Origin of the sequence: Kitasatospora sp. NBC_00458 (genome assembly GCF_036013975.1) — a bacterium.
GTDB lineage: Bacteria > Actinomycetota > Actinomycetes > Streptomycetales > Streptomycetaceae > Kitasatospora.
Window position 1 is genome coordinate 1,955,233 of record NZ_CP107904.1, and the last position, 56,526, is coordinate 2,011,758.

At 74.1% G+C, this 56,526-nt stretch carries 48 protein-coding genes, 7 tRNA genes and 1 pseudogene (2 of these 56 cut by a window edge); 16 read left to right on the forward strand and 40 right to left on the reverse strand.

Annotated elements, in window-relative coordinates; genetic code table 11:
* The 3 genes from thrS to OG550_RS07230 all read right to left on the reverse strand — a co-directional run.
* A protein-coding gene (gene thrS / locus OG550_RS07220) for a threonine--tRNA ligase (protein ID WP_327675760.1) crosses the window boundary here: on the reverse strand, positions 1–1,855 show its 5' portion. 125 nt of this gene lie to the left of the window's left edge; 1,855 of the gene's 1,980 nt are visible here — the first part of the coding sequence; the start codon lies at positions 1,853–1,855; its stop codon lies beyond the left edge, outside the window.
* Positions 1,856–1,954: 99 nt separating this feature from the next.
* Positions 1,955–3,139, reverse strand: a complete 1,185-nt coding sequence (locus OG550_RS07225) for a hypothetical protein (protein ID WP_327675762.1) — start codon at positions 3,137–3,139, stop codon at positions 1,955–1,957.
* A 32-nt stretch (positions 3,140–3,171) separates the two neighbouring features.
* Complete coding sequence (locus OG550_RS07230; protein WP_327675764.1) at positions 3,172–3,726, reverse strand: DUF4365 domain-containing protein; 555 nt, start codon at positions 3,724–3,726, stop codon at positions 3,172–3,174.
* A 151-nt stretch (positions 3,727–3,877) separates the two neighbouring features.
* On the opposite strand from OG550_RS07230, the gene OG550_RS07235 reads away from it, so the two are divergent.
* Entirely contained in the window at positions 3,878–4,645 is a 768-nt protein-coding gene (locus OG550_RS07235; RefSeq protein WP_327675766.1) for an exonuclease domain-containing protein, read from the forward strand.
* A 92-nt stretch (positions 4,646–4,737) separates the two neighbouring features.
* Here OG550_RS07235 and OG550_RS07240 read toward each other — a convergent pair.
* The 3 genes from OG550_RS07240 to OG550_RS07250 all read right to left on the reverse strand — a co-directional run bounded on the left by OG550_RS07240 (position 4,738) and on the right by OG550_RS07250 (position 5,791).
* Positions 4,738–4,809: transfer RNA gene (locus tag OG550_RS07240), tRNA-Val, on the reverse strand.
* Between the two features lie 209 nt (positions 4,810–5,018).
* Positions 5,019–5,090 (reverse strand) — tRNA-Val (locus OG550_RS07245).
* 176 nt (positions 5,091–5,266) lie between these two features.
* Positions 5,267–5,791 (reverse strand): TIGR02611 family protein, encoded by a 525-nt coding sequence (locus tag OG550_RS07250; RefSeq protein ID WP_327675768.1) that lies wholly within the window; start codon positions 5,789–5,791, stop codon positions 5,267–5,269.
* Positions 5,792–5,986: 195 nt separating this feature from the next.
* Between OG550_RS07250 and OG550_RS07255 the strand changes: the two genes are divergently transcribed.
* Both OG550_RS07255 and OG550_RS07260 read left to right on the forward strand, forming a co-directional pair.
* Entirely contained in the window at positions 5,987–6,400 is a 414-nt protein-coding gene (locus OG550_RS07255; protein ID WP_030056266.1) for an SsgA family sporulation/cell division regulator, read from the forward strand.
* A 465-nt stretch (positions 6,401–6,865) separates the two neighbouring features.
* Entirely contained in the window at positions 6,866–7,435 is a 570-nt protein-coding gene (locus OG550_RS07260) for a CGNR zinc finger domain-containing protein (protein WP_327675770.1), read from the forward strand.
* 133 nt (positions 7,436–7,568) lie between these two features.
* Here OG550_RS07260 and OG550_RS07265 read toward each other — a convergent pair whose 3' ends face one another.
* Positions 7,569–8,102 (reverse strand): hypothetical protein, encoded by a 534-nt coding sequence (locus tag OG550_RS07265; protein ID WP_327675772.1) that lies wholly within the window; start codon positions 8,100–8,102, stop codon positions 7,569–7,571.
* A 126-nt stretch (positions 8,103–8,228) separates the two neighbouring features.
* Between OG550_RS07265 and OG550_RS07270 the strand changes: the two genes are divergently transcribed.
* Positions 8,229–8,729: a DsbA family protein gene (locus OG550_RS07270; protein ID WP_327675774.1), complete on the forward strand. Its 501-nt coding sequence runs from the start codon at positions 8,229–8,231 to the stop codon at positions 8,727–8,729.
* 22 nt (positions 8,730–8,751) lie between these two features.
* On the opposite strand, the gene OG550_RS07275 is transcribed toward OG550_RS07270, so the two are convergent.
* The 3 genes from OG550_RS07275 to OG550_RS07285 form a co-directional block, all read right to left on the reverse strand.
* On the reverse strand, positions 8,752–9,609 hold the full coding sequence (locus OG550_RS07275) for a GNAT family N-acetyltransferase (RefSeq protein ID WP_327675776.1): 858 nt from the start codon (positions 9,607–9,609) through the stop codon (positions 8,752–8,754).
* Between the two features lie 67 nt (positions 9,610–9,676).
* Positions 9,677–10,507, reverse strand: coding sequence for an aminotransferase class IV (locus OG550_RS07280; RefSeq protein WP_327675778.1), 831 nt, complete (start codon positions 10,505–10,507; stop codon positions 9,677–9,679).
* A gap of 82 nt (positions 10,508–10,589) precedes the next feature.
* Complete coding sequence (locus OG550_RS07285; RefSeq protein WP_327675780.1) at positions 10,590–11,645, reverse strand: chorismate-binding protein; 1,056 nt, start codon at positions 11,643–11,645, stop codon at positions 10,590–10,592.
* 300 nt (positions 11,646–11,945) lie between these two features.
* Here OG550_RS07285 and OG550_RS07290 point away from each other — a divergent pair.
* From OG550_RS07290 to OG550_RS07310, 5 genes are all read left to right on the forward strand, one after another.
* Positions 11,946–12,018: transfer RNA gene (locus tag OG550_RS07290), tRNA-Gly, on the forward strand.
* 40 nt (positions 12,019–12,058) lie between these two features.
* Positions 12,059–12,132: transfer RNA gene (locus tag OG550_RS07295), tRNA-Cys, on the forward strand.
* A 34-nt stretch (positions 12,133–12,166) separates the two neighbouring features.
* Positions 12,167–12,238: transfer RNA gene (locus OG550_RS07300), tRNA-Val, on the forward strand.
* Positions 12,239–12,279: 41 nt separating this feature from the next.
* Positions 12,280–12,351 (forward strand) — tRNA-Val (locus OG550_RS07305).
* Positions 12,352–12,392: 41 nt separating this feature from the next.
* A tRNA-Val gene (locus OG550_RS07310) sits at positions 12,393–12,464 on the forward strand.
* 440 nt (positions 12,465–12,904) lie between these two features.
* Here the strand turns inward: OG550_RS07310 and OG550_RS07315 are convergent.
* A complete protein-coding gene (locus OG550_RS07315) occupies positions 12,905–13,105 on the reverse strand; it encodes a hypothetical protein (protein WP_327675782.1) in 201 nt (66 codons plus the stop codon).
* Between the two features lie 425 nt (positions 13,106–13,530).
* Here OG550_RS07315 and OG550_RS07320 point away from each other — a divergent pair, with 425 nt between their 5' ends.
* The gene (locus OG550_RS07320; protein WP_442905953.1) at positions 13,531–14,955 is read left to right on the forward strand and encodes a protein kinase domain-containing protein; all 1,425 of its coding nucleotides are present in this window, start codon (positions 13,531–13,533) and stop codon (positions 14,953–14,955) included.
* Positions 14,937–15,719, forward strand: a complete 783-nt coding sequence (locus OG550_RS07325) for a hypothetical protein (RefSeq protein ID WP_327675784.1) — start codon at positions 14,937–14,939, stop codon at positions 15,717–15,719. The genes OG550_RS07320 and OG550_RS07325 overlap by 19 nt, the downstream gene beginning before the upstream one ends.
* A 121-nt stretch (positions 15,720–15,840) precedes the next feature.
* On the opposite strand, the gene OG550_RS07330 is transcribed toward OG550_RS07325, so the two are convergent.
* Positions 15,841–16,647 carry a TrmH family RNA methyltransferase gene (locus OG550_RS07330; protein ID WP_327675786.1) on the reverse strand — a complete coding sequence of 269 codons (807 nt, stop codon included), beginning with the start codon at positions 16,645–16,647 and terminating at the stop codon, positions 15,841–15,843.
* 99 nt (positions 16,648–16,746) lie between these two features.
* On the opposite strand from OG550_RS07330, the gene OG550_RS07335 reads away from it, so the two are divergent.
* Complete coding sequence (locus OG550_RS07335) at positions 16,747–19,515, forward strand: SpoIIE family protein phosphatase (protein WP_327675788.1); 2,769 nt, start codon at positions 16,747–16,749, stop codon at positions 19,513–19,515.
* 188 nt (positions 19,516–19,703) lie between these two features.
* Here the strand turns inward: OG550_RS07335 and cobA are convergent, their stop codons facing one another.
* The 17 genes from cobA to OG550_RS07420 form a co-directional block, all read right to left on the reverse strand.
* Entirely contained in the window at positions 19,704–20,963 is a 1,260-nt protein-coding gene (gene cobA, locus OG550_RS07340; RefSeq protein WP_327675790.1) for a uroporphyrinogen-III C-methyltransferase, read from the reverse strand.
* A gap of 106 nt (positions 20,964–21,069) precedes the next feature.
* Positions 21,070–24,876, reverse strand: a complete 3,807-nt coding sequence (gene cobT, locus OG550_RS07345) for a nicotinate-nucleotide--dimethylbenzimidazole phosphoribosyltransferase (RefSeq protein ID WP_327675792.1) — start codon at positions 24,874–24,876, stop codon at positions 21,070–21,072.
* A 591-nt stretch (positions 24,877–25,467) separates the two neighbouring features.
* Positions 25,468–26,793 (reverse strand): precorrin-6y C5,15-methyltransferase (decarboxylating) subunit CbiE, encoded by a 1,326-nt coding sequence (gene cbiE / locus OG550_RS07350; RefSeq protein ID WP_327675794.1) that lies wholly within the window; start codon positions 26,791–26,793, stop codon positions 25,468–25,470.
* 224 nt (positions 26,794–27,017) lie between these two features.
* Positions 27,018–27,656, reverse strand: coding sequence for a GNAT family N-acetyltransferase (locus tag OG550_RS07355; protein WP_327675796.1), 639 nt, complete (start codon positions 27,654–27,656; stop codon positions 27,018–27,020).
* Between the two features lie 210 nt (positions 27,657–27,866).
* Entirely contained in the window at positions 27,867–28,694 is an 828-nt protein-coding gene (locus OG550_RS07360) for a MetQ/NlpA family ABC transporter substrate-binding protein (RefSeq protein WP_327675798.1), read from the reverse strand.
* Between the two features lie 57 nt (positions 28,695–28,751).
* A complete protein-coding gene (locus OG550_RS07365; protein WP_327675800.1) occupies positions 28,752–29,498 on the reverse strand; it encodes a methionine ABC transporter permease in 747 nt (248 codons plus the stop codon).
* A complete protein-coding gene (locus OG550_RS07370) occupies positions 29,495–30,520 on the reverse strand; it encodes a methionine ABC transporter ATP-binding protein (protein ID WP_327675802.1) in 1,026 nt (341 codons plus the stop codon). Before OG550_RS07370 ends, OG550_RS07365 begins: the two co-directional genes overlap by 4 nt.
* A gap of 559 nt (positions 30,521–31,079) precedes the next feature.
* Positions 31,080–31,580, reverse strand: coding sequence for a GNAT family N-acetyltransferase (locus tag OG550_RS07375; RefSeq protein WP_327675804.1), 501 nt, complete (start codon positions 31,578–31,580; stop codon positions 31,080–31,082).
* Between the two features lie 490 nt (positions 31,581–32,070).
* Positions 32,071–32,328, reverse strand: a complete 258-nt coding sequence (locus OG550_RS07380; protein ID WP_327675805.1) for an RNA polymerase sigma factor — start codon at positions 32,326–32,328, stop codon at positions 32,071–32,073.
* A 113-nt stretch (positions 32,329–32,441) separates the two neighbouring features.
* Complete coding sequence (gene argH / locus OG550_RS07385) at positions 32,442–33,875, reverse strand: argininosuccinate lyase (protein WP_327675807.1); 1,434 nt, start codon at positions 33,873–33,875, stop codon at positions 32,442–32,444.
* A gap of 123 nt (positions 33,876–33,998) precedes the next feature.
* A complete protein-coding gene (locus OG550_RS07390; RefSeq protein ID WP_327675809.1) occupies positions 33,999–35,192 on the reverse strand; it encodes an argininosuccinate synthase in 1,194 nt (397 codons plus the stop codon).
* 214 nt (positions 35,193–35,406) lie between these two features.
* Positions 35,407–35,955, reverse strand: coding sequence for an arginine repressor (locus OG550_RS07395; protein ID WP_030395991.1), 549 nt, complete (start codon positions 35,953–35,955; stop codon positions 35,407–35,409).
* Positions 35,956–35,972: 17 nt separating this feature from the next.
* Positions 35,973–37,181: an acetylornithine transaminase gene (locus tag OG550_RS07400; protein WP_327675811.1), complete on the reverse strand. Its 1,209-nt coding sequence runs from the start codon at positions 37,179–37,181 to the stop codon at positions 35,973–35,975.
* Positions 37,178–38,110 carry an acetylglutamate kinase gene (argB, locus tag OG550_RS07405; RefSeq protein WP_327675813.1) on the reverse strand — a complete coding sequence of 311 codons (933 nt, stop codon included), beginning with the start codon at positions 38,108–38,110 and terminating at the stop codon, positions 37,178–37,180. The genes OG550_RS07400 and argB overlap by 4 nt, the downstream gene beginning before the upstream one ends.
* Positions 38,111–38,140: 30 nt before the next feature.
* Complete coding sequence (gene argJ, locus OG550_RS07410; protein WP_327675815.1) at positions 38,141–39,313, reverse strand: bifunctional glutamate N-acetyltransferase/amino-acid acetyltransferase ArgJ; 1,173 nt, start codon at positions 39,311–39,313, stop codon at positions 38,141–38,143.
* Positions 39,310–40,338, reverse strand: a complete 1,029-nt coding sequence (gene argC, locus OG550_RS07415) for an N-acetyl-gamma-glutamyl-phosphate reductase (protein WP_327675817.1) — start codon at positions 40,336–40,338, stop codon at positions 39,310–39,312. The genes argJ and argC overlap by 4 nt, the downstream gene beginning before the upstream one ends.
* Before the next feature lie 250 nt (positions 40,339–40,588).
* Positions 40,589–41,791, reverse strand: coding sequence for a methyltransferase (locus OG550_RS07420; protein WP_327675819.1), 1,203 nt, complete (start codon positions 41,789–41,791; stop codon positions 40,589–40,591).
* Positions 41,792–41,959: 168 nt separating this feature from the next.
* On the opposite strand from OG550_RS07420, the gene OG550_RS07425 reads away from it, so the two are divergent.
* Both OG550_RS07425 and OG550_RS07430 read left to right on the forward strand, forming a co-directional pair.
* On the forward strand, positions 41,960–42,364 hold the full coding sequence (locus tag OG550_RS07425; RefSeq protein WP_327675821.1) for a VOC family protein: 405 nt from the start codon (positions 41,960–41,962) through the stop codon (positions 42,362–42,364).
* 103 nt (positions 42,365–42,467) lie between these two features.
* Positions 42,468–42,842, forward strand: a complete 375-nt coding sequence (locus OG550_RS07430; RefSeq protein WP_327675823.1) for an RNA-binding S4 domain-containing protein — start codon at positions 42,468–42,470, stop codon at positions 42,840–42,842.
* Positions 42,843–42,949: 107 nt separating this feature from the next.
* Here the strand turns inward: OG550_RS07430 and OG550_RS07435 are convergent, their stop codons facing one another.
* The 3 genes from OG550_RS07435 to OG550_RS07445 form a co-directional block, all read right to left on the reverse strand.
* On the reverse strand, positions 42,950–43,459 hold the full coding sequence (locus OG550_RS07435) for an FBP domain-containing protein (protein ID WP_327675825.1): 510 nt from the start codon (positions 43,457–43,459) through the stop codon (positions 42,950–42,952).
* A gap of 97 nt (positions 43,460–43,556) precedes the next feature.
* The gene (locus OG550_RS07440; protein ID WP_327675828.1) at positions 43,557–44,189 is read right to left on the reverse strand and encodes an HD domain-containing protein; all 633 of its coding nucleotides are present in this window, start codon (positions 44,187–44,189) and stop codon (positions 43,557–43,559) included.
* A gap of 50 nt (positions 44,190–44,239) precedes the next feature.
* Positions 44,240–45,121 (reverse strand): SAM-dependent methyltransferase, encoded by an 882-nt coding sequence (locus tag OG550_RS07445; RefSeq protein WP_327675830.1) that lies wholly within the window; start codon positions 45,119–45,121, stop codon positions 44,240–44,242.
* A gap of 258 nt (positions 45,122–45,379) precedes the next feature.
* On the opposite strand from OG550_RS07445, the gene OG550_RS07450 reads away from it, so the two are divergent.
* Positions 45,380–46,345, forward strand: coding sequence for a polysaccharide deacetylase family protein (locus OG550_RS07450; RefSeq protein ID WP_327675832.1), 966 nt, complete (start codon positions 45,380–45,382; stop codon positions 46,343–46,345).
* Between the two features lie 61 nt (positions 46,346–46,406).
* On the opposite strand, the gene OG550_RS07455 is transcribed toward OG550_RS07450, so the two are convergent.
* Complete coding sequence (locus OG550_RS07455) at positions 46,407–47,225, reverse strand: SDR family NAD(P)-dependent oxidoreductase (RefSeq protein WP_327675834.1); 819 nt, start codon at positions 47,223–47,225, stop codon at positions 46,407–46,409.
* A gap of 375 nt (positions 47,226–47,600) precedes the next feature.
* Between OG550_RS07455 and OG550_RS07460 the strand changes: the two genes are divergently transcribed.
* The gene (locus tag OG550_RS07460) at positions 47,601–48,470 is read left to right on the forward strand and encodes a 3-hydroxybutyryl-CoA dehydrogenase (RefSeq protein ID WP_327675836.1); all 870 of its coding nucleotides are present in this window, start codon (positions 47,601–47,603) and stop codon (positions 48,468–48,470) included.
* Between the two features lie 309 nt (positions 48,471–48,779).
* Here OG550_RS07460 and OG550_RS07465 read toward each other — a convergent pair.
* From OG550_RS07465 to OG550_RS07495, 7 genes and pseudogenes are all read right to left on the reverse strand, one after another.
* Positions 48,780–48,869, reverse strand: a pseudogene (locus tag OG550_RS07465).
* 24 nt (positions 48,870–48,893) lie between these two features.
* On the reverse strand, positions 48,894–49,625 hold the full coding sequence (locus tag OG550_RS07470) for a DUF7873 family protein (protein WP_327675838.1): 732 nt from the start codon (positions 49,623–49,625) through the stop codon (positions 48,894–48,896).
* 104 nt (positions 49,626–49,729) lie between these two features.
* Positions 49,730–50,569, reverse strand: a complete 840-nt coding sequence (locus tag OG550_RS07475; protein ID WP_327675840.1) for a chitosanase — start codon at positions 50,567–50,569, stop codon at positions 49,730–49,732.
* A gap of 265 nt (positions 50,570–50,834) precedes the next feature.
* Positions 50,835–53,336, reverse strand: a complete 2,502-nt coding sequence (pheT, locus tag OG550_RS07480) for a phenylalanine--tRNA ligase subunit beta (RefSeq protein ID WP_327675842.1) — start codon at positions 53,334–53,336, stop codon at positions 50,835–50,837.
* Positions 53,336–54,457 carry a phenylalanine--tRNA ligase subunit alpha gene (pheS, locus tag OG550_RS07485; RefSeq protein WP_327675844.1) on the reverse strand — a complete coding sequence of 374 codons (1,122 nt, stop codon included), beginning with the start codon at positions 54,455–54,457 and terminating at the stop codon, positions 53,336–53,338. The genes pheT and pheS overlap by 1 nt, the downstream gene beginning before the upstream one ends.
* Before the next feature lie 306 nt (positions 54,458–54,763).
* The gene (locus tag OG550_RS07490) at positions 54,764–55,867 is read right to left on the reverse strand and encodes a sensor histidine kinase (protein WP_327675846.1); all 1,104 of its coding nucleotides are present in this window, start codon (positions 55,865–55,867) and stop codon (positions 54,764–54,766) included.
* 103 nt (positions 55,868–55,970) lie between these two features.
* Positions 55,971–56,526: the 3' portion of a TrmH family RNA methyltransferase gene (locus OG550_RS07495; RefSeq protein WP_327675848.1), read on the reverse strand. Its footprint extends 311 nt past the window's final position; 556 of the gene's 867 nt are visible here — the last part of the coding sequence; the start codon falls outside the window, past its right edge — the gene reads right to left on this strand; its stop codon occupies positions 55,971–55,973.

The window sequence follows — 56,526 nt, forward strand, 5'->3', positions numbered from 1 at the left end:
TGCCGGCGATCAGCATGAACGGGGTCTTGCTCTTCTGGGCGTTGCGGATCTTCTTCTGCATCCGGTCGTCCGAGGTGTCGACGTCGACCCGGATCCCGCGCTTCTTCAGCTCGGCCGCGACCTCCAGCAGGTACGGCACGTGCTCGTCGGTGATCGGGATGCCGGTCACGGTGACCGGGGCCAGCCACGGCGGCATGGCGCCGGCGTAGTGCTCCAGCAGCACCGCGAAGAAGCGCTCGATCGAGCCGAACAGCGCCCGGTGGATCATGACCGGCCGCTGGCGCGAGCCGTCCGCCGCCGTGAACTCCAGGTCGAAGCGCTCCGGCAGGTTGAAGTCGAGCTGGATGGTGCTCATCTGCCAGGTGCGGCCGATGGCGTCCCGCGCCTGCACCGAGATCTTCGGGCCGTAGAAGGCCGCGCCGCCCGGGTCCGGGACCAGCGGCAGGCCCTGCTTCTCGGCCACCTTGGCGAGGACCGCGGTGGCCTCCTCCCACGCCTCGTCCGAGCCGACGAACTTCTCCGGGTCCTTGGTGGACAGCTCCAGGTAGAAGTCGGTCAGGCCGTAGTCGCGCAGCAGGTTGAGCACGAAGGTGAGCGTCGAGTCGAGCTCGTCGGCCATCTGCTCACGGGTGCAGTAGATGTGCGCGTCGTCCTGGGTGAAGCCGCGGGCGCGGGTCAGGCCGTGCACCACGCCGGACTTCTCGTACCGGTAGACCGTCCCGAACTCGAAGAGGCGCAGCGGCAGTTCACGGTACGAGCGGCCGCGCGCGTCGAAGATCAGGTTGTGCATCGGGCAGTTCATCGGCTTGAGGTAGTAGTCCACGCCCTCGTCGAGCTGCATGGGCGGGTACATACCGTCCGCGTACCAGTCGAGGTGGCCGCTCTTCTCGAAGAGCTTCCCCTTGGTGGCGTGCGGGGTGTAGACGAACTCGTAGCCCTCCTCCTCGTGCCGGCGGCGCGAGTAGTCCTCCATGGCGCGGCGGATGATGCCGCCCCTGGGGTGGAAGACGGCGAGGCCGGAGCCGATCTCCTCGGGGATGGAGAAGAGGTCGAGCTCGTTGCCGAGCTTGCGGTGGTCGCGCTTGGCGGCCTCCTCCAGGAACTCCAGGTGCGCCTTGAGCGCGTCCTTGGTCGGCCAGGCGGTGCCGTAGAGGCGCTGGAGCATGGGGTTGCGCTCGCTGCCGCGCCAGTACGCGGCGGCCGAGCGCATGATCTTGAACGCCGGGATCATCCGGGTCGACGGCAGGTGCGGGCCGCGGCAGAGGTCGCCCCAGCACAGCTCGCCGGACTTCGGGTCCAGGTTGTCGTAGATGGTCAGCTCGCCGGCGCCGACCTCGACGTCGGCACCCTCGCCGGCGGTGGCGGCGGAGCCCTTGAGGCCGATCAGCTCCAGCTTGTACGGCTCGCCGGACAGCTCCTCGCGGGCGGCCTCGTCGGTGACGACGCGGCGCGAGAACCTCTGCCCCCGCTTGATGATCTCCTGCATCTTCTTCTCGATGGCCTTGAGGTCATCGGGGTGGAACGGCTTCTCGACGTCGAAGTCGTAGTAGAAGCCGTCCTTGACCGGCGGGCCGATGCCGAGCTTGGCCTCCGGGAAGAGCTGCTGCACGGCCTGCGCCATCACGTGCGCGGTGGAGTGGCGCAGGATGTCCAGGCCGTCCTTGCTGCCGATCTCGACCGGCTCGACCTCGTCGCCGTCCTGCACGGCGTACGCGAGGTCCTTGAGCTGGCCGCCGACGCGGGCGGCGATGATCGAGCGGTCGTCGGCGAAGAGCTCCGCGGCCGTGGTGCCCGTGGTCACCACGCGCTCTTCCCGATCGGGTTCGCGGCTGATGATTACCCGGACGTCCGTCACCGGTCTCTCCTGACGTGCTGGATTCATAGGACGCAACACTCCGCTGCGCGTGACGATGGTACCGAGACCGGTGGCCCCACCGTCACCTCCGTACCCTCCCTACCCGTCGCCCAGCGTCTTGAGCAGCCGCTCCCGCTCGGCCTCCTCCAGGCCGCAGGGCTCCAGGCCGGTGGGCCGGGTGAGCCGGCGGAAGCCGCCGCGCCGCTCCAGCCGGCCGCTGACCCGGACCGGGGTGCCCGCCAGGTGGGCCCCGGCGGCCAGCCGGTAGGCGGGGTCGGGGAGGCGGACCTTCACCTCGTCGACCTCGGCGCCGCCGAGCACCCGGAGCCGGACCGAGCCGGGCCCGGCCGGGTCGGCGCGCTTGAGCCGGACGACGACGCCGACGAGGGTGACGGCGACGGCGGGTTCGATGCGTTCCAGCAGCTCGGCGGCCTCGGCGAGGGCGGGCAGGTCGCCGGGCGAGAACTCCAGAGCGATCCGGCGGTCGCCGAAGCCGCCGGGGGCGCCCGCCGCGGCCGACCAGGCGACGGTGAGCTGGGCGGCGGTGGCGCCGCGCACCAGCTCCTCGACGGACTCGACCAGCTCGCGGCTGACGCCGGACTGGACGGCGTTCTCGAAGGCCTCGGCGCCGCCGCTGACCCGGCGGTAGTCGACGGCGTCGCGCAGCGCCTCCAGGGCGCGCACCAGGGTGGTGACCGCGGCCCGGCCCTCGGGGGCGGGGGTGTAGGCGGTGAGGCCGGGGCCGCCGGGGACGACCAGGACCCGGTCGAGGAAGTCCCCGGCCCAGCCGTCGAGCCGGGCCCCGAAGTAGGCGGCCCGGGTGCGGCCGGCCTTGGCGCCGGCGGCGAGCATGGCGCGGGCCGCCCGCTGGAGCCGTTCGGTGTCCTCCCAGGACACGGTGGCGGGGTCGGCGGCGGCCGCCGTGCCGGACGGTCCGGCCGGGTCGCGCCGCCACTGGAGCTCGTCGCCGGGGACGGCCAGCGCGAGCAGGATGGCGCGGGCGGAGGGGCTGGCGGAGCGGGAGAGCGCGGTGACGGCGTCGGCGAGCAGGTCGACGGCGTCGTCGAAGCCGTCACCGGCGGGGACGAGCAGGCTGGTGCCGGGATCGGTGCCGTCGGGCGGCGTCCACCGGCCGTACCGGGCGGAGGGCCCGCCGCGCCGGACCCAGCCGTGCCGGGCCAGCAGGGTGGCGAGCACCGCGGGGTCGACGGCGGCCGGGTCGGGCAGCGCCCGGTCCCGCGGCTCGCCGGGCCCGTGGCGCAGTGGCCCGTGGGGCAGTGTCATGGTGCGGCTCCTCCCGGCCGGGGGCCGGGCCGTCACGGGCTGCCGCCCGCGCCGACCCTGGCCATGATGTCGCACAGTGCGCGGTCGTCGAAGACCTTCGCGGTGGGCACCCGGACGTTGGTCCGGCGCTGCCCGGTGACCGGGTGCCCGGCCAGGTTGATCCAGTAGCAGCAGTGCCGCAGCTCCAGCGCGTCCGGCCGGGCCGCCAGCCAGTGGTCGACCCGGCGGGGCAGCAGCATGACGACGAGGATGCGGGGCACCGCGACCCGGGGGCGGGCCAGCTTGCGCAGGTGGTCGTTGTCCAGGGTGAAGCTGAAGTACGGGCCGCGCGGATCGGGGGCGATCTGCTGGGTGGCCTTCAGCTGGATCTTGACGGTGACCTCGTCGTCGACCTCGTGGGCCCGGGACCCGTGGCTGACCTGCCAGTCGATGCCGTTGTCGGGGAACGGCTGGGAGAGCGAGCAGCCGGCCGCGGCGGCGACCGCGTGCAGGTAGCCGACCTGCAGCGTCTCCATGCAGGCGGTCACCGCCAGGTTCCCCCGCAGGGCGGCCTCCGCCCCCTCGGGCTGCGGCTGGGTCAGCGCCATCACCGGGTCCCTCCCCCGTCCCCCGGGCCCGTCCCGATTCGAACAGGGCACCTGTCGGCAGGGTGCCCGGCCGGTGTTGCGCCAAACGGTTGAGGGGGTGTCAGGAGCGGGTATCACCGGGGCGGGAACGCGCTGTATCCGAGGGGCAGTCATGCAGCAGCACTGGTTCACCGGCCCGATCGCCTCCTTCGACACCGAGACCACCGGCGTGGACGTCGAGACCGACCGCATCGTCTCGGCCGCCCTCGTGGTCCAACTCGCCCCGGGCGCGGCCCCGCGGGCGACCACCTGGCTGGCCGACCCGGGCGTGCCGATACCGGACGGCGCCCGCGCGGTGCACGGGATCAGCGACGAACGGGTCCGGGCGTTCGGCCGTCCCGCGCGCGTGGTGGTGGCGGAGATCGCCGCCGCCCTGGCGGAGCAGGCGCGGGCCGGCCGCCCGGTGGCGGTGATGAACGCACCCTACGACCTGACGCTGCTGGACCGGGAGTTGCGCCGCCACCAGGGCGTGACGCTGACCGACGCGGTGGGCCCGGCGGGCCTGCTGGTGCTGGACCCCCGGGTGCTGGACAAGCACGTGGACCGCTACCGCAAGGGCCGCCGGACGCTGACCGACCTGTGCGCGCACTACGGCGTGGACCTGGCCGGGGCGCACGACGCGGCGGCGGACGCGGCGGCGACGCTGGCGGTGGTCCGGACGATCGGGGCGCGCTACCCGGCCGCACTGGGCGGACTGACGGTGGCGGAGCTGCACCTGCGGCAGGCGGTCTGGCACGCGGCGCAGGCGCGGGGGCTGCAGGCGTGGTTCGACCGGTCGGGGGCGGACGAACGGGTGGACCTGTCCTGGCCGCTGCGGCCGGCCCGGTGCGGCTGCGGCCGCCGGCTGTCGCCGGAGCACAGTTGCGGGGTGGCGGCGTAGCACGGGCCCGGCCGGGGCGCCCGGCGCCCGGTGCGTGCGCGAACGCCGCAGGCCCTGACCGGTCTTCCGATCAGGGCCTGCGTGCTGTCCGGTGGGCGATACTGGGATCGAACCAGTGACCCCTTCGGTGTGAACGAAGTGCTCTCCCGCTGAGCTAATCGCCCGGGCAACGAGAAGAACTGTAGCACCATTCGGGGGGTGCGGTACAACTCGGTTCCCCGAGGTGGCGGCCGACACATCCGCAGAACTCGCACTCCGCACGGAAGATGACTGCCACTCAGTCCATTCCCGGGCACAGTTCACGGGATTGCGGAAATACATGTGAGGCCCAGCCGATAATCGGCTGGGCCTCACATATCACAATGCATTCCGGTGGGCGATACTGGGATCGAACCAGTGACCCCTTCGGTGTGAACGAAGTGCTCTCCCGCTGAGCTAATCGCCCGGGTGCAGGGAAAACATTACCGCATCCCACGGGGTGGTCCGAACACGCCCGCCCCCGGCCCCGGAACGCCTCCCGGGCCGGCCGCCTCACCCGGACGGCGCACCTCCGCCCCCGCTCCCCCCGCCCGGCCCGGACCTCGGCCCGGGGGCCGGACCGGGACCGGGACCGGTCCGCGCTCAGTCCTCGTCGATCTTCCAGGGCATGACCAGCCCGTACTTCCACAGGTACCAGCCGCCGATCCCGGCGATCACCGCCAGGCCGATCACGGTGAGCGTGATGTTGCGGCGGCGGACCCGCGGGTCCAGGGCCTTCTGCGCCGCCTCGGCCACCTTGCGGCGGGTCCAGCGCAGCGCCAGCTGGGCCCAGACGAACTCGGTCGCCCAGACACCCATGCCCAGGAAGATGACCACCCAGCCGGGACCGGGCAGCGGCAGCATGATCACGCCGAGCACCACCACCGCCAGGCCGGCCAGGAAGACGGCCACCTGCCAGCTCAGGTGCAGCGGGCGCGAGCGGCGGATGAAGTGCGGCGCGCGGGACCCGAGCGGCCGGCCGCCGTCCGCACCCGCGTCGCCCGTCCCGTCCTCGCCGTCCGCGCTCCCCGGCCCCGTCGGCACCCCCGTGTCGTCCGGCACGATCACATCCCCCGCTCCCGTGTTCCCGCCCGCGTCACCGCGTGCCTTGTCGCTTCGCACAGTCATGCCAGGAAACTAACCGAGAAGCGGCCCGGTAATGCCCCCGGCAGGCAGTCTGTGGCGATTCCGCAATGCGCCGTAAGGGGTACGACTCGCGCCCGAATCGGGACAGAGGGGTTTACATCGGTCTTGGAGGTGGGATGGTCCGTTCGCCGACGTGCGATTCCCCGAGCGCACACTGAGCGAAAGGCCATGGCGCTTATGAACACCACGGTCAGCTGCGAGCTGCACCTGCGCCTCATCGTGTCCAGCGAGTCCTCACTGCCCGTCCCCGCGGGCCTGCGCTACGACACCGCCGACCCCTATGCCGTGCACGCCACGTTCCACACCGGCGCCGACGAGACCGTGGAGTGGGTGTTCGCCCGAGATCTCCTTGCGGAGGGGCTGCACCGACCCACGGGTACCGGCGACGTCCGGGTCTGGCCGTCGCGCAGCCACGGGCAAGGGGTGGTCTGCATCGCGCTGAGCTCTCCGGAAGGAGAAGCCCTGCTGGAGGCCCCGGCCCGAGCGCTTGAGTCGTTCCTCAAGCGGACGGACGCCGCCGTGCCCCCCGGCACCGAACACCGTCACTTCGACCTCGACCGGGAGCTGTCCCACATCCTCGCCGAAAGCTGACCCCGCCCGGAGGCGGTCACGCCCCGCTTGTCGGCGGGGTCGTACCCCCTGCCGTCACCGCAGCCGTCCTACTCGGGGGCACGGCAGCAGACTCAGCCGCGCACGACGCGGTCTCGGGGCCGGTGAAACGATTCGCCCCCATCAGGGGCGGGTCACCGCACCGAAAGCGCCCGGCAGTGAGGCCGGCCACCCAGACGGGTGGCCGGCCTCACTGCCGGGCGCGGGTGTCCGTGCGGGCGCCCCCGCCTCCGCCCGCCCCACCGGTCCTCCCCGCCGACCCTCCTCGCCGACCCTCCCCGCCCGTGCTCCCCGCCCGCCCTTCCCGTACGCCCTTTCGTACACACTGACGAGATCCGTACGCACCTTCGGGGGAAGCCGCCGCCGTGCGCCGCGCGGCCCGGTAAGGTCTGGAAGTGACCGTAGTCGCGGGGCGCCGACGGCCCCCTCCGCGCGAGGAGCCCCTACGTGCTGATCACCCATGACACCGAGTGCGCGCTGAGCATCCTCGTCGAGCTGCTCAACACCGCCCCCGAGGTGTGCGGCACCGAGCTGCTGCCCGACGTGGCCGCGCTCGACGCCTTCGTGATCCGCCAGGAGATCAGCGAAGTCGACTCCCTCACCGACGACGACCTGCGCCGGGTGCACGAGCTGCGCTCACGGCTGCGCGAGGTGTTCGGCACGGAGTCCACCGAAGAGGCCGCCGAACTGGTCAACGCGCTGGTCGCCGCCGCGGGCACCACACCCCGGCTCACCAACCACGACCACCACGGGTGGCACATCCACTACTTCGCGCCGCACGCCGCACTCGGCGACCACCTGGCGGCCGAACTGGGCATGGCGCTCGCCTTCATCCTCACCGCCGGCGAGCGCGAGCGGCTGCGCCGCTGCGAGGCCCCCGACTGCGCGCGGGTCTTCGTCGACCTCTCGCGCAACCGGTCGCGCCGCTACTGCGACAGCCGGACGTGCGGGAACCGCCTGCACGTGGCCGCCTACCGGGCACGCCAGCGGTCCGCCGAGACGGTTCCCTCCGCCTGAGCAGCACGACGCCCCGGTGCCGGACGGCCCGCCGTCCGGGACCGCGCCCCGACCGGCCCGCCCCGGGAGCCGGCTCCGGACACACCGAAACCGCCGGACCGGCCCCGGCCCGGCACGGACGCACCGCCCCCGCTCAGATACCGCGGCGGCGCAGGATCTCCTCGATGTCGGCGAAGTCACCGAGGCCGTCGTCCCCCTTGGACCGCTTCCCCGGCCCCGCCTGCTTCCCCGCCCCGGCCTGCTTCACCTGCTCCGGCTGCTTCACCCGGCCCGCCGCACCGGACGGCGCCGCGGCACCGGCGCCCGGGGGCGCACCCACGGCCGGACGCGCCGGAGCCGGGCCGGCCGCCGCCGGACGCGCCTCGCCCCCGCCCGCCGCACCGCGCCGCGCCGCCCAGCGGGTGGCGAACAGCAGACCCGCCGAGACGCCCAGCAGCACGATCCCGGTCCACACCCGCGGGTCGAAGACCAGCTTCGTCGCCCAGTCGCCCAGCTCGCTGCCGATGGTCCGGGCCACCGGGAAGAGACCCGTCAGGTAGAGCCCGGCCGGCACCAGCGCCACCGCGAACCAGCGGGTCGCGGAGAGGAAGCGCCGGCGGTACGCGCGCAGGCCCGCGACGGCCACCCCGGCCGCCGTGAGCGCGAAACCCACCGCCGCCGTCAGCACGGCCGCGTCCCGTCGCCGGCCGGCCTGTCAGTCGTACCGATCATCTCGTCGGACCTCCCGTCGCCCCGGTCTGGCCGGACCCGGCCGCCGGAACGGCACCGGACCCACTAGTGGAACACTGGGGGCATGATCGAAGGTTCCCTCCCCCGTCTTGAGTTCTGGTGCGAGCTCCAGTGCCCGGACTGCCGCACCGCCCTGGACGACGTCCGGACCCTGCGCGCCCGGTACGGCGACGCGCTCCCGGTCGAGCTGCGCCACTTCCCGCTGGAGAAGCACAAGCACGCCTACGCCGCGGCCGAGGCCGCCGAGGAGGCGTTCGCGCAGGGACTGGGGTGGCCGTTCGTCGAGGCGCTGCTGGCCCGGGTCGAGGAGCTGGACGCCCGCGGCACCGAGGTGCTGCTGGAGGTCGCCCGGGAGGTCGGGATGGACGCCGAGGAGGTGGACACCGCCCTGGTGGACGGCCGGCACATGCTGATCGTCGATGCCGACCAGGCCGAGGGCAAGGCGATCGGCGTGCAGGGCACGCCGACCTACGTGATCGCCGGGCAGCGGCTCGACGGCGGCCGGAGCCAGGACGGCCTGCTGGACCGGATCGTCGCCGTCATCGAAGCGGCGAAGGCCTCCTGACGCACGGCCAGGGGACGCGGCGTCAGATGAGCGCCTTCCCGTAGACCCGGTTGGTCACCCGGTAGCCGAGCGAATCGTAGAGGCGGATCGCGGCCTCGTTCCCGCTGAAGACGTTCAGCCCGAGGTCGCGGACACCGGCACCCAGGCACTCCTGCTCCGCGAGCAGCATCAGCGCCCGGCCGTACCCGCGCCCCCGGTGGGCCTGCGTCACCTCCACCACCATCACCCAGGCCAGCGGCGAACCGTCCGGCAGGTCGCGGACCCGCAGGGCCAGCCAGAGCGAGCCCAGCGGGTCCGGACCCGCCGGATCCGGACCCGCCCCCCACAGCCGGCGCAGCGCGACCCCCGGGGTGTCCGCCCCCTGCGGCAGCAGGTTCACGTGGTCCGCGTCGGACTTGGCGCGGGCCTGCTCCTCCGCGAGGCCCGAGGAGACCAGGTCCCGCAGGTAGCCCTCCTTGGCGTCCGCGAGCCAGCCCGGGAACTCCTCGGCACCGATCGGGCGGGCGGCGACGCCGGGCGGCAGCGCCGGCGGCCCGGAGAGCCGCTTGGCCATGTTCCGCATCCGCTCGGCGTAGCCGAGGGTGACCGCGAGCGAACGGGCCAGCCTCGCCCCCTCCGGGATGTCGGCGTCCACCCGGGTACAGCCCCAACCGCGCAGCACCTCCTCGGCGGCCAGCGCGCCGAACGTCCCGCGCCCCCGGCCGCGCCCCTCGTGGACTTCCAACTCGGCTATCTCACCCCAGAGTTGCCCGCCGCGTGTAACGACACTGGTGCGCAGCGCGCCGACCGGGCGGCCGTTGGCGCAGATCCTCCAGCGTCTGGTGCGGCCGCCGCCGGCGGTGGATGTCTCCGGCCCCTCAGGGCGCAGCGTGGTGGTCATGCCGGGGTCCCTTCCCGTCACCCGGGTGTTCTACCCGCCGGGCGCACGGGGCGGGACCCGGCGGCGCTCAGGGGTCCAGGTCGTCGCCGCTGCGCTCGGTGAAGACGGCCATCGCCTTGGCGGTCACCGGACCCGGGCCGGACAGTTCGCGGCCGTCGACGCGGGTGACGGCCTGGACGTCGCGCAGGGTGGAGGTCAGGAAGACCTCCTCGGCCCGCTGGAGGGCGTCGAGGGGCAGGTCGGCCTCCTCGGCGCCGCACCAGTCGATGACGAGTCGGCGGGTGATGCCGGCCAGACAGCCCGAGGACAGTTGCGGGGTGAGCAGGGTGCCGTCGAGGACGACGAAGACGTTGGAGCCCGTCCCCTCGCAGAGCCGCCCGGCGGTGTTGGCGAGGAGCGCCTCCGAGGCGCCGGCGCGGTGGGCGGCGGCCAGGGCGACGACGTTCTCCGCGTAGGAGGTGGTCTTCAGGCCCGCCACGGCGCTGTGCTCGTTGCGGCGCCAGGGGACGACGGCGACGGCCGTGGCGTCGGGCCGGCGGGCGGCGGCGCCGAGGGAGACGACCAGGGTGGGGGCGTCGTCGCCGCGCTCGGAGCCGAGCGGGGCGGCGCCGCCGGTGTAGGTGACCCGCAGCCGGCCGAGGGGCATCGGGTTGGCGGCGAGCACCTGCGCGCAGGCCTCGCGGACCCGGTCGTGGTCGGGGTCGGGCAGGCCGAGACCGCGGGCCGAGAGGGTGAGCCGGTCGAGGTGGCGGGTGACGGCGAAGGCCCGCCCGTCGACGGCCTTCAGGGTCTCGAAGACCCCGTCCCCGGTGGTGAGCCCGTGGTCGAGGACGGACAGGGCGGGGTCGGCGGAGTCGACGAGGGACCCGTTGACCCAGCTGGTGGTGGGGTGCTGCATCGAGGGCTGCTCCTCCTCGGTGGGGCGTGGGCGGTTCGGCTCCGGCCGGGGTCCGGTGACGGTGCCGGGTGCGTCCGCGCCCTCAGTCGGTGTGGGTTTCGGTGCCCGACGCTATCGCGACGAGGCGGGCGGCCTTCAGTTCGGTTTCCGCCCACTCGCGCTCGGGGTCGGATCCCCAGGTGATGCCGGCGCCGGTGCCGAAGCGGAGTTCGGGTGCCGCCGGGTCGGTCCGGTCGATCCAGAAGGTGCGGATGCCGACGGCGAGTTCGGCCTCGCCGCGGTCGGCGTCGACCCAGCCGACGGCGCCGCAGTAGGGGCCGCGCGGGGCGGTCTCCAGGGCCTCGATGATCCTCAGGGCGCTGGACTTGGGGGCGCCGGTGACCGAGCCGGGCGGGAAGGTGGCGGCGAGCAGTTCGGGCCAGCCGGCGCCGTCGCGCAGGGTCCCCTCCACGGTGGAGACCAGGTGGACCAGGCCGGGGTGCTTCTCGACGGCGCAGAGGTCGGGGACGGTGACGGTGCCGGTGGCGCAGACCCGTCCGAGGTCGTTGCGGACCAGGTCGACGATCATCACGTTCTCGGCGTGGTCCTTGTCGAGGAGGTCGTGCTCGGTGCGGCCGGTGCCCTTGATCGGGCCGGAGGAGACGGTGCGGCCGGTGCGGCGCAGGTAGAGCTCGGGCGAGGCGGTGGCGATCTCGACCCCGTGGCCGGGCAGCCGGACGGTGCCCGCGTAGGGGGCGGGGTTGCCGTGGGCGAGGAGCCCGGTGAGGGCGTCGACGTCGGTGCGGTCCGGGTCGGGCAGCGGCGCGGACAGCACCCGGCAGAGGTTGGCCTGGTAGACCTCGCCGGCCGCGATGTGCTCGCGGATCCGGCGGACGCCCGCGGTGTAGGCGGCGCGGTCGAGCGAGCTGCGCCAGCGGTCGGCGGCCGGGCCGAGCCAGCCCCGGCCGGACGGCGGGGCCGGGGCCGGGCGGACGTCGTCGAAGCGGGCGCAGGTGAGCCGGCCCTCGAAGTCGTAGGCGACGGCCCAGTAGCCGGCGGAGTCGAGGGCCGCCGGATCCGAGGTGACGTCGCGCAGCCCGGTCGCGAGGCGGCCGCCGAAGCGGGCGAGCGGGGTGTGGGGGGCGGGGTGGCCGGACACGGTTCTCCTGCACGGGCTTGCTCGGGATTGCGGTGCCTGAAGTGTAGGTCGGGGGGCGTGAGCAGAGTCGGGCGTCACGCGGGCGTGCGCCGGGTGACCTGCGGGTGTCACTCAGGGTGCTGTTCCACCTCTGCCGCGACCGTCCGGGGAGGTCGGCGCGGGGCCCGTCCGGGGCCGCCCGGCGGACACCCCGGCGGCACGCTGCGGGAACGGATTTTTAGCTGGCCCGGGAATCCGCTAGAGTTCAACACGTCGCCAGGGAGCGCAGCCGAGAAAAACGGTGAAGGTCCCGGGAGACAGGCGGACGTGGCTCAGTTGGTAGAGCATCACCTTGCCAAGGTGAGGGTCGCGAGTTCGAATCTCGTCGTCCGCTCGATGGAGAACAGTGTAAGATCGTTCTTCGAGTGTTGCCTGGTGGAGTGGCCGAGAGGCGAGGCAACGGCCTGCAAAGCCGTCTACACGGGTTCAAATCCCGTCTCCACCTCCAAGAGGACTCCCGGTTACGGCCGGGCGACCTCCCCGCGCGATTAGCTCAGCGGGAGAGCACTACCTTGACACGGTAGGGGTCACTGGTTCAATCCCAGTATCGCGCACGTCGGATCCTCCGGGGTCTGCTGCAGGACCGCCACACCAGGCGCGATTAGCTCAGCGGGAGAGCACTACCTTGACACGGTAGGGGTCACTGGTTCAATCCCAGTATCGCGCACGTCGGACCCTTCGGGGTCTGCTGCAGGACCGCCACACCAGGCGCGATTAGCTCAGCGGGAGAGCACTACCTTGACACGGTAGGGGTCACTGGTTCAATCCCAGTATCGCGCACAACAACGGCCGGGGCCGCGACTCTTGGGAGTCGCGGCCCCGGCTTCTTGCGTCTCCGGGAACTGTCGGAACTGCCGGGTCACTCCTGTGCCGATCGTACGGACGGGCGGCAGCGGACCGGGCGGGCCGGGCGGCTCCCTCGGGGGCCGTCAGAACGCATCGCAGTGCAACGCATCGGAACGCAGAAGAGCCGCGTACGGTCGCCCTCACCGACGGCCGTACGCGGCATCTCCTCCTGCCGGGGTGCTCTGCGCACCGCTCTCGCCCGTCCGCGTGTCATCGCGGCCGCGGCCTCCCCGGCGGCACCGGCTCCCCGTCCCCAGGGGATCCAGTGCCCGTTCCTCGGGCCGGCCCGGAGGCCGGCCGTTCCCATCGAGTGGATCAGTGGCTGGTCACGGACTGGACCAGCGGGTGTATCGGTAAGCGGATCAGCGGGTGGATCAGCGGCTGATCAGGTCGGCGACGGCCTGGGCCTGGTTCGCCATCTGCTCCCAGCCCCCGAACAGCGTGACCAGCAGCACCGCGCAGGGCAGTGCCATGGCCACCGCCACGGCCGGGTGCCTGGTGGGCTCCGCGGCCTGGGGCTGAGTGAAGGCCGGCCGACGGCGTCGGGAGGTGGATCCCGTGAGCTGCGCTGCCATGCCCTGACTCCTGATTCGTGAGCGGGTTTACCGGTGAAGTGGACGCGGTGGACGGCTTACCTCGGGGGACGAGCTCCCCGTCCACCGCTGAGGACAACGCTATGGCCCGAGGGGGTCGGCGGACGTCATGCCGTCGTACTGTTCTCCGGGCCTCCCGGAGGATGACGCCTGTACCTGAGGACTACTACCGCAGGGGGAGACGGCCTCCACCGCACCCCCGGGGGAACCCTGAGGGGCGACCCCGAGAAACGTTTCAGCGACCCATCGGCCGACTGTCAGTCCAAGATCGGACAATCGGACGATGGCTTGAGGTGTTGCGTATCAGCACACCGCAGCGGGCAGTCCGTAAGCTGTGCCAGACAGGAACTGACGACGCCCCAACCGACGGGGCCTCACCCACGGTCTGACGGGGAACGATGATGGCGATGATGCGGCTGAGGCGTGAGGACCCCCGCATCGTCGGGCCGTACCGCCTGCACCGGCGGCTGGGAGCCGGCGGCATGGGGGTGGTCTACCTCGGGTCGGACCGCCGGGGACAGCGCGTCGCACTCAAACTCATCCGGGCCGAACTGGCCGAGGACATCGAGTTCCGCACCCGCTTCGCCCGCGAGATCGCCGCCGCCTCCAAGATCCGCGGCGGCTGCACCGCCCGCGTCATGGGCTCCGACATCGAGGCCGACCGGCCCTGGCTGGCCACCGCCTACGTCCCCGGGCCGTCGCTGTACAAGCGGGTCGGCGACGACGGACCGCTGAACTGGCCGGAGGCCGCCCGGATCGGCGCCGCGCTGGCCGACGGCCTGGTCAAGGTCCACGAGGCCGGGGTCGTCCACCGGGACCTCAAGCCGTCCAACATCCTGCTCTCGCCGCGCGGCCCGCGCATCATCGACTTCGGCATCGCCTGGTCCCGCGGGGCCAGCACGCTCACCCACGTCGGCACCGCCGTCGGCTCCCCCGGCTTCCTGGCACCCGAGCAGGTCCGCGGAGCCGCCGTCACGCCCGCGACCGACGTCTTCGCCTTCGGGGCCACCCTGGCGTACGCGCTCACCGGGGACACCCCGTTCGGCTCGGGGGCCTCCTCGGAGGTCATGCTCTACCGGGTCGTCCACGAGGAGCCCGACCTCTCGGCGGTACCGCCGCAGCTCGCACCGCTGATCCGGGCCTGCCTGGCCAAGGAGCCCGCCGAACGGCCCGGCGCGGCCGCCCTGCACGAGCGGCTGAGCGAACTGGCCGCGCGCGGCAGCACCGCGGGCGGCGGCCCCTTCGGCCGCAACCGCGGCCCGGCCGACGACGGCGCGGCACGCGAGGGCGCGCCGGACCGCGGCCCGGCGGAGCAGGGTGGCACCGCCCCGGCGGGCCCCCCGGGGCCGCCAGGACCGTCCCGGGGCGGAGCACCGAGGGGCGCCCCGGAGCCGCCACCCGTCCGGGGGCCGCGGCACGCCCCGCCGGCACCGTCCCGCAGGGCCAGCCGTCCGCCGTCCCGCGCGGCGTTCCGGCCCCCGGACGGGCACCCGACCCGGCCGCCGCACGCGCCCGCGCCGCAGCGGTGGGCCGACCCGCAGGACAGCCCGGCGGCGGGCAGCGGCGCGCCCCCGGCCAGGGCGGCCAGGCCGTCACGGCGCCGCTCCCCCGCCCCGACGCGGCCCAGGCCACCCGCCCGATGCGCGAGCGTCAGCAGACCCCGCCGCCCGGCCGCCCCGGGGGGCCCGCCGGGGCCCGTGAGCGGGAGCAGCGGCCGGGACGTCCGCACGGGCGGGCCCAGGACCGGCAGCACACACCCGTACCGGGCGGCCGCCCGGGCGCCGCACGGCAGCGGCTGCTGCGGCAGCGGCTGGTGGTCTTCGTCACCGTGACGGTGGGCGTCGCGCTGGCCATCGCCGCGGCGCAGGGCTGTGAGAACCGGGAGAACCGGGGGCTGAAGCCGGCGGCCTCCGCCCCGGCGGTCCCCGGCGCGGGCGAGCAGCCGGGGAGCGGCCGGCCGGCGGGCGCGGAGGCGGCCCCTCCGACGACCCCCGCCCCGGCCCCGCCGGCCACGGGCGGTTCGGGGCTCTCCGTGGACGGCATCGCCCAGTCCGGGACCCCGCTCGCCGCGGCCCGCGCGAGCGCGGCGGCCGGTGACGGCGCCCTGGCGCCCGCACAGGGCGCAGGCCCGGCGGTGGACTGGCCGAACCGCGCCTACCCCGACCCCGCCAGCGGGGCGGCCATCACCCTGCGCGACGGACGTTCCGCGGGGGCGGGGCCGCAGGTGGTCCTCAGCGCCGTACTCCCCGCGCGGTACAAGGGGGCGCCCGCCGCCCTGGTGGTGCTGCGCCGGTCGGAGGGCTCGGTGCCGGTCGACCTCGTGCAGCTGTTCTCCTTCAACGGGGACGCGCCGGTGGCGCTGGCCTCCCGGTCATCCGCGGCCGATCCGCAGGCGACCGCCACCTGGCGGCTGGAGAACGGCGCGCTGGTCCGGGAGGAGCGGGTCGCCCAGTCGGGTTCGGCCGCGTCGACCCGTTACACGGTGCGCGCGGACGGCACGCTGGAGGAGTCCTGGCCCGGCTCCGGCGCGACCACGCCGGCCGTCACCCCGCCCCCCGCCGCCGCACCCGCTCCGCCCACCGCCCCGACGGGCTGACGCCGCCGCCCGTCGGACTCGCCCCGACGGGGGCCGGGCCGCCCGGGTGGGCCCGGGTTCGCCGGGCGGGTGCGCAGGAAGTCGGACCCGCCGACTTCCTGCGCGCTGCGTACCGGGGACGTCAGGCGGCGGTGACGGCGTAGAAGGCCACCGCCGCGGCCGCGCCGACGTTGAGCGAGTCGATGCCGTGGGCCATCGGGATCCGGACGGCGTGGTCGGCGGCCGCGATGGCGCCCCGGGTGAGGCCGTCCCCCTCGGCACCGAGCATCAGGGCGGCCTTGGGCAGACGGTGGGGCGCCAGGGCGGCGAGGTCGACGGCGTTCTCGGCGGGCGTGAGGGCCAGCAGGCCGAAGCCCGCGGCGCGGACCGTGTCCAGCGCGGCCGGCCAGGGGTCCAGACGGGCGTACGGCACGGCGAAGACGGCACCCATCGAGACCTTCACCGCGCGCCGGTAGAGCGGGTCGGCGCAGTCGGGCGAGAGCAGGACGGCGTCCATGCCGAGCGCGGCGGCGCTGCGGAAGATCGCGCCGAGGTTGGTGTGGTCGACCAGGCCTTCGAGGACGGCCACCCGGCGGGCGCCGGCCAGCACCTCGGCGGCGTCCGGCAGCGGCTTGCGCTCCATCGACGCGAGGGCCCCCCGGTGGACGTGGTAGCCGGTGACGGCCTCGGCGAGCGCGGGTTCGACGATGTGGACGGGCGCCTCGGCCTCGGCGATGACGTCGGCCATCACGTCCAGCCACTTGGCGGTCAGCAGCATCGACCGCATCCGGTAGCCGGCCGCGAGGGCGCGGCGGATGACCTTCTCGCCCTCGGCGATGAACAGACCCTCGGCGGGTTCGCGGCGGCGGCGGAGTTCGACGTCCGTCAGGCCGGTGTAGTCGGCCAGGCGGGGGTCGGCGGGGTCGGTGATGGTGCTGGGTTCGGACACCCTGCGATCTTGCCAAGCCGGGCCGGGGAAGGCCAAACGGCCCAAGGGTCGGAAGGGCTTGCCCTTGGCCCCCTGCCTGGCGGAGTGCAAATATGACGTATGGCCCGATTTCCGGGCCGATCCTGGGCTCCGTCGGCCACTGGTGCATCCGGTTCCACCACCCCCTCCCGATCCACCGGTACCGCCGGCTCCGCCGGTGGGCGCCCACACGGTCGGCACCAGCAGTCCGAAGCAGCCCGGACCGGACCGGCGAAGAGCCGGTCGGTCGCGGGACAGGTGTTCGCGCTGCAGGTCGTGGTGGTGCTGCTGCTGGTCGCGGCCGCCGTGATCGCGCTGGTCGTGCAGTCCCGCAACGACGCGCGGCAGGAGGCCACCAACCGGTCCGTCGCGGTCGCCCAGACCTTCGCCAACTCGCCCGGCATCGTCGAGGCGCTCCGCTCCCCCGACCCCACCGCGATCCTGCAGCCCAAGGCGCAGTCGGTGGCGGTCAACGCGGGGGTGGACTTCGTCGTCGTCCTCAGCACCGACGGCATCCGCTACACCCACCCCAACCCGGCCAGGATCGGCCAGAAGTTCGTGGGGAACTACGAGCCCGCCCTCAAGGGGCAGGTCGTGGTCGAGCAGGTCGTCGGCACGATCGGGCCGCTGGTGCAGGCGATCGTGCCGGTGCACGCGCCCGACAGCCAGGTCGTCGGGATGGTGTCCGCCGGCATCACGATCGCCAACGTGAGCAGCGCGAGCGAACGGCAGCTGCCCGTGGTGCTCGGCGCGGCCGGGATCGCGCTCGGGCTGGCCACCTGCGGGACGGCGCTGGTCAGCCGGCGGCTGCGGCGGCAGACGCACGGGCTCGGCCCGTCCGAGATGACCCGCATGTACGAGCACCACGCGGCGGTGCTGCACGCGGTGCGCGAGGGCGTGCTGATCATCGGCGGGGACGGCCGCCTGCTGCTCTGCAACGACGAGGCGCGCCGGCTGCTGGACCTGCCGGCGGACGCCGAGGGCCGTCCGGTCGCCGAGCTGGGACTGGACCGGGCGCCCGAGGAGCTGCTGATCGCCGGGCGGGCGGTCACCGACCAGGTGATCCTCTCCGGCGAGCGGCTGCTGGCCGTGAACATCCGGCCGACCGACCAGGACGGCGGACCGCCCGGCTCGGTCGCGACGCTGCGCGACTCGACCGAGCTGATGGCGCTGACCGGGCGGGCGGAGGTCGCGCAGCGGCGGCTGCGGCTGCTGTACGACGCCGGGGTGGCGGTGGGCAGCACCCTGGACGTCACCCGCACGGCGGAGGAGCTGGCCCAGGTCACGGTGGGGCGGTTCGCCGACTTCGTGACGATCGACCTCGCCGAACAGGTGCTGGAGGGCGAGGAGCCGCCGCCCGGCCCCGCGCTCGGGCGGATGCGCCGGGCCGCGTTCGCCGCCGTCCGGGAGGGCTCGCCGTTCTACCCGGTCGGCACGGTGCTCGACGTGGTGCCGTCGACGCCGCTGGCGGGCGCCCTGCACAGCGGGCTGCCCGCGGTCGAGCCGCGGCTGGCGGAGGCCTCCGCCTGGCGGGAGCAGGACCCGGAGCGGGCGGCGCAGGTCCTGGCGTACGGGGTGCACTCGCTGGTGCGGGTGCCGGTGAAGGCGCGCGGGGTGCTGCTGGGCGTGGCGCGGTTCTGGCGGGCGGACCGGACGGACCCGTTCGAGGAGGACGACCTGGCGCTGGCCGTGGAGCTCGTCGCGCACGCCGCCGTCTGCATCGACAACGCGCGCCGGTACACCCGGGAGCACGCGATGGCGGTGACCCTGCAGCACAGCCTGCTGCCGCGGAGCCTGCCGGCGCAGAACGCCCTGGACGTCGCGCACCGGTACCTGCCGGCACAGGCCGGGGTCGGCGGGGACTGGTTCGACGTGATCCCGCTTCCGGGCGCGCGGGTGGCGCTGGTCGTCGGTGACGTGGTGGGGCACGGGCTGCACGCGGCGGCGACCATGGGGCGGCTGCGGACGGCGATCCACAACTTCTCGACCCTCGACCTGCCGCCGGACGAGCTGCTCGGGCACCTCGACGAGCTGGTCAACCGGATAGACCAGGAGGAGTCGGCGACCGGCGGATCGGCCGCGGTGACGGGCGCCACCTGCCTGTACCTGATCTACGACCCGGTGTCGCGGCGGTGCACGCTGGCCAGTGCGGGGCACCCGCCGCCGGCGCTGGTCGGGCCGGACGGGCGCGTGGTGTACCCCGAGCTGCCGACCGGGCCGCCGCTGGGCCTGGCGGTGCTGCCCTTCGAGACCACCGAGCTGGTGGTGGAGGAGGCCAGCCGGCTGGTGCTCTACACGGACGGGCTGGTGGAGGACCGCGAGCGGGACATCGACGTGGGGCTGGAGCTGCTGCGGACCGCGCTGACCGGGCCGCCCCGGACGCCGGAGCAGACCTGCGCGGACGTGCTCGGGGCGATGCTGCCGGCGCGTCCGCAGGACGACATCGCGCTGCTCGTGGCGCGGACCCATGTGCTGCCGGCCGACCAGGTCGCGGAGTGGGACGTGCCGTCGGACCCGGCCGCGGTGGGCGCGGTGCGGGCGGCGGTGGCGGAGCGGCTGGAGGAGTGGGGGCTGGAGGAGGCGGCGTTCGTCACCGAGCTGATCCTGAGCGAGCTGGTGACCAACGCGATCCGGTACGGGACGGGGCCGATCCGGGTGCGGCTGCTGCGCGACCGGTCACTGATCTGCGAGGTGTCGGACACCAGCAGCACCTCGCCGCACCTGAAGTACGCGGCCACCACCGACGAGGGCGGGCGCGGGCTCTTCCTGGTCGCCCAGTTCGCCGACCGGTGGGGCACCCGGTACACGGCCACCGGGAAGGTGATCTGGACGGAGCAGCCGCTGGAGTAGCGGGTGACGCGGGGTGAGGGGGTGGGTGCGGGGGCTCCGTTCTGTGCTTTGCAAAGTGAGGAATCACTTTGCAAAGCACAGAACGGAACGGAGAGAGGTGCTCTGAGCTGGTGGTATGCAGAAGCTCTTTGCAAACACCGTGTGTTTGCAAAGAGCTTCTGCGAGGGCGGTCCGGGGGCCCGGACGGCTCAGGAGTGGGTGGGGGCGGGGGTCGCGGGGGCGAGGACGTTCACGACGTCGCCGATCACGATGACCGCCGGGGGCTTGATCCGCTCGGCCGCGACGGTGGCGGCCACCGTGGCGAGGGTGGCGTCCACACGGCGCTGGGCGGCGGTGGTCCCCTCCTGGACGACGGCGACCGGGGTGTCGGCGGCGCGCCCGCCCTCGATCAGCCGGGCCGCGATCGCACCGATCTTGTCGACCGCCATCAGCAGCACCAGCGTGCCGGTCATCCCGGCGAGCGCCTCCCAGTTGGTCAGCGAGCGCTCGTCGTCCGGGCCGACGTGGCCGGAGACCACGGTGAACTCGTGCGTCATCCCCCGGTGGGTGACCGGCACCCCGACCGCCGCCGGAACGCTGATCGAGCTGGAGATGCCGGGGACGACCGTCACCGGCAGCCCGGCCTCCGCGCACGCGAGCAGCTCCTCGCCGCCCCGCCCGAACACGTACGGGTCGCCGCCCTTGAGCCGGACCACGAACTTCCCGGCCTTGGCGTGCTCGACGAGCGTCCGGTTGATCGCCTCCTGGGCCATGAACCGGCCGTACGGGATCTTCGACGCGTCGATCACCTCGACGTGCTCCGGCAGCTCGGCGAGCAGCTCGCGCGGGGCCAGCCGGTCGGCCACCACCACGTCCGCGTCGGCGAGCAGCCGGCGGCCGCGGACGGTGATCAGGTCCGGGTCGCCCGGGCCGCCGCCGACCAGCGCCACGCCCGCGCCGCGCGCACGGTACTGGCGGGCGGCGAGCGAGCCGTCCCGCAGCCCCTCCACGATCGAGTCGCGCAGGGCGGCGGAGTGGCGCGGGTCCCCGGTGAGGACGGCGACGGTGGCGCCCGCGTCGCGCCCGCTGGCGGGCGTCCAGGCGGTGGCCGCCGAGGCGTCGTCGCTGCGGGCGCAGAAGACCCGCTCGCGCTCGGCCTCGGTGCTGACGGCGGCGTTCACCGCGGGATCGTCGGTGGCGACCAGCGCGTACCAGGTGCCGGCGAGGTCACCGTCCCGGTAGGGCCGCTCGTGCCAGGTCAGCTCGCCCGCGTCGGCCATCGCCTGGACGGCCGGGGTGGTGGCGGGGGATATCAGATGCACGTCCGCACCGGTGGCGAGCAGGGCGGGCAGCCGCCGCTGGGCGACGTGACCGCCGCCGACCACCACCACGCGGCGGCCGGCGAGCAGCAGGCCGACCGGGTACGGGGTGCGGCCCTCGGTGCTGGGGTGGGGGGTGGGCGCGGTCATCGGCGGTGCTCCTGGATCGGGTGAGGGTGGTGTCGGGGTACGCCGCCGCACCGCTCCGCGGACCGGCGCGCCCTCGGGCCGGTGCACGGAGCGGTGCGGGTGGGCGTCAGGCCTTCTCGGTGACCCCGGCGGAATCGAAGGTGGCTACATCGTGCATCGCGCGGGCCGCACTCTGCACCAGCGGCAGGGCCAGCAGGGCTCCGGTGCCCTCGCCGAGCCGCAGGTCGAGGTCGATCAGCGGACGCAGGCCCAGCTTGGTCAGCGCGGCCTGGTGGCCGGGCTCGGCCGAGCGGTGGCCGGCGATGCAGGCGGCCAGCACCTCGGGGGCGATCGCCTTGGCGGCGAGCGCGGCCGAGCCGGCGATCACGCCGTCCAGGATCACCGGGGTGCGCAGCGAGGCGGCGCCGAGCAGGAAGCCGGCGATGGCCGCGTGCTCCAGGCCTCCGACGGCGGCGAGGACGCCGATCGGGTCGGCCGGGTCCGGCTGGTGGAGGGCCAGCGCGGCGCGGATGACCTCGATCTTGCGGGCGTGGGTCTCGTCGTCGATGCCGGTGCCGCGGCCGGTGACCTCGGCCGGGTCGAGGCCGGTGAAGACCGAGATCAGGGCGGCGGAGGCGGTGGTGTTGGCGATGCCCATGTCGCCGGTGACCAGTGCCTTGTTGCCGGCCGCGACGAGGTCGCGGGCGGTCTCGATGCCGACCTCGATGGCCTTGAGGGCCTCCTCGCGGGTCATCGCCGGGCCCTTGGTCATGTCGTCGGTGCCCGGCTTGACCTTGCGCGGGAGCAGGCCCGTGGTGCGGCCCTGCTGGATCGCGTCCGGCAGCTCGGCGGCGACGCCGACGTCGACCACGCAGACCTCGGTGCCGATCTGCCGGGCGAAGGCGTTGACCACCGCTCCCCCGGCCAGGAAGTTGCCGACCATCTGGGCGGTGACCTCCTGCGGCCAGGGGCTGACGCCCTGGGCGTGCACGCCGTGGTCGCCGGCGAAGACCGCGACGCAGGCGGGCTCCGGGATCGGCGGCGGGCACTTGCGGGAGAGGCCGGAGAGCTGGGCGGAGATGATCTCCAGCATGCCGAGCGAGCCGGCCGGCTTGGTCATACGCTTCTGGCGGTCCCAGGCCTCGCCGAGTGCCTTGGCGTCCAGCGGGCGGATGCCGCGCAGGGTCTCGGAGAGCACGCTGTGCGGCTCCTCGCCGGGGAGCGCGCGGTTGCCGTACTGCTCCTCGTGGACCACCCAGGACAGCGGGCGCTTCTTGGCCCAGCCCTGCTGCTGGAGCTCGGGCTCGTCCGGGAAGGCGTCGACGAAGCCGACGCACAGGTAGGCGACGACCTCCAGGTGCTCGGGCAGGCCGAGCTCGCGGACCAGCTCCTCCTCGTCGAAGAAGCTCACCCAGCCGACGCCGAGCCCCTCGGCGCGGGCGGCCAGCCAGAGGTTCTCGACCGCGAGGGCGGCCGAGTAGGGGGCCATCTGCGGCTGGGTGTGCCGGCCCAGGGTGTGGCGGCCGCCGCGGGTGCGGTCGGCGGTCACCACGATGTTGACGGGCGTCTCCAGGATCGCCTCGATCTTGATTTCCTTGAACTGCTTGGCGCGGCCCTTGGGGAGCGAGTCGGCGAACGCCTCGCGCTGGCGCTCGGCCAGTTCGTGCATCCTGCGGCGGGTCTTGGCGGAGCGGATGACCACGAAGTCCCAGGGCTGGGAGTAGCCGACGCTGGGTGCGGTGTGGGCGGCCTCCAGAACGCGGATCAGCACCTCGTGCGGGATCGGGTCCGGGCGGAAGCCGTTGCGGATGTCGCGGCGCTCGCGGATGACCTGGTGGACGGCCTCGCGGCCGGCGTCGTCGTAGCCGGCGGCGGCCGGGCCGCGCGGCTCGGCGGGCTCGGCCGGTTCGGCGTCCTCGGTCGGCTCGGCGGCCGCGTCGGGGGTGCCGACGGCGTCGGTACCGGCCTCGGCGGGCTGCTGCTCGGCGGCGGCGCTCGCGGGGGCGTGGTCCTCGGCGGCGGCGGTCTCGGCCGCCGGGGCCTCGGGGGCCTGCTCGGTCGCGGGGGCCTCGGTCGCCGGGGCCTCCACGGCGGGGGCCTCGGTGGCGGGGGCCTCCGGCGCGGCCTGCTCGGACTCGGCGGGGGCCTCGGCCTCCGCGGCCTGAGCGGCCGGCTGCTCGACGGCGTCCGCCTGCTCGACCGGGGCGGCCGGCTGCGCGGCGTCGGCCTGGTCGGCCGCCTCGGCGGGTGCACCGGCCTCGACCGGCGCGACCGCGTCGGCCGGGGCGGCGTCCGTCGGAGCCTGGGCGGTGGCCGGGGGCGCGACGGGCTGGCCGGACGGCATCTCGCCGGTGCCCACGGCGGTCGCCGCGGCGGCCTCCGGGGTCTCGACGGGTGCACCGGCGACGGGCGTACCCACGACGGGCGCACCGACCGTCGGCTCGACCGTGGTGGCCGGGTCGACGGCGGGGTCGGCCTCGGGGGCCTGGGCGGCGGCCTCGGGGGCGGGCTGCCCGGCGGGCGCTATGGGGGCGGACTGCTGGGCCTCGTCCTCGGCGACGGCCGGGGCCGACTGCTCCACCGCCTCGACCTGGGGCAGGACGTGCGGCGGCGGCGCGGCGAGGAACGCGGAGATCCGACGGGGCTGCCCGACCGGGGCGGCGGGCTGCTCGGCGACGGGCTGCTCGGCGGCGGGGGCCTCGACCGGCACGGGCTCGGCGGCGACCGCCTCGGCGGCGGCCGGTGCGACGGTGGCTGCCGGTGCGGCGGCCGCCGGGGCTTCGGGAACCGCCGTGTCGGCGGCCGGGGCGGCCGCCGGCTCGACCGGGACGGGCTGGGCGACGGCGGCCGTTCCCTCTCCCGGTGCCGGTTCGACGGGGGTCGCCGGGGCGGCGGCCTCGGTCGGCACGGCCTCGACGACCGGCACGGTCTCGACGACCGGGGCGGCTTCGACCGGTACCGGCTCGACCGGCGCGGCCTCGGCCGGCAGGGGCTCGACGGGCTGCTCGACCGGCGCGGCCGCGGCCTCCACGGGCTGCGGCTGCGACGCGGCCTCCGGCAGCGGCTGGACGTCCTGGGCCGCCACCGGCGGCACGGGCTGCGCGGGCTGGAGCGGCTGGACCGTCACGAACGGGGCGGACTGCGGCTCCGGCTGGACGGCGGCCGGGACCACCGGAATGCCGTGCGCGGGCGTGGCGCCCTGCGAGGGGCCGCGGTCGGCGAGCGAGCGGACCGGGACCTGGCCGGTCATCAGGGACGGGTCCGGGATCGGCGGTCCGGCGTGCAGCGGGCGGCGCGGTGCCTGGGCGGCCGCGGCCTCCGGGCCCTGCTGGACCGGGGCGGCCTGCGCCTGGAACGCGGCCTGCGGTGCGCCGTGGGCCTGGTGGGCGGCCGGGTCGGCGCCGAGCGGCGGCGGGTCCAGCGGCGGCCAGGACGGCTCGACCGGGGTGCCGGGCGCGGCCTGCTGGTCGGCGCCGAGGGGTGCGGGCGGCTCGCCCCAGGAGCCCTGCGGGCCGGGCATGAGCAGGACGTCGTCCTCGTCGTCGAGCCCGTCCGGCTGGTCGGGCTGGTCGAGGAAGTGGAAGGCGGGGCGCGGGGCGCCCGGGTCGACGGCCCAGCCGTCGCCGACGGTGCCCGGCGCTCCGGTCCCGAGGGGCACGCCCGGGGCCTGGGCGAAGCCGGGTGCGCCGAGCGGCTGGACCTGGCCGGGGATGCCCTGCGGCGGGAGGACTCCCGCGCCGGGGGGCACCGCGCCGGGGAGGCCGGTGCCGGGCATCCCGTGGTTCGGGATCAGCTGTCCGGGGACCGCACCGTCCATCGCGACGCCCTGCACGGGTGCGACAGCCGCGACGCCCTCCGGGCCGCCGAGCGGGTCAGGCCCGGCGAGCAGGTGCTCCGGCAGTCCCTCGTTCGGGACGTGGCCGCCATCGGTCATGTCAAAGCTCCTTCCAGGCCGCTGCCGCGCCCTTGGCGACGCGATCACCGACCGCAGCGCCCATCCGCACGGGCCGGGCCTGCACCGGCCCGCCCCTCAACCACACATGGCCGCCGCGCCGAGGCGCTGCGGCCGAAGTCCTTCCGGCGCGCTGCGGCACCCCGGCCCGCCACCACCCGCGAGGGGCGGCGCGTCATCTGAAACAACGACAAGCCGGGGCAACCGGCACGACCGCACCGGACCCTACGGCATTCTCCAGGTCCGGCAGGCGGCCCGTCGAATTGCCCACACTCCGAGCCGTACCGGCCTGCGCCACGTCAAAAAGGCGACAAACCGACCGGATCGGGCGGGCTGCCGAACGCCGCAGCCGTCCCGGACGCCACACTACCGGCCCGGCGGCACCGCCTCTCGAATCGGTGTCCGGATGCGACCTGGATCACCGTCGGACGGGTCGCGGCCGCTCCCGCGGCGGCGTCGCACCCCTCCGGGCGGGACGGGCGCACGGAGCGCACGGGTCGGGCCGGTGACGGCCGGGGCCCTCGGAACCGGCACCCGGCCCCGGCGGGACCGCCGTCCGGCGGCGCCCCGTCTTCACACGATCTGCTCACCCCAGAGCAGGAAGGCGCCCGGATCACCCACCCCGAGGCGCAGCCCGCGGCCGGTGTCCGCCGCCCCGGTGGCGGCCGACGCGGCGCCAGGTCCGGTGACGGGGGCGAGCAGCGGGGCGGACTGGAGCAGTGCGCCGTCCGCGCGGTAGCCCGCCTCGGCGATCGCCCGGCGGACCTCCTCGGCCTCGGCGAGGGTGCGGGCGACCGCCACGACCCGTTCGGGGCGGCGGGAGAGCACGGCGCGCACCACGTCCGGTCCGCCGTTCTCGACCACCGCGGCGTCCGGTTCCGGCAGGCCGCCGAGCACTTCGGGTGCGTGGCCCTGGACGATCTCCACCTCGACGCCGTAGCGGCGGGCGTTGACGGCGAGCCGGGCGCAGGCCGTCCGGTCGGCCTCGACGGCGACGACGGCGGCGCCGAAGCGGGCGGCTTCCACGGCGAGCGCGCCGATGCCGGCGCCCACCGACCAGAGCAGGTCGCCCGGGCGTGCGCCCAGCCGGGCCAGCACCAGGGCGCGGACGTGCGCGGGGAGCGTGTCGGGTGCGCCGGGCGCGTTCTCGGTGCGCTCCGCGCCCGTGTAGGCGTCGGGCGGGAGTGCCCAGCCGCGGTCCGGTCCGGGGAAGCCGACGGGGCGGCCGGCGAGCCAGCCGGCGGCCGCGGTGGCCGTGTCGGCCTGCGGTCCGCCGCCGGGGCCGCCGCCGCTGCTGCTGCCGCCGATCACCAGGACCACGCTGGGGTCGCGCCAGACGTGGTCGGCGACCCGGTCGGAGGTGAGTACGGTGACGTCCTCGTCAGGTGTGCCGAGTGCCTCGCAGACCACGAAGGTGCGGTGCACGCCGCGGAGCATGAGGGCGAGTTCGCCGGGCCCCGCGCCGGGCGCGGTGAGCACGGCGACCTTGGGGTTGGCCCGGCAGACGTTGGCGGCCCGGCGAAGGCGCCCGCCGTGGGCGCTGACCACCTGGGCGTCCTCCCAGGGCATGCCGGCCCGGGCGAAGGCGGCGGCGACGGAGGAGACGGCGGGCAGGACCTCCAGTTCGAGGCCGTACTCGGGGCGGCGCAGGGTGCGCACCACGCCGAAGAAGCCCGGGTCGCCCTCGGCGATGACGACGGCCGCGCCGCGGTGTCGGGCGATCCGGCGGGCGGCGAGCTGGATGCTGCCGAGGGCGATGCGTTCGGCGGCGGGCGGCACCGGTAGGGCCTTGAGCTGGTAGGGGGCGCCGGCGACCAGGGTCGCTGCGGCGAGTGCCGCGCCGGCGGCCTCGGTCAGCGGTGTGCCGTCCCACCCGATGACCGTGATCCGGTCAGCCATCTGCGGCTGTTCTCCCTCGCCATCCGTACGCCGACAAGCCGCGCCCGCGTTCGGCGCCGTGGAGAGGCTACCGGGTGCGGTCCCCTCGGCGCCGACATCTCGCACACATGTCCGCCGGTCCGCGCGAAGGGGAGGCCCGTCCGGGCACGGGGCGGGACGGAACGGCACGGGGCGGGACGGTTGCGGCGGGGCCGGGGCGGCGCCGGGCCCGGGGTGCGGTCGGGTCAGTCGCGCAGGACGTAGCGGTGGTCGCCCGGCCAGGCCTGGGCCGCGTCGGCCTCGGGGTTCTCCATGTCCTCCGGCAGCAGGCTCCACAGGATGAGGTCGCTGCGGCTCTCCTGCACCACCTCGCCGGATTCACCGCGCACTATCCAGGCGCTGCGCAGGACGCCCTCGCTGATGCCGCCGATCTTCTGGGCGACCTGCTGGGCGGCGGTGTTGCCCGCGGCGGTGCGCATCTCCAGGCGGAGGAAGCCGCGGTCCTCGAAGAGCCACTGGGCGACGCCGAGGACGGCCTCCGGCGCGTAGCCCTCGCCGCGGGCCCAGGCGGCGGTGACGTAGGCGATCTCGGTGGAGCGCAGCCGCCAGTCGGTGTGGCGCAGTTCGACGAGGCCGACCAGCCGCTGGGTGAGGTGCTCGGTGACGGCGAAGACGATGCCGCGGCCGGCGGCCCGGTGGGCGGGGGCGAGGCTGCGGGCCAGGTCGGCGGCGTAGGACTCGGTGAAGGGGTGCGGGAGGTCGGTCCAGGCCAGGACGAGTTCGTCGGCCATCATCGTGGCCAGGCCGGGGGCGTCGTCCTCCGCAAGCGGGCGCAGCAGCAGCCGTTCGGTGCTGATGGCGGTCTCGGGGAAGCTCGCTGCCATGCCGTCTCTCCTCGCCGGGTCGTGGACACACCGTACGCCTCGCCGGTGCCCGGGTGTCACGCGGTGCGCGGACCGCACGACGGTACGTCAGATCCGGGCCTGTCGGACCGTCACTGGTGCATACTGCCCGACCGGGCCCCCGCCAGGGTGCGGCGGGGGCCCGGTGTGGGTCCGGCGGGACGGGTCGGTGCGCGGTTCGGCGCGCCGGCGTCAGAACGCCGGGATGACGGAACCGTTGAAGGTCGTCTGGATGTACTGCTTGACCTCGGGCGAGTGGAGCAGCTCGGCGAGCTTCTTGACCCGCGGGTCGTTCTCCTTGCCCTGCTTGACGGCGAGGATGTTGGCGTAGGGGTTGCCCTCGGCCTTCTCCAGGAGCAGCGAGTCGGTGGCGGGCTTGAGGCCGGCGTCGAGGGCGTAGTTGCCGTTGATCACGGCGGCGTCGAGGTCGTCGATGGAGCGGGGCAGCTGGGCGGCCTCCAGCTCCTTCCACTTGAGGTTCTTGGGGTTGCCGGTGACGTCGGCGGGGGTGGCGGCGGTGCCGACGCCCGCCTTGAGGGTGATCAGGTTGTTGTCGGCGAGGAGCTTGAGCGCGCGGCCCTCGTTGGTGGCGTCGTTGGGCAGGCCGACGGTGGCGCCGTCCTTGAGGTCGCCGACGGCCTTGACCTTCTTGGAGTACAGGCCGAGGGGCTCCAGGTGGACCGTCTCGACGGAGACGATCTGGGTGTTGTGCTTCTTGTTGAAGTCCTCCAGGTACGGCACGTGCTGGAAGTAGTTGGCGTCGGCCGAGCCGTCCTGCACCGCGGTGTTGGGGGTCACGTAGTCGGTGACCTCCTTGATGTTGAGCTTGAGGCCGGCCTTCTCCGCGAGGTTGTCCTTGACGTACTTGAGGATCTGGCCGTGCGGGGTGGGGCTGGCAACGACGGTGAGCGCGGCGTTCGGGTCGGAGGACGCCGAGCCGCCGTCGCTGCTGCAGGCGGCGAGGGAGAGGGCGATGCCGGCGGTGGCGAGGACGCTGGTGAACTTCAGGGCGTTGCGCACGAAAAGTGCCTTTCTGCGTGTTTCGGGGAGCCGGGTCCGGGTTCGGACGTCGGGAGGTCAGGGGGCGACGAGGTCCTCGTCGGGGGTGGCCGGGGCGGCGGGGGTGCGGCCGCGCGGGCCGAGCAGGCGGGTCCAGCCGCCGGTGCGTCCGCGGTCGGCGAGGGCGCGGACGGCCCGGTCGCCGATCAGCTGGACGACGGTCACGATGATCACCAGCTCCGCGACGATGATCCACATGAAGGCGGTCTCGAAGCGGAAGTAGCCGTAGTTGATGGCGAGGGTGCCGAGGCCGCCGCCGCCGACGACGCCGGCCATGGCGGAGTAGCTGATCAGGGTGATGACCGTGGTGGTGACGGAGGCCACGAGGGCGGGCAGGGCCTCGGGGATCAGCGTCTTGCGGACGATGGTCCAGGTGGAGCCGCCCATGGCCTGGACGGCCTCGACGAGGCCGCGGTCGACCTCGCGGATCGAGGTCTCGACCAGGCGGGCGAAGAAGGGGATCGCGCCGATGGTGAGCGGCACGGTGGCGGCCTCCCAGCCGATGGAGGTGCCGACGAGCCAGCGGGTGAAGGAGATCAGGGCGATCATCAGGATGATGAACGGCACCGAGCGGGCGATGTTCACGGCGGCGCCGAGCACCTTGTTGACCGGCCGGTTCTGCAGCAGGCCGCCCTTGTCGGTGAGGACGAGGAGGACGCCCAGGGGGAGGCCGAGCAGCACGGTGCCGGCGGTGGAGACGCCGACCATCTGGAGGGTCTCCCAGGTGGCGGGCCACATCAGTTCCTGCATCTGGTCCCAGGTCATGCCGCCGCTCCGTTCGCCGTCTCGATCACGTCGACCTGCAGGCCCTGCTCGCGCAGGAAGCCGATCGGCACCACGTTGTCCGCGCGGGAGCCGGGGAGTTCGACCCGCATCCGGCCGACCATGCGGCCGGCGATGGTCTCGACGGCGGCGCCGAGGATGTTGATGTCGATCTGGTAGGTGCGGGCGAGCTGGGAGACGAAGGGCCGGGCGGAGCTGTCGCCCTGGAAGGTGATCTCCAGCACGGTGCTGCCGGGGTGGCCGGTGCCGAACTCGCTGAGCGGGAAGAGTTCGCGGGCCAGTTCGGAGCCGGGCTTGGCGAGCAGGTCGGTGAGCTCGCCGGACTCGACGACCCGGCCGCCGCGCATCAGGGCGGCGGAGTCGCAGACGGACTTGATGACGTCCATCTCGTGGGTGATCAGCAGGACGGTGAGGCCGAGCTGCTGGTTGAGGTCGCGCAGCAGTTTGAGGATCGACCGGGTGGTCTCGGGGTCGAGCGCGGAGGTGGCCTCGTCGGAGAGCAGCACCTTGGGGTCGCCGGCGAGGGCGCGGGCGATGCCGACGCGCTGCTTCTGGCCGCCGGAGAGCTGGGCGGGGTAGCTGCGGGCCTTGTCGCCGAGGCCGACGAGGTCGAGCAGTTCGGCGGCCTTGCGGCGGCGCTCGGTGCGGTCCAGTCCGATGATCTCCAGGGAGAGCTCGACGTTCTGCTGGACGGTCCGGGAGGAGAGCAGGTTGAAGTGCTGGAAGACCATGCCGATCCCGCGGCGGGCCTCGCGCAGTTCCTTGCCGGCGCGGTTCTCGCCGCCGGGGAGGGCGGTGAGTTCGACGCCGTCCACGGTGACGGTTCCGGAGCTGGGCCGCTCCAGCATGTTGACGCAGCGGATGAGGGTCGACTTGCCGGCACCGCTGGTGCCGACGACTCCGTAGACCTCGCCGGGGCGGACGTGGAGGTCGACGCCGGCGAGGGCGGTCACCTCGCGGCCGCTGGAGCGGTAGACCTTGGTGAGGTCCGTGGTGGTGATCACAGCTGCTTCCGTGGGTCGGGGGCGGGGCGGCGTGCGGCCGCCGGACCGGGTTGCGGTCGGCGACGTGGACGGCGTTGCGCCAGGGGGGTCCGGACCTGCCACCCCTTGATCGTCGCCGTTGGACGGCCGGGCCGCGCGACGGCGTGGCCCTTACGTGTCAACGGTGATCGGCCACCCGCCCGTGGGTGGGCAGGCGGATGGAGGGGGTGGTGACGGCAGGCTGGGCTCGCTCACTCGGACGGGAGCGGCCGGGTCTCGCTTCGGGGCGCGAGGTGTGGTCCCCCGGCCGGTGGCGAGGGGGAGGGACGGTGGCCCTCAGCGGTGACACATTCGACGGCACATGGCACTCTCACCTGCCGGCAGGGTGCCGGTGGGGGTCCATTTCGTCGTCGCAGTCATGTGAGCCAGTAAATCAGATGGGTCGATTTGGTCCCAACTATTTGGACCTTCTGTCCGCAATGCGGACACTTACCGCTCTCACCTGCGGAAACGTCGACCGGCGTCGCCTTCGGTGGTCCGAATGATGGCGACGCCGGTCGGGAGGGCTGCGGGTGGGGGGTCAGGCGGTGGCGGCGAGCTCGCTCACCGCGGCCTTCTCCAGGCGGACCAGGCTGAGCCGGCCGCTGACCTTCTCCACGGCGGTCTGCCGGTAGCCCTGGCGGGCGTACAGGCGCAGGTTGCCCAGGCTGCGGTGGCCGGTGAACAGCCGGTACGCGGTGACCGCGCCGTCCTCGGCGAGGCGGCGTTCGAGCGCCTCCAGCAGTCGGCCGCCGAGACCGTGCCGCTGCATCCGGGGGTGGACGACCAGGCGCCCTATCCGCCCGACGCCGTCGGGCCCGAGCCGGCCGCGCACGGTCCCGACGATCTCGCCGCCGAGGCGGGCGACCAGGAAGTGCTGTTCGGTCAGTTCGGCGCGCAGGCTCTCCAGGGACTGTGTCAGGGGCTCGATGGCCCAGTCGCCGTAGAGCTCGGCTTCGGTCTGGTAGCCGAGGTACTGGAGCTTGAGGATCTGCTCCGCGTCCTCCGCCTCGGCGGTCGAGATGATCACGCTCATGCCCATGTGCGGGGGCCTCCCCATCGTTGTGCCCGGCGCGCGAACGTGAGGGTGTCGCACCGGATGCCCTGCCGGAGATGTCCCGGCCGGGGGTCTTCCCGAGCCGGGGGTGGCGCACGAACGTACCAGCCGCGCGTCCCTGGTGAGGTCCGCGCCGCCGGCGGCGTGCTCACGGTCAGTATCCGAGTGACCGCGCCACCGTCAAGAGCTACGTTCGCCAGCGCCTTACCCGCGCGTCAGCTGTCCTCAACCTCCCGGCCGCCGGACGTGGCGAGGGTCACGCCCGGCGGCGGCGGGTCGGGCGCGGCCGGGAGGGCGCGGACGGGGGTGGAACGTGGCGGGCGTCACGCCCGCCGGGTCCGGGGCGGGGCCGGGGCCGGAGCCGGAACGGACCCGGCCGGCGGGGCGGGAGCGACGGGACGGGGACGGCGGGGGGGGACGGCGGGACGGGGACGGGCGGGAGGGCCGGGGTCCGGCCGGGCGCGGCGCCCCGCCGTCAGGCGTAGCGCTCGGCGTGGAGGCGGGCGCGGAGGCAGGCGAGGCAGCGGGAGCGGGTCGGTCCGATGGAGCCGCGGGGCATGCCGAGGCGTTCGGAGAGTTCGCGGTAGGTCGGCGGCGGGTCCTCGGCGAGGGCGGCGACCAGTTGCGGGCAGCGGCCGGGCAGCGCGGCCACCGCCTCCCGGACGAGGCGGCGTCGCAGCTCGGCGAGGACCTCGTCCTCGGCGGAGGGGACGTACGGGAGGTTGGTGCACATACCGTGGATGACCGGGTGCGGGCCGGGCCGGTTACGCCCGTCCGGTCGCGTCCGCGCGAAAGGGGCGCGACGGTCGGACCGTCGCGCCCCTCCCCCGGACCGGTGACCGGGTGTCAGCCCTGGACCCACTCCTGCTGGGCCGCCAGGTCCGCCTTGACCTCGGCCAGCTGGACCGCGACGGCGCTGGGGGCGGTGCCGCCCCGGCCGTTGCGGGAGGCGATGGCGCCGTGGACGTTCAGCACGGTGCGGACCTCGGGCGTCAGGTGGCCGGAGATCGCGGCGAACTGCTCGTCCGTCAGGTCGGCGAGTTCGATGCCGTGGACCTCGCACTCCTTGACGCAGGCGCCGGCCACCTCGTGCGCGACCCGGAACGGCACGCCCTGCTTGACCAGCCACTCGGCGATGTCGGTGGCGAGCGAGAAACCGGCCGGGGCGAGCTCCTCCAGCCGCTCCCGGTGCACGGTGAGGGTGGCCATCATGCCGGTGAAGGCGGGCAGCAGCACCTCCAGCGTGTCGCAGGAGTCGAAGACCGGCTCCTTGTCCTCCTGGAGGTCCCGGTTGTAGGCGAGCGGCAGCGCCTTGAGGGTGGCGAGCAGGCCGGTGAGGTTGCCGATCAGCCGGCCGGACTTGCCGCGGGCGAGTTCGGCGATGTCCGGGTTCTTCTTCTGCGGCATGATCGACGAGCCGGTGGAGAAGGCGTCGTGCAGCGTGATGAAGCCGAACTCCTTGGTGTTCCAGATGATCACCTCCTCCGCGATCCGGGAGAGGTTGATCCCGATCATCGAGGTGACGAAGGCGAACTCGGCGACGAAGTCCCGCGAGGCGGTGCCGTCGATGGAGTTGCCGACCGAGCCGCGCTCGAAGCCGAGTTCGGCGGCGACGGCCTCCGGGTCGAGGCCGAGCGAGGAGCCGGCCAGCGCGCCGGAGCCGTAGGGGGAGACGGCGGTGCGGGTGTCCCACTGGCGCAGCCGCTCGGCGTCCCGGCCGAGGGCCTGCACGTGCGCGAGGACGTGGTGGGCGAAGAGGACGGGCTGGGCGTGCTGGAGGTGGGTGCGGCCCGGCATCGCGGTGTCCGGGTGGGCCTCGGCGAGGCCGACCAGGGCGTGCTGGAGGTCGAGGACCAGCCCGCCGATGATCTTCGCGTGGTCCCGCAGGTACATCCGGAAGAGGGTGGCGATCTGGTCGTTGCGCGAGCGTCCGGCCCGCAGCTTGCCGCCCAGGTCGGGGCCGAGCCGCTCCAGCAGGCCGCGTTCCAGGGCGGTGTGGACGTCCTCGTCGGCGATGGTGCCGGTGAAGGTGCCGGCGTCGACGTCGGCGAGCAGCCGGTCGAGCCCGTCGAGCATGCCGGCGAGTTCCCCGTCGGAGAGCAGGCCGGCCTTGTGCAGGACGCGGGCGTGGGCCTTGGAGCCGGCGATGTCGTACGGCGCGAGGCGCCAGTCGAAGTGCACCGAGGCGGAGAGCTTGGCCAGCGCCTCGGAGGGGCCGTCGGCGAAGCGGGCGCCCCAGAGGCGGACGTCGCCACCGGAGGTGGTCTGGTCGGCGGACATCGCACGGGCTCCTTTGCACGGGAGGGTTCGGGAGGGGTGGTTCGGGGGGTGGTTCGGGGTGTTCGGGGGGGATGGCCCCGGCCGCGGGGGTGGGCGCGGCCGGGACCGGGGGGAGGTGGCCCGTCAGCCGAGGTCGCGCCGGGCGGCGATCTTCGAGGAGAGCCCGAAGATCTCGATGAAGCCCTTGGACATCGACTGGTCGAAGGTGTCGCCGGTGTCGTAGGTGGCGAGGTTGAAGTCGTACAGCGACTGGTCGGACTTCCGGCCGTTGACGACGGCCCGGCCGCCGTGCAGGACCATCCGGATGTCGCCGGAGACGTGCTGGTTGGCCTCGTCGACGAAGCCGTCCAGGGCGCGCTTGAGCGGGGAGAACCAGAGGCCGTCGTAGACCAGCTCGGCCCACCGCTGCTCGACCTGCCGCTTGTAGCGGGCCAGCTCGCGCTCCAGGGTGACGTTCTCCAGCGCCTGGTGGGCGGTGATCAGGGCGATCGCGCCGGGGGCCTCGTAGATCTCCCGGGACTTGATGCCGACGAGCCGGTCCTCGACCATGTCGAGCCGGCCGATGCCCTGGGCGCCGGCCCGCTTGTTGAGCTCCTCGATGGCCTGGAGGACGGTCACCTTGCGGCCGTCGACGGCGACGGGGACGCCGGCGTCGAAGGTGATGACCACCTCGTCGGCCTCGCGCGGGGTGGCCGGGTTCTGCGTGTACTCGTAGACGTCCTCGATCGGGGCGTTCCAGATGTCCTCCAGGAAGCCGGTCTCGACGGCCCGTCCGAAGACGTTCTGGTCGATCGAGTACGGGGACTTCTTGGTGGTGGCGATCGGCAGGCCCTTGGACTCGGCGAAGGCGATGGCCTTGTCCCGGGTCATCGCGTAGTCGCGGACCGGGGCGATGCACTTCAGGCCGGGGGCCAGCGAGTTGATGCCGACCTCGAACCGGACCTGGTCGTTGCCCTTGCCGGTGCAGCCGTGGGCGACGGTGGTGGCGCCGTGCTTCTGCGCGGCGGCGACCAGGTGCTTGACGATGACCGGCCGGGAGAGGGCGGACACCAGGGGGTACTCGCCCTGGTAGAGGGCGTTGGCCTTGAGGGCCGGGAGGCAGTACTCGTCGGCGAACTCGTCGCGGGCGTCCGCGACCTCGGCCTCGACGGCACCGCAGTCCAGCGCCCGCTGGCGGATGACGTCCAGGTCCTCGCCGCCCTGGCCGACGTCGACGGCGACGGCGATGACCTCGGCGCCCGTCTCCTCGGCGATCCAGCCGATGCAGACGGACGTGTCCAGACCGCCCGAGTAGGCGAGTACGACGCGCTCGGTCACGGCTTTCTCCTTCACAACTGTGCGAACAGGCTTACGGCGATAGGCATAAGTATGCACTACTCCGTATGAAACTCAAAACGCTTGCCCGGAGCGTTCTCGGAGGTGGCCCCGGAGGGGGTGCGGACGCGCCGCGGAGGCCCCGTGGGCGCGCCGCGGGGGGCTCGCGGATACGACTGTGGGCCCGGGGGTACCGGGCCCACAGGAGGGGGTGTCGCTACTGGGCCTTCGCCTGGGCCAACTGCATCAGGTGGTCCGCGAGGGCCTGGCCGCCGGCCGGGTCCCGGCTGATCAGCAGGACGGTGTCGTCACCGGCGATGGTGCCGATGATCTCGAACACCTCCGCCTGGTCGATCGCCGAGGCGAGGAACTGGGCCGCGCCCGGCGGGGTGCGCAGCACGACGAGGTTGCCGGAGGCCGTGGCGGAGACCATGAGTTCGCCGGCCAGCCGGGCCATCCGGCCCTCGGTGGCGGACTCCCCCATCGGTGCGCGGGGGGTGCGGTCGCCGCCCTCGGCCGGGACGGCGTAGATCAGCGCGCCGTCCCGGTTGCGGATCTTCACCGCGCCCAGCTCGTCCAGGTCCCGGGAGAGGGTGGCCTGGGTGACCACCAGTCCGTCGTCGGCGAGCAGCTTGGCGAGCTGGCTCTGCGAGCGCACGGGCTGGCGGGTGAGCAGGTCCACGATCCGCCGGTGGCGCGCGGTGCGGGTCTGCGGGACCTGCGGCGTCGGGCCGGCGGCGGGCTGGCCGGAGTGGGGAACGGTCATGTGATTATTCTCCCGGACTACGCTCGGTTCGCATCGTCCGGGGCGTCCTCGCGGACCGCCCGGAGGACGGCCGGCAGGGCGGCGAGGAAGGCGTCCGCCTCCTGCTCGGTGAGCACCAGCGGCGGGGCGAGCCGGACCGCGTCCGGGACGGCGGCGTTGACGAGGAAGCCGGCGTCCTGGAGTCCGGCCTGGATCCTGGCCGAGACCGGTTCGGTGAGGACGATGCCGAGCAGCAGTCCGGAGCCGCGCACGTGTGCGACGAGCGGGTCGCCGATCGCCTCGACGCCGTGCCGCAGCCGGTCGCCGGTCTTGCGGGCGTGCTCCAGCAGGCCTTCGGACTCGATGGTGTCCAGCACCGCGAGGGCGGCGGCGGCGACCACCGGGTTGCCGCCGAAGGTGGTGCCGTGCTGGCCGGGGGTGAGCAGGTCGGCGGCCGGTCCGAAGGCGAGCACCGCGCCGATCGGCAGGCCGCCGCCGAGGGCCTTGGCGAGCGTGACGACGTCCGGTTCGACGCCCTCGTGGGCCTGGTGGGCGAACCAGTGGCCGGTGCGGCCGATGCCGGTCTGGATCTCGTCCAGGACGAGCAGGGTGCCGGTGGCGCGGGTGATCTCGCGGGCGGCGGTGAGGTAGCCGTCCGGCAGCGGGACGGCGCCGTTCTCGCCCTGGATCGGCTCCAGGAAGACGGCGGCGGTCTCGGTGGTGACGGCGGCGCGCAGCGCCTCGACGTCGCCGAACGGGACGTGGGTGACGTCGCCGGGCAGCGGCAGGAACGGCGCCTGCTTGGCGGGCTGGCCGGTGAGCGCGAGGGCGCCCATGGTGCGGCCGTGGAAGCCGCCCTCCAGGGCGACGACGTGGGTGCGGCCGGTCCGGCGGCCGATCTTGAAGGCGGCCTCGTTGGCCTCGGCGCCGGAGTTGCAGAAGAAGACCCGGCCCGGGCGGCCGTCGAGGGCGAGCAGCCGCTCGGCGAGGGCGATGGTCGGCTCGGCCATGAAGAGGTTGGAGACGTGGCCGAGGGTGGCGATCTGCCGGCTGACGGCCTCGACGACCGCCGGGTGGGCGGTGCCGAGGGCGTTGACGGCGATGCCGCCGAGCAGGTCGGTGTACTCGTTGCCGTCGGCGTCCCACAGCTTGCTGCCCTCACCGCGGACCAGCGGGATGCGGGGGGTGCCGTAGTTGTCGGTGAACGCGTGCTGCCACCGGTCGGTGAGCTTGTCGTTGGAAGTCATGCCAGTCCCCCGGTCACGGTCGTCTCGTCGTCCGGCACGACCATCGTGCCGATGCCCTCGTCGGTGAAGATCTCCAGCAGCAGGCTGTGCGCCACCCGGCCGTCGAGCACGCGGGCGGTGCCGACGCCGGAGCGGACGGCGCGCAGGCAGCCCTCCATCTTGGGGAGCATGCCGGTGGCCAGGCCGGGCAGCAGCTCCTCCAGTTCGCTCGCGCCGAGCTGGCTGATCACGTCGTCGGAGTTCGGCCAGTCCTTGTAGAGGCCCTCGACGTCGGTGAGGACGACGAGCATCTCGGCGCCGAGTGCGACCGCCAGCGCGGAGGCGGCGGTGTCGGCGTTGATGTTGTAGACGTGGCCGTCGGTGCCGCGGGCGATCGAGGAGATCACCGGGATGCGGCCGTCGGCGATGAGCGCCTTCACCGCGCCCGCTTCGATGTTGACGATGTCGCCGACCAGGCCGATGTCGACCTGCTCGCCGTCGACGACCGCGTACCGCTTGACGGCGGTCATGGTGTGGGCGTCCTCGCCGGTCATGCCGACCGCGAAGGGGCCGTGGCTGTTGAGCAGGCCGACCAGTTCGCGCTGGACCTGGCCGGCCAGCACCATCCGGACCACGTCCATGGTCTCGGGGGTGGTGACCCGCAGGCCGTTGGTGAAGGAGGACTCCAGCCCGAGCCGGTCGAGCTGGGCGCTGATCTGCGGGCCGCCGCCGTGCACCACGACGGGGTGGAGGCCCGCGTAGCGGAGGAAGACGACGTCCTGGGCGAAGGCGGCCTTGAGCTCGTCGTCGACCATGGCGTTGCCGCCGAACTTGATGACGACGGTCTTGCCGTGGAAGCGCTCCAGCCACGGCAGCGCCTCGATGAGCGTGATGGCCTTGGGCAACGCGGTGTTGTTGCGGGCCTGTTCGCCCTTGGGTGCGATCTGCACGTTTTCCGTCCCCGGCTCGGGTGGCTGGTCTCAGGTGGAGTAGGCGCTGTTCTCGTGCACGTAGTCGGCGGTGAGGTCGTTGGTCCACAGGGTGGCGGTGGCCCCGCCGGCGTTGAGGTCGGCGGTGATGACCACCTCGCGGCCGGTCATGTCGACGAGATCGCGGTCCTCTCCGACGCTGCCGTCGCGGCAGACCCAGACGCCGTTGATGGCGACGTCGAGCCGATCCGGGTCGAAGGCGGCGCTGGTGGTGCCGATCGCGGCCAGCACGCGGCCCCAGTTGGGGTCCTGGCCGTGGAGGGCGCACTTGAGGAGGTTGTTGCGGCCGATCGTGCGGGCGACCTCGACGGCCTCGTCCTCGGTGGCGGCGCCGGTGACGTCGATCCGGATGTCCTTGCTGGCTCCCTCGGCGTCGCCGATGAGCTGGCGGGCGAGGTCGGCGCAGACGGTGCGGACCGCCTCGTCGAACTCGGCGCGGTCCGGGGTGGTGCCGGAGGCTCCGGAGGCGAGCAGCAGCACGGTGTCGTTGGTGGACATGCAGCCGTCGGAGTCGATCCGGTCGAAGGTGGTGCGGGTGGCGCCGCGCAGCGCGGTGTCGAGTGCGGCGGCGTCCAGGTCGGCGTCGGTGGTGAGGACGACCAGCATGGTGGCGAGGGAGGGGGCGAGCATGCCGGCGCCCTTGGCCATGCCGCCGACCGTCCAGCCTGCGGGGCTGGTGACCTGGGCGGTCTTGTGGACGGTGTCGGTGGTCTTGATGGCGATCGCGGCGGCCTCGCCGCCGGTGGCGCTGAGCTCGGCGGCGGCGGTGGTGACGCCGGGGAGCAGGATGTCCATCGGGAGGCGGACGCCGATCAGGCCGGTGGAGGCGACGGCGACCTCGCCGGCGTTGAGCTTGAGCTCCTCGGCGACCTTCTCGGCGGTGGCGTGGGTGTCCTGGAAGCCGAGCGGGCCGGTGCAGGCGTTGGCGCCGCCGGAGTTGAGGACGACGGCGGAGACCGCGCCGCCCTTGAGGACCTGCTCGGACCAGAGGACGGGGGCGGCCTTGACGCGGTTGGCGGTGAAGACGCCGGCGGCGGCGAGCGAGGGGCCGTCGTTGACGACGAGGGCGAGGTCGGGGGTGCCGGAGGCCTTGATGCCGGCGGTGACGCCGGCGGCGCGGAAGCCCTTGGCGGCCGTCACTCCGAGGTTCTGGTGGTCGGTCACGGTGCGACTCCGTTCACGGGAAGGCCCAGCTCCTCGGGCAGGCCCAGGGCGATGTTCATGCTCTGCACCGCGCCGCCGGCGGTGCCCTTGACCAGGTTGTCGATCGCGCTGATCGCGATGATCCGCCCGGTGGCGCCGTCCAGGGCGACCTGGACGAGTGCGGCGTTGGAGCCGTAGACGCTGCTGGTCTGCGGCCACTGCCCCTCGGGGAGCAGGCGGACGAACGGCTCGCCGGCGAACGCCTCGGTGTAGGCGGCGCGCAGGTTCTCGGCCGTCACGCCGGGCTTCGCCTTGGCGGAGCAGGTGGCGAGGATGCCGCGCGGCATCGGGACGAGGGTGGGGGTGAAGGAGACGCTGACCGGCTCGCCCGCGAGCGGGGTGAGGTTCTGGGACATCTCCGGGGTGTGCCGGTGGACGCCGCCGACGCCGTAGGCGCTGACGTTGCCCATGACCTCGCTGCCGAGCAGGTGGGTCTTGGCGGCCTTGCCGGCGCCGGAGGTGCCGGAGGCGGCGACGATGACGGCCTCGGGCTCGGCGAGTCCGGCCGCGTACGCGGGGAACAGGGCGAGCGAGACGGCGGTCGGGTAGCAGCCGGGCACGGCGATGCGGTTGCCGCCCTTCAGTGCGGCGCGGTGGCCGGGCAGTTCGGGCAGCCCGTAGGGCCAGGTGCCGGCGTGCGCGGAGCCGTAGAACTGCTCCCAGTCGGCGGCGGCCTTGAGCCGGAAGTCGGCGCCGCAGTCGACGACCAGGACGTTCCCGCCGAGTTCCTCGGCGACCGCGGCGGACTGGCCGTGCGGCAGGGCCAGGAACACCACGTCGTGGTCGGCCAGGACCTCGGTGGTGGTGGGTTCGAGGATCCGGTCGGCGAGCGGCAGCAGGTGCGGCTGCAGCAGGCCCAGTCTGGTGCCGGCGTTCGAGCCGCCGGTGAGCGCCCCGATCTCCACCTCCGGGTGGCCGAGCAGCAGGCGCAGCACCTCACCGCCCGCGTATCCGCTCGCGCCGGCGACGGCGACTCGCAATGCCATGGCAGTCCCTCCTTCGTCGTGGCATGAATATACGCAGCACGGAACATCCATGCAAGAGAGTGGGATGAGGGGTGCCCCGCCCCCGCATCCGAGGACGGGGTGTCCCGGCCGCGCGGGCGGCCTTTCGCCCGTCGTCCGACGATTAGCTTAGGCTAGCCTTACCTGGCGGGGAAACGGCCGGTTTCCGGGCCCGGCACTCCGGGCCCCGGCGCTCCGGTAGCAGGCGGGTGGGCGCCGGGCGCCCCGCGGTTCACCGGCGGACGGCCCGCAGCACGACGAACTTCGGGTTCCCCGCCACGATCCGGCAGTTCCCGAAGAGACGGCGCAGCTTGACGTGGTAGCCGAGGTGCCGGTTGCCGACCACCCAGAGCTCACCGCCCGGCCGCAGGGCACGGCGGGCGCCGGTGAACATCCGCCAGGCGGTCGCGTCGGTGGTGGCCTGGTGGGAGTGGAACGGCGGGTTGTTGAGCACGAGGTCCACCGAACCGGGCGGCACGGCCTCGGCCGCCAGCGCGTCCGCGGTCAGGAACTCCGCCCGGGCGTCCGGGCCGAGCGCGGCGCGGAAGGTCTCCTCCGCCGAGGCCACCGCCTGGTGGGACTCGTCCACGAAGACCAGCTCGACACCGGGCGAGGCCAGCGCGGCCGCGGTGCCCACCACGCCGTTGCCGCAGCCGAGGTCGACGACGCGCCGGCCCGGCTCCGCGGTCGGGAGGTGGGCGAGGAGGAAGCGGGTGCCGACGTCGAGGCGGTCGGCGCAGAACGTGCCCGCGTGGTTGACCGCGGTGCGCCCGGCGGCCGGGCCGATGTCCGCGGGCAGCGCGTAGCGGTGCGGCCAGGGGTTGGGGCCGGGGTCGAGCGACCCGTCCGGGGTGCAGAGGATCAGCCGGGCCTTGCGGACCGCCAGCGAGGTCCGGGTCGGGCCGAGGATGCGCTCGAAGAGCCGGAGGGTGGAGGTGTGGATCTCGGTGACCATGCCGGTGCCGATCACCACGGTGCCCGGGTGGACCGCCGGGGCGAGGCGGTGCAGCTGGTCCTCCAGCAGCGCGAGGCTCTTGGGGACGCGAACCAGCAGGACGTCGATCCGCTCGGGCGGGGCGTCCCGGGTGGTGAGCAGCCGGACGGCGGCGGGGTCGGCGCCGGCCCGGGCGAGGTTGGCGCCGGTGGCCCGCTGGGCGAGGTGGGAGTCGCTGATCTGGACGGGGGCGTGGCCGGCGAGCGCGGTGGTCAGGGCGCCCCAGCGGTCGCCGAGGACGGTCACCGCGCGGCCGGTGAGGTCGGTGGGCCCGTCCTGGGCGGAGTCGGTCTCGCCGGCCAGGTGCCGCAGCAGGTACTCGTCGGCGGCGTCCCAGGCGCGCAGCCGTTCGCGCGGGTCCTCCGGGTAGCGGGTGAGGTCGAGGCTGCCCCAGGGGGTGGCGAAGGGGGTCGTGGCGGCGGGCGTCGGGAGGCGGTTCATCGTGGCCCAGGCTAGCCGACGGGCTGGCCCGGCCGGTCGGCGGCGGCGGTGGGCGGGTGCGGGGCCGCGGGCGGCCCGGGGCCCGGCGGGCGGGGCGGTTCGGCCGGCGCCGGGCGCGCTCGGGGACTGCGGCTGATACTGGAAGGGCCCGAGGGAAGGGGCGCGGCCATGGACTGGAAGCTCGAAGTGGTGGTGGTCCCGGTCTCGAACGTGGACCGGGCCAAGGTCTTCTACGAGGAACAGGCCGGGTTCACCGTCGACCACGACACCCGGATCCGGGACGGCGTACGGGTGGTCCAGCTGACGCCGCCCGGCTCCGGGTGCTCGATCGTGGTGGGCACCGGGGTGACGGAGGCGCCTCCCGGCTCCTTGAAGGGGCTCCAGCTGGTGGTGCCGGACATCGACCGGGCGCACGCCGAACTGGTCACCCGGGGCGTGGAGGTCAGCCCCGTGCAGCACTTCGAGGACGGGTCCCGGGTGGACGGGCGGGGCGGGGAGTGGAACTCGTTCGTCTTCTTCAGCGACCCGGACGGGAACGGCTGGGCGGTCCAGGAGGCACCCGGCCGTCGGTAGGGCGTGCGGGAGGGGTGCGGCGGGACGTACGGGGGACGTGCGGCGGGCGCCTCGGGCCCGGTGGCCGGTGGGGCCGCCGCGGCGCGCTCGGTAGGCTCGGGGGATGGTCGAAGACGTGGGAAGCGTCCGGGTGGACAGCTGGATCTGGTCGGTGCGGCTCGCGAAGACGCGGTCGGCGGCGGCGGACGCCTGCAAGGCCGGGCACGTCCGGGTCAACGGCGACCGGGCCAAGCCGGCGCAGTCGCTCAAGCCCGGCGACGAGGTGCGGATCCGCCAGGAGGGGCACGAGCGGGTCGTCGTGGTGCGCAAGCTGATCCGCAAGCGGGTCGGCGCGGAGGTCGCGGCGGAGTGCCTGGTGGACAACAGTCCGCCGAGGCCGCCGCGCGAGCAGGTGACCGTACCCGGCCTGCGCGACCGGGGTGCCGGGCGGCCCACCAAGCGGGACCGCCGCGACATGAACCAGCTGCGCGGGCGGTAGCGCGGGGCCGGACCGGCCGCCCCTGGGGCCGGGCACCCGAGGGCCGGGCTCCCCGGCGGCGGGGCGCTCCGGTCGTCGGGGGTGTCGGCCGCCGGGTGCGTCGGCCGTCAGGCGGCGAGGGTGTCCGTCCGGACCTGGGTGAGGAAGGTGCCGAGGTTCGCCAGCGTGCGGGCGATCTGGTCCTCCAGCGGGAGCGACTCGTCGGGCCGGCTCACCAGTGCGGACTTCTTCAGCCCGCGCAGGTAGAGCGAGCAGGCCAGATCGGCGCAGATGTACGTGCCGACGGTGTTCCCCTCCCGTCCGGCCGCTCCGGCGCGGCGGGCGGTGAGCAGTGCGACGCCGGAGCCCGCGTGGGCGGTGACGCAGAGCGAACAGACGTTGGTCTTGGTCAGGCTGCGCCGGAACGACGGCACCCGTAGCGTCACACCGACCAGGTCGCCGCCGTGCTCGGCCACCAGGTAGCCGCGGTCGGGCGCGCCCTGGTCCCGCCAGCCGAGGAAGTCCAGGTGTTCCCAGGGGAGTTCGGCCAGGCCCCGGGGGAGGTTGAGCCGACGGGCCTCGCCCTTGGAGCAGTTGACGAAGGACGCGCGGATGTCGGTCTCGTTCAGGGGTCGCATACGCCGCAAACTAACACCGGGCGGTCGGCGCCGTCGCGTGGTTTTCCGCCGCCCGCCGGGCGGCGGACCAGCGGATCCCCGGGCTCCGGGCCACCGGCTACGAGCCGCCGTCGGCAGCGGGCCCGCCGGGCTGCGGGACGGCGGGCCCCGGGCGCCCCGGCTGCCCGACGGGCCGGCGGACGGGCACTCCGACGGGGTGGGAGGCCTGGACGGCGAGCCGGCGCGGGGCGTCCTCGCCGATCCGGGTGAGCAGGTCGTCCAGTTCCAGGAAGACCTCCCAGGGCTCCCGGCCGCTGCCCGCCGCGAGCCGCCCGACCAGCAGGTCCTCCAGGTCGCGGATCCGGCTGTTCTTCCACGCCTTGTCGGCGAGGCTGACCAGCAGGTCCTCGACCGTGGTGCCGGGCGCACGCCAGTCGCCGTGGGTGCGGGCGAAACGGGCGAGCCGCTCGGGGACGCCGTGCGCGAGCAGCAGCTCGTGCCCGGCCCGCTCGTGCGGCGAGCCGGGGGCGGAGAGCTCCTCGTGGTGGACGGTCTTGCCGATGTCGTGGGTGGCGGCGCCGAACAGCACCGCCTCCCGGTCCACCGGCACGCCGTACCCGGCGCACCGGTCGGCGACCGGCACCGCGACCTCGTGGACCAGCCCGAGGTGGGCGACCAGCCGGGGCGGGGCGGCGAGTGCCGCCGGCAGCTCGGCCGCGGCTGCGGGCAGCGGCGGTGTTCCGGCGGTCATTCCCCGCTCCCGTTCGGCCTGTGGGTGGGTGATCGGATCGGCCGGCGGCTTCAGCCCTTGAAGGCGACGCCGGCGTAGGCGGAGACGTCCTGCCAGCCCTCCGGCAGATCGGAGGTCCGGATGTGCCCGGACTCCGGCCGCCAGAGCGGGAGTTGGACCAGGCCGGGGCCGGCGAACCCGAAGTCGCCGAAGAACGGCTCGACGGCGGCGCGCGGGCGCAGCACCAGCGGCGCGCTGGCGCTGCGGTAGATCCGGGTGCCCTCGGCGGCGCTCTCCCGGGAGGCGAAGTCGGGGCTGCCGTGGGAGAGGATCAGCGCGCTGCCGGGGGCGAGCGCGTCGCGCAGGGTGCTGACGATCCGTTCGGCGCCGTCCTCGTCCCGGATGAAGTGCAGGACGGCGACCAGCATGAGGGCGACCGGCCGGTCGAGATCGATGGCGGCGCGCAGGCCCGGGTGGTCGAGGATCGCCTCGGGTTCGCGCAGGTCCCCCTCGATGACGGAGGTGTGGCCGGCCGGGTGGCCGGCCAGCAGGGCGCGGGCGTGGGTGGCGACGATCGGGTCGTTGTCGACGTAGACGACGCGGGCGTCCGGGGCGACCCGCTGGGCGACCTCGTTGGTGGAGCCGACGGCCGGGATGCCGGTGCCGATGTCGAGGAACTGCCGGATCCCGCGTCCGGCGGCGAACTCGACGGCCCGGCCCAGGAATTCGCGGTTGGTTCGGGCGAGCAGCGGCAGTGCCGGGTAGGCGGCTATCGCGGCCTCGGCGGCCTTCCGGTCGGCTTCGAAGTTGTCCTTGCCGCCCAGGTAGTAGTCGTACATCCGGGCGGTGTGCGGGATGCCGGTGTCGAGCTCGGTCGGGGGCTGCCAGTCGTCGGCGCGCGCCCAGTCCCAGTCGGTGCCGATCCCCGCACCCGTCGTCGTGTCCTCGGTCATCTGCCGCCCCCTGTCGTTCCCTGCGTTCGTCGCCGGCCGGTGCCGGCGGCGTCCCCCGTACCGGTGCGGCCGACGGGCCCGGTGTGCCGTGCCCCCACCGCCCGGTGCGCCGCGATCGTAGCCGACGACGGGGCCCTGAAACAGCGGGAGTTCAGGTTTCCGCAGCATCCGAACCATGGTGGGTGTGCACGTCAATGGGTGCGCGATGGAATCCCCGCCGGTCGCCGCGGGACGGTGTGCTCTCTATGCTGGCTGCCGATGACTGCCGATCGGCGCACCGTCCTGCGCACCACCGCCAAACTGGCCGCCCTCACCGCCGTCGGCGGGCTGTTCACCGCCTGTGGCAGCAGCGGCTCCCGCCGTGCCGACCCGGGGGCGCTCGCCGTCCGCCCGGGCACGGTCGACCCGTCGGGCACCGTCGACCCGGCCTGGGCGGGGACGGAGGGGTCCGCGTCGCCGGCGCCCGCCGGCTCCGCCGGGGCGGGTGGCGCGCCCGCCGCGGCGTCCGCGCAGGCCGAGCCGGTCGCCGCCGCGCCGGATCCGGGCGCCCCGTCCCCCTCCGCCGGTCCGGTGGCCGCCAGCGCGCCGCCGGTCCCGCCGGTGCTCCCGCCGCTGGCGCCCGGCACCCCCGTCGAGGTGGCGTACGGGCCGCGCACCGGCCGGAACGTCGCCCTGACGTTCCACGGCAGCGGTGACCCGCGGCTGGCCACGGCCCTGCTGGAGATCGCCGAGCGGCGCGGTGTCGGCCTCACGGTGCTGGCCGTCGGCAGCTGGCTCGACCAGCAGCCGCAGATGGCGCGGCGGATCCTGGACGGCGGCCACGAGCTGGGCAACCACACCCAGAACCACCAGGACATCTCCACGATGACCGCCGACCGGGCGCGTGCCGAGATCGCCCAGTGTGCGGAGCGGCTGCAGCGGCTGACCGGCTCGATCGGCCGCTGGTTCCGCCCCTCCGCCGCCCAGTACGCGACCCCGGTGGTGCGCGAGCAGGCGAAGGCCGTCGGGTACGAGCACGTGCTCGCCTTCGACGTGGACCCGCGCGACTACAGCGACCCGAGTGCGGCCGAGCTCCAGCGCCGGGTGCTCGGTTCGGTGCGCGGCGGGTCGGTGGTCGCCCTGCACCTGGGCCACCAGTGCACGGTGGACGCGCTGCCCGGGATCCTCGACGGTCTCGCCAAGGCCGGGCTGACCCCGGTCACCGCCAGCCGCCTCTGCGCCTGAGGCCCGTCCGGGCCTGTCGGGCCGGCAGTCCGCGTCGGGCACGCCGGCCGAGTCGGGCGCGTCAGCCCATCGGGTCGTCCGGCCCGTACGGGCGGAGCCGCAGGGTGCGGGCGTCCGCCTCGCGGATCTCCCCGGCGCGGTTGACCAGGGCCTCCAGGTCGTCGCGCCCGGCGTGGATGAACCGCCCGTGCAGCCCGTCGAAGCGGCCGCGGGCGGCGTCCACGGTGACGGCGACCATGTACGGAATGGAGCCCCACTCCTTGGTGTCCCGGAACATCGGCATCCCGGCGGTCATGTCGGTGGCGACCGCGCCGGGACTGATGTCGAGGACGACGACCTGGTGCTCGGCGAGCGGGTCCGCGAGGTTGTCGGAGAGCTTCAGCAGCGCGCCCTTGGAGGTGGAGTACGCGGTGTAGGCGCCGTCGGGGCGCAGGGCGAAGCCGGAGTTGAGGTTGATCACGCGGCCGCTGCGGCGCCGGACCATGCCCGGCAGGACGCAGCGCAGCAGGTTGTAGGGGCCGCGCAGGTTGACCTCGACGACCTGCCACCACTGGTTGGCGTCGGTCTCCCAGAGCGGGACCTCGGAGCGGTCGACCTGGCCGGCGTTGTTGACCAGCAGGTCGACCGGGCCGAGGTCCCGCTCGATGACGCGGACGGCCTCCCGGACCGAGCCGGGCCGGGTGACGTCGGCCGTGACGGCGACGCCGCGCGCGCCGTGCCGGACGCACTCCTTGAGGGTCTCGGTGAGGGTCTCGTGGGTGCGGCCGACCAGCCCGACGGCCATGCCCTCGGCGGCGAGGCCGATGGCGATCTCCCGGCCGATCCCCCGACCGGCGCCGGTGACCAGGGCGACCTGCCCTCTGAGCGATCCCGTCGGCATCCCCGTGCTCCCTTCGCCTGCGTGCAGACCGTCCCGCATTCTGTCCGGCGCGGGGCGGGGCGGCCCCGGGGCGCACGCGCGACGCGGGCGGGCTCACCCGTCCGGCGCAGCCGCCGGGCGGGCGCCGGCGGCTGCGGGAGGGCTGCGGAAAGACTGCGGGAGGGCTGCGGGGCGACCGCGGGACGGCCTCCCGCAACGGCCTCCCGAAGCCCCCGGTTCATCGCGGGGAGGGGATGACCTACTGGCCGGTACGGAGTAGTAACGTCGTCGGGGCGGTGCACCGGTGCACACCTACCGTGCTCCCGCCCCGCTGGACAACAGCTTGCGGTACCACCTGTCGCTGGGCGATCCCCAGCACCACCGAAGGGCAACTGAGTGAGTGACATCGCGCGCGTCGGAGTGATCGGCTGCGGCCTGATGGGGTCGGGCATCGCGGAGGTGTTCGCCCGGGCGGGACTGGAGGTCCTGGTCGCGGAGGCCACCGGGGAGGCGCTGGAGTTCGGCCGCACCCGTCTCACCAACTCGCTGGACACCGCCGTCAAGCGGGGCAAGCTCACGCCCGAGGAGCGGGACGAGGCGCTGGGCCGGCTCGCCTTCACCGTGGACCTGGCGGACTTCGCCGACCGCGACCTGGTGGTGGAGGCGGTGGCCGAGCGCGCGGACGTCAAGGTCCGGATCTTCCAGACCCTCGACCGGGTGATCGAGCGCCGGGACGCGATCCTCGCCTCCAACACCTCGTCGATCCCGATCGTGAAGCTGGCCGCCGCCACCTCCCGCCCGGAGCAGGTGGTCGGCCTGCACTTCTTCAACCCGGCGCCGGTGCAGAAGCTGGTCGAGGTGATCCCCACCCTGACCACCTCGGCGGCCACCACCGAGCGGGCCGAGGCGTTCGCCACCGAAGTGCTCGGCAAGGAGCCGATCCGGGCCCGTGACCGGGCCGGGTTCGTGGTCAACGCCCTGCTGGTGCCGTACCTGCTCTCGGCCGTCCGGATGTTCGAGTCGGGTGTGGCCACCGCCTCCGACATCGACAAGGGCATGGAGGCGGGCTGCGCCCACCCGATGGGCCCGCTGCGGCTGTGCGACCTGATCGGCCTGGACACCATCGTCTCGATCGCCGAGTCGATGTACGACGAGTACAAGGAGCCGCTGTACGCCGCTCCCCCGCTGCTGTCCCGGATGGTGGACGCCGGTCTGCTCGGCCGCAAGTCGGGGCGCGGCTTCTACGACTACACCGCCACCGCCTGACCCGCGGCGGGGCGGGCGCGTGAGGGGGCGGGCACGTGACGGGGCCCGGGAGCGGTATCCAGCTCCCGGGCCCCTGAGGTGCCACCCAATTGCTCTGCACCGGCACGTTTAAGGGTGTGGGTCAGTTTTACAACGTTGCTCTGCCATTGAAGCTACCGCGCCACGGAGAGGCGCAGACGGGAGTCGAACCCGCAACCCACGCTGTAGCACACACCCGGTCGATCCGGCGCTCGGCGGCGAATGCTGAGACTTGAGCGAGAGTCTGAGTTTCACAGGGGCTGCCTCTGCCGGTTGGGCCACCCCGGCGTGTGGTGCCGGGGGGAGGACTCGAACCTCCACCTTTCCCCTGATGTCAGCTTCAACATCAGTGTCAGCTTGCGCTCTTCGCGCCACCCCCGCTCTGACACGGGGGCGATCATGGGGCTACCCGAACAGGTAGCCGAACACGGCGTCGCCGACCCGGTGGTCGGTGACCTCGGCGCCGTTGGCCTCCTCGCGGGCGAACTGGACGGCCTGCTGGAGCTTCTCGACCCGCTCCAGGAGTTCGTTCACCCGCCGGGCCGGGAGGGCGCCGGAGAACTTCACGGTCGTCCAGTAGCCGATGGCGACGTCCTCGTAGTACACCTCGACCTGCGCCGGGTGCTTCTCGGTCGCCTCGGCCTTCACGTGGTTGCGCGGGACCTTCTTGGTGCGGTTGGTGCGCACCGCCTCGGTCTTCCAGGAGTCCGTGGAGGCGTCGTGGTTCCAGGACTCGGCGGCGTCCAGCACCGGCAGCTTGCGGACGAACGTCCGCAGGTCGGTGAGCTGCTTCTCCAGGAAGAGCAGGTAGGTGACCGGGACGTCGGCGACGAGGGTGCGTCCGTCGACCACGACGTCGGCGCGGGCGGCGGTGTTGGCCCAGTCCTTGGTGGCGGTGACGTCGAACAGCCGGGTCAGGGTCGCGGCGGTCGTCCGCAGGACGTCCTCGGCCTTCACCTGGACGCGGGTGGACTCGGGGGGCAGCTGCTCGCCCTCCTCGTCCTTGGGCTGGTAGGTCCGGGAGATGCCGGCCAGCAGCGCGGGCTTCTGCAGGTCCTGGTGGGACTGCGTCAGCTCCTGGAACGACTTGGACTTGACGCCCTTTTCGACGGCGATGATCTGGTTCAGCTTGGACACGCCCCGGACGCTACCAGGACGTCCGTTCGACCGTCATCCGGATTTCCCGGCCGGCCGCGGGGCCCCGGGGGGAGCGGGCGCCCGCGGCGCGGCGGGTGGGGGCCTCAGCTGTTGATGGCGTAGCTGTCGCCGTAGACCTTCCACTTCAGCGGCGGGTTGAGGTCGAAGTTCCTGGCGTTGAGGAAGACCAGCTGCGCGGTGTCGACGCGGCTGGTGTCGGAGTGTGCGTCCTCCTGCTTCATGACGACCTTCCGGGCGTCCAGGAACGCCTTGAGGTAGGTGGCCTCGTCGCCGCCCTGGGCGGGGGTCTTGGCCTTCTTCATGGCGGCCTTGCGGATGCCGCCGAAGCTGTCGGAGCTGGTGCCGGGTCCGTGCATGACGATGGCGTCGTAGTAGACGAACTGGCCGAGCGCGCGCAGGCCGTCGGACTTGGCCTGGCTGACGGAGGGGTTGAAGTAGACGCGGTCGCGCTCGTCGTTCTGGGCCTGCTGGAAGACGGTGTCCTTGGCGGCGGTGGCCCAGTCGCGCTCGAAGGCGGAGCCGAGGCCGGCGTGCGACTCGGTGCCGTTGACCTTGCGCAGCGCGGGCAGGTACTTGGCGAGGACGTTGCCGGGCTTGACGTCGGTGTAGTGCTCGACGAGTTCGAGCATGTCGCCGGTGCCGGAACAGAAGCCGATGATGCCGGCCGTGTAGCCGCGGCCGTCCTTGATGTCCTCGATGTACTTGTACTGGGCCTTCCAGTCCAGCGAGGAGTTCTCGGCACTGGACACCAGCTGCATCGCGATGTCCTTCTTGTGCGGGTCGTCCAGGCCGACGGCGACGGCGGCCGCGGCCGAGGGCGCGGGCTGTGCGGCGTGGCCGACCCCGGCGGCCGCCACCGTGGCCGGGGCGGCGACCAGGAGGGCGGCGAGGGCGATCCCGGCGGTGCGGTGCTTGAGGCGCATCTGACGCTCCGTTTCCTCGGCCCGGGCAGGGGGTACCCGGGCTCCATGGGAGTTAGGAAACTTTCCTAACTAAGAGATAGCGCCCATCGGAGCACGTTCGCAAGGGCTTTGACCGAATCACTTCAAACCACCCGGCGCGCGCGGCCCCGAGGGGTCCTGCGGCCCGGGCGGGGGCGCCGGCCCACCCGCACCCCCGGACACGCCGAAGGGCCCCCGCCCGGACGGAGGAACGTCCGGGCGGGGGCCCTTCGGCGAGCAGCGCGGATCAGGCGCCGCGCAGCACCGCCCCGGTGCGGGCGACGGCCTCGGCGACGGCCGCCTCGCGGGCGGCGGTCGCCTCGTCGGCGGTCAGCGTCCGGTCCCCGGCGCGGAACCGCAGCGCGTACGCCAGCGACTTCCGGCCCTCGCCGACCTGCTCGCCGGTGAACACGTCGAACAGCCGGATGGCCTCCAGCAGTTCACCGGCCCCCGTACGCAGCGCGGCCTCCACCTCGGCGGCCGGCACGGCGGCGTCGACGATCAGCGCGACGTCCTGGGTGGCCACCGGGAAGCCGGAGACCGCCGGGCCGGAGACCCGCTCGGCACCGTCGGCGGTCAGCAGGTCGAGGTCGACCTCCATCGCGGCGGTCCGCTCCGGCAGGCCCAGCGACTTGACCACGCGCGGGTGCAGCTCACCGGCGTGGCCGACCACCCGGTCGGTGCCGGCCACGACCAGCTCGGCGCAGCGGCCCGGGTGCCAGGGCAGCAGCTGCCCCCGGCGCACGGTCAGCTCGACGCCGGCGGCGCGGGCCACCGTGCGGGCCGCCTCGACGGCGTCCGCCCAGGAGGCCCCGGCGCCCTTGCCCCACCAGCCGGACGGCAGCCGCTCGCCGGCCAGCGCGACGGCGACCCGGCGCGGCTGGTGCGGCAGCGCCGCGTCCAGCGCGGCCAGCTCCGCGTCGCTGGGGCGGCGGTCGACGGCCGGGCGCGGCGCGACGGACAGCTCGTCCTTGGGCAGGAAGACCGTGCCGGTCTCGAAGACCGCCAGGTCGGTGTTCCCGCGGCCGACGTTGCGGCGCAGCGCCCCGAGCAGGCCCGGCAGCAGCGTGGTGCGCAGCGCCGGCTCCTCGTCGCTCAGCGGGTTGACCAGCTTGACCGTGCGGCGGCGGCGGTCGTCCTTCTCCAGGCCGAGCCCGTCGAAGGCGGCCTCGCCGACGAACGGGTAGTTGTTGACCTCGACGTAGCCGGTGCCGGCCAGCGCCACGCCGACCCGGCGGTGGATCCGCTGGGCCTCGGTCAGGCCCTTGCCCGGCGGCACGGTGGGCATCCGGGCGGGCACGTTGTCGTAGCCCTCAAGCCGGATGACCTCCTCGGCGAGGTCGTACGGGTCGGTGAGGTCGGGGCGCCAGGTCGGCGGGGTGACCTCCAGGACGTCGGCGCCCGCGACGGAGCAGCCGATCTCCTGGAGCCGCCGGGTGACGGTCTCGCGGCCGTACCCGGTGCCGGCGACGCGGTCGGGCAGGTCGGCGGCGATGGTGATGGTGCGCACCGGGTGCGGGGCGGCGATGTCGGTGACACCGGCCTCGGCGGTGCCGCCGGCGATCAGCACGAGCAGGTCGACGGCGCGCTGGGCGGCGGCGCGGGTGGCCTCCGGGTCGACGCCGCGCTCGAAGCGCTTGGACGCCTCGGAGGGCAGCTTGTGGCGCTTGGCGCCGCGGGCGATGGCGACCGGGTCGAAGTGCGCCGCCTCGATGATCACCTCGGTGGTGCCGGGGCCGGCGGCCGGGTCGAGGATCTCGGTGGAGGCGCCGCCCATGACGCCGGCCAGGCCGATCGGGCCGCTGTTGTCGCAGATCAGCAGGTCCTCGGCGGACAGCGTGCGCTTGACGCCGTCGAGGGTGGTGAGGGTCTCGCCCTGCTCCGCGCGGCGGACGGTGATCGGGCCGTCGACGCGCTGCTTGTCGTAGGCGTGGAGCGGCTGGCCGACCTCAAGCATCACGTAGTTGGTGATGTCGACGGCCAGCGAGATCGGGCGGATGCCCGACTTCTGCAGGCGGCGCTGGAGCCAGATCGGGGACTTGGCCGCCGGGTCGAGGCCGATCACGGTGCGGGCCACGAACCGGTCGCAGCCGGCCGGGTCGGCGACCTTCACCAGGTAGCCGAAGGAGTTGGCCGGCGGGACGTCGAGCAGTGCCGGGTCGGCCAGCGGCAGCCCGTAGGCGGCGGCGGCCTCGCGGGCGACGCCGCGCATGGACAGGCAGTAGCCGCGGTCCGGGGTGACGGCGATGTCGAGCACCTCGTCGACGAGCTGGAGCAGCTCGACGGCGTCGGTGCCGGGCTCGTACTCGGGCGGGAGCACGATGATGCCGTCGTGGTCGTCGCCCATGCCCAGCTCGCGGGCGGAGCAGATCATGCCGGCCGAGGTGTGGCCGTAGGTCTGGCGGGCGGCGATCGGGAACGGGCCGGGCAGCACGGCGCCCGGGAGGACCACGACGACCTTGTCGCCGACGGCGAAGTTGGTGGCGCCGCAGACGATCTCCTGCGGGGCGCCGGTGCCGTTGGCGTCGCCGACGTTGACGAAGCAGTGCCGGATCGGCTTCTTGAAGCCGGTCAGCTCCTCGATGGAGAGCACCTCGCCGACCACCAGCGGGCCCTTGAGGTCGCCGCCGAGCTGCTCGACGGTCTCGACCTCCAGGCCGGCCCGGACCAGGCGCTCGGCCACGTCACGGCCGGTCTCGCCGGCCGGCAGGTCGACGTACTCGCGCAGCCAGGAAAGCGGGACGCGCATCAGATCTCCATCCCGAACGGGAGGGTGAAACGCACGTCACCCTCGACCATGTCGCGCATGTCGGCGACGTTGTGACGGTTCATCAGGATCCGCTCCAGGCCCAGGCCGAAGGCGAACCCGCTGTAGCGGTTGGGGTCGACGCCGCAGGCGACCAGCACCCGGGGGTTGACGACGCCGCAGCCGCCGAGCTCGATCCAGCCCTCGGAACCGCAGGTCCGGCAGGGCTTGTCGGGGTTGCCCACCGACTCGCCGCGGCAGACGAAGCACTGCAGGTCGATCTCGGCGCTCGGCTCGGTGAACGGGAAGTACGAGGGCCGCCAGCGCAGCTCCAGGCCGTCGCCGATCAGGGTCGAGACCAGCTGCTCGATGGTGCCCTTGAGGTCGGCGAAGGTGATGCCCTCGTCCACGGCGAGGCCCTCGACCTGGCGGAAGACCGGGGTGTGGGTGGCGTCCAGCTCGTCGGTCCGGTAGACCCGGCCGGGGCAGACGACGTACACGGGGGGCTCGCGGTCGAGCATGGTGCGCGCCTGGACCGGGGAGGTCTGGGTGCGCAGCACCACGCCGGAGTCGGCGGAGCCGTCCGGGGCCTGGACGAAGAAGGTGTCCTGCATGGACCGGGCCGGGTGGTCCGGGCCCAGGTTGAGCGCGTCGAAGTTGAGCCACTCGGCCTCGACCTCGGGGCCCTCGGCGACCTGGTAGCCCATCGCGACGAAGGTGTCCTCGATGCGCTCGGCCAGCGTGGTCAGCGGGTGGCGGGCGCCGCGCGGGGTGCGGTCGTACGGCAGCGTGACGTCCACCGCCTCCTCGACCAGCACGCGGGCGTCGCGCTCCGCCTCCAGCTCGGTCTGCCGCCTGGCGAGCGCCTGGTTGACGGCGCCCCGGGCCTGGCCGATCAGCTTGCCGGCCGCGGCCTTGGCGTGCGGGGGCAGGGCGCCGATCTCGCGGTTGGCGAGGGAGAGCGCGGAACGGTCGCCGGTGTGGGCGACCTTGGCCTGCTTCAGCTCGTCGAGGCTGGTGGCGGCGGCGAACGCGGCGACGGCCTCGTCCCTGGCCGCCTCCACCACCTCGGGCTTGAGTGCCTCGACCTCGACCGGGTCGTACGACTTGTTGGGTGCCGACATCTCTATCTTTCCCGTGCTCCTGCTCGTCCGTGCTCAGGTAAGGGGGGCTCGCTCCCTCCTGGCCCGCCAGCGGGCAGGAGGGTCCCATCGCGTCACGCCCGGCGTGGCCGGGGCGCGGGCAGCCCGCTCGCCGGGCGGCACGATCCGGGGGGATCTCCGCGCGGGGAGGAGGGGTGTCCGCGGCACAACCGCGCAGGGCGTCCCACAACGCCAAAGGTCGAGTGTAGTCGCAGCGCGTAGCGCGGCTGCCGTGAAGCCCTTCCGGGGGCCGCTCCCGGCGTCGTGCGCCGGTGGTCGGGCTCCGGCTCAGAGCATGAAGTCGGGCACCCCGGAGGGCAGGATAAATCGGAACCGGGCGCCACCGCCGGGTGCGCGGTCGACGCGGATCGAGCCGCCGTGGGCCTCGACGATGCCCTTGACGATGTAGAGGCCCAGGCCGGTGCCGCCGCGCTTGGAGCCGCGCCAGAAGCGGGTGAAGACGCGCGGCATCGAGTCCTCGGGGATGCCGCTGCCTTCGTCGCTCACGGTGACCGCTGTGCCTTCCACGATGCGGGGCGGGGTGCCGGAGCGCTCCCAGACGGGTGCCTCCACGACCTCCTTGGCGGGTGCCACCTCGATGGTGACAGTCCCCTCGCCGTGGCGCACGGCATTTTCCAGCAGGTTGGCCAGCACCTGGTCGACCTTGTCCGGGTCGGCCCACAGGACGGTCAGCGGCTCGGCGACGCGGATGTCGAAGCGCTCCTCGGGGATGCCGGTGGCGACCTTGCGCTCGACGTGCCGGCGGACGGCGGCGGCCAGGTCGACGACCTGCTTGCGCAGCTCCAGCCGTCCGGCGTCGATCCGGGAGATGTCCAGCAGTTCGGCGATCAGCCGGGTGACCCGGTCGGCGTCGGCGTCGACGGTCTCCAGCATCAGCCGCTTCTGCCCGTCGGTGAACCGCTCCCACTTGGCGAGCAGGGTCGCGGTGAACCCCTTGACGCTCGTCAGCGGCGAACGCAGCTCGTGCGCGACGGTGGCGATCAGCTCGGCGTGGCTGCGCTCGGTGCGGCGGCGCGCCTCGGTGCCGCGCAGGGCGATCACCAGCCGCTGCAGCGGCCCCTGCGGGAGCGTGCGGACGTACCGGGCGGAGACCAGCACCTCGCGGCCGCCGGGCAGCAGGAGGTTGCGCTCGGGCTGGCTGGTCCGGATCGCCAGGCCGCCGTACGGGTCGGTCAGCTGCCACCAGCGGCGGCCGTCGAGGTCCTCCAGCGGGAGGGCGTCCTCCAGCGTGCTGCCGAGGGCGGCCTGCGGGTGGATGCCGGTCAGCCGGGCGGCGGCGCGGTTGAAGCAGACCACCCGGCCCAGGGCGTCGGCGACCACCAGGCCGTCCGGCAGGTCGTCCGGGTCGAGCTCTGGCCCGCTGCCGACCATGGGTGTCCTCCCCGATTACCCACCGTGTCTTTCCCCCCACCGAGGCAGACCCTAGCGTCTCCCAGCGCCCGGTCATAGGGTCCGCGACGACTTGTGGGGGCGGCTACCCCGCCGCGCGGCACCCGCCGGGCGAGCGCTGGGCCCGGGCGGAGGCGTAGAGGCAGACGGCGGCGGCGGTGGCCAGGTTGAGGCTCTCGGCGTGCCCGTGGATCGGGACGCGCACCACCTCGTCGGCGAGCGCGCGGGTCTCCTCCGGGAGCCCCCAGGCCTCGTTGCCGAACACCCATGCGCCGGGCGCGCCCAGGGTGCCCTCGTCGAGCTCGCGGTCCAGGTCGCGCTCCCCCGCCCCGTCGGCGGCGAGCACCCGGACGCCGGCCCCGCGAAGGCGCCCGATGGCCTCCTCGACCGGCACGCCGACGGCGACCGGCAGGTGGAACAGGCTGCCGACGGAGGCCCGGACCGCCTTCGGGTTGTACAGGTCCACCGAGGCGTCGGTGAGCACCACGGCGTCGGCGCCGGCCGCGTCGGCGGTGCGCAGCACGGTGCCGGCGTTCCCGGGGTCCCGGACGTGGGCGAGCACCGCGACGAGCCTGGGGCGGGCGGCGAGCACCTCGTCGAACGGCGTGTCGATGAAGCGGCAGAGCGCGACGATGCCCTGG

Coding starts and splice junctions, on each gene's coding strand:
- OG550_RS07490 (WP_327675846.1), bottom strand. CDS start 55,867: ATGGTCGGCAGCGGGCCAGAGCTCGACCCGGACGACCTGCCGGACGGC.
- cobA (WP_327675790.1), bottom strand. CDS start 20,963: ATGACCGCGCCCACCCCCCACCCCAGCACCGAGGGCCGCACCCCGTAC.
- OG550_RS07455 (WP_327675834.1), bottom strand. CDS start 47,225: ATGCCGACGGGATCGCTCAGAGGGCAGGTCGCCCTGGTCACCGGCGCC.
- argC (WP_327675817.1), bottom strand. CDS start 40,338: ATGGCATTGCGAGTCGCCGTCGCCGGCGCGAGCGGATACGCGGGCGGT.
- OG550_RS07400 (WP_327675811.1), bottom strand. CDS start 37,181: ATGACTTCCAACGACAAGCTCACCGACCGGTGGCAGCACGCGTTCACC.
- OG550_RS07440 (WP_327675828.1), bottom strand. CDS start 44,189: ATGACCGCCGGAACACCGCCGCTGCCCGCAGCCGCGGCCGAGCTGCCG.
- OG550_RS07230 (WP_327675764.1), bottom strand. CDS start 3,726: ATGGCGCTGACCCAGCCGCAGCCCGAGGGGGCGGAGGCCGCCCTGCGG.
- OG550_RS07445 (WP_327675830.1), bottom strand. CDS start 45,121: ATGACCGAGGACACGACGACGGGTGCGGGGATCGGCACCGACTGGGAC.
- OG550_RS07320 (WP_442905953.1), top strand. CDS start 13,531: ATGATGCGGCTGAGGCGTGAGGACCCCCGCATCGTCGGGCCGTACCGC.
- OG550_RS07365 (WP_327675800.1), bottom strand. CDS start 29,498: ATGACCTGGGACCAGATGCAGGAACTGATGTGGCCCGCCACCTGGGAG.
- OG550_RS07275 (WP_327675776.1), bottom strand. CDS start 9,609: ATGACCACCACGCTGCGCCCTGAGGGGCCGGAGACATCCACCGCCGGC.
- OG550_RS07235 (WP_327675766.1), top strand. CDS start 3,878: ATGCAGCAGCACTGGTTCACCGGCCCGATCGCCTCCTTCGACACCGAG.
- OG550_RS07375 (WP_327675804.1), bottom strand. CDS start 31,580: ATGGGCATGAGCGTGATCATCTCGACCGCCGAGGCGGAGGACGCGGAG.
- pheS (WP_327675844.1), bottom strand. CDS start 54,457: ATGTCGGCACCCAACAAGTCGTACGACCCGGTCGAGGTCGAGGCACTC.
- OG550_RS07475 (WP_327675840.1), bottom strand. CDS start 50,569: ATGCGCCTCAAGCACCGCACCGCCGGGATCGCCCTCGCCGCCCTCCTG.
- OG550_RS07420 (WP_327675819.1), bottom strand. CDS start 41,791: ATGAACCGCCTCCCGACGCCCGCCGCCACGACCCCCTTCGCCACCCCC.
- OG550_RS07380 (WP_327675805.1), bottom strand. CDS start 32,328: ATGTGCACCAACCTCCCGTACGTCCCCTCCGCCGAGGACGAGGTCCTC.
- OG550_RS07225 (WP_327675762.1), bottom strand. CDS start 3,139: ATGACACTGCCCCACGGGCCACTGCGCCACGGGCCCGGCGAGCCGCGG.
- argH (WP_327675807.1), bottom strand. CDS start 33,875: ATGTCCGCCGACCAGACCACCTCCGGTGGCGACGTCCGCCTCTGGGGC.
- OG550_RS07425 (WP_327675821.1), top strand. CDS start 41,960: ATGGACTGGAAGCTCGAAGTGGTGGTGGTCCCGGTCTCGAACGTGGAC.
- OG550_RS07255 (WP_030056266.1), top strand. CDS start 5,987: ATGAACACCACGGTCAGCTGCGAGCTGCACCTGCGCCTCATCGTGTCC.
- pheT (WP_327675842.1), bottom strand. CDS start 53,336: ATGCGCGTCCCGCTTTCCTGGCTGCGCGAGTACGTCGACCTGCCGGCC.
- cbiE (WP_327675794.1), bottom strand. CDS start 26,793: ATGGCTGACCGGATCACGGTCATCGGGTGGGACGGCACACCGCTGACC.
- OG550_RS07280 (WP_327675778.1), bottom strand. CDS start 10,507: ATGCAGCACCCCACCACCAGCTGGGTCAACGGGTCCCTCGTCGACTCC.
- OG550_RS07355 (WP_327675796.1), bottom strand. CDS start 27,656: ATGGCAGCGAGCTTCCCCGAGACCGCCATCAGCACCGAACGGCTGCTG.
- cobT (WP_327675792.1), bottom strand. CDS start 24,876: ATGACCGATGGCGGCCACGTCCCGAACGAGGGACTGCCGGAGCACCTG.
- OG550_RS07430 (WP_327675823.1), top strand. CDS start 42,468: ATGGTCGAAGACGTGGGAAGCGTCCGGGTGGACAGCTGGATCTGGTCG.
- OG550_RS07395 (WP_030395991.1), bottom strand. CDS start 35,955: ATGACCGTTCCCCACTCCGGCCAGCCCGCCGCCGGCCCGACGCCGCAG.
- OG550_RS07335 (WP_327675788.1), top strand. CDS start 16,747: ATGGCCCGATTTCCGGGCCGATCCTGGGCTCCGTCGGCCACTGGTGCA.
- OG550_RS07315 (WP_327675782.1), bottom strand. CDS start 13,105: ATGGCAGCGCAGCTCACGGGATCCACCTCCCGACGCCGTCGGCCGGCC.
- OG550_RS07450 (WP_327675832.1), top strand. CDS start 45,380: ATGACTGCCGATCGGCGCACCGTCCTGCGCACCACCGCCAAACTGGCC.
- OG550_RS07270 (WP_327675774.1), top strand. CDS start 8,229: ATGATCGAAGGTTCCCTCCCCCGTCTTGAGTTCTGGTGCGAGCTCCAG.
- OG550_RS07250 (WP_327675768.1), bottom strand. CDS start 5,791: ATGACTGTGCGAAGCGACAAGGCACGCGGTGACGCGGGCGGGAACACG.
- OG550_RS07435 (WP_327675825.1), bottom strand. CDS start 43,459: ATGCGACCCCTGAACGAGACCGACATCCGCGCGTCCTTCGTCAACTGC.